Annotated in this window: 58 protein-coding genes and 1 pseudogene; 27 read left to right on the top strand and 32 right to left on the bottom strand. The window is 67.7% G+C overall.

Annotation, left to right across the window (positions count from 1 at the left end; genetic code table 11):
- Window positions 1-17: 17 nt before the first annotated feature.
- Window positions 18-473: a hypothetical protein gene (locus tag ABQF13_RS15435; protein ID WP_448393645.1), complete on the bottom strand. Its 456-nt coding sequence runs from the start codon at window positions 471-473 to the stop codon at window positions 18-20.
- A gap of 195 nt (window positions 474-668) precedes the next feature.
- Between ABQF13_RS15435 and ABQF13_RS15430 the strand changes: the two genes are divergently transcribed.
- The 4 genes from ABQF13_RS15430 to phoU all read left to right on the top strand — a co-directional run bounded on the left by ABQF13_RS15430 (window position 669) and on the right by phoU (window position 5,883).
- Window positions 669-1,667 (top strand): acyl-ACP desaturase, encoded by a 999-nt coding sequence (locus tag ABQF13_RS15430; RefSeq protein WP_448393644.1) that lies wholly within the window; start codon window positions 669-671, stop codon window positions 1,665-1,667.
- Window positions 1,668-1,693: 26 nt separating this feature from the next.
- Entirely contained in the window at window positions 1,694-2,827 is a 1,134-nt protein-coding gene (dusB, locus tag ABQF13_RS15425) for a tRNA dihydrouridine synthase DusB (RefSeq protein WP_448393827.1), read from the top strand.
- A gap of 199 nt (window positions 2,828-3,026) precedes the next feature.
- The gene (locus ABQF13_RS15420; protein ID WP_448393826.1) at window positions 3,027-5,123 is read left to right on the top strand and encodes an LCP family protein; all 2,097 of its coding nucleotides are present in this window, start codon (window positions 3,027-3,029) and stop codon (window positions 5,121-5,123) included.
- A gap of 91 nt (window positions 5,124-5,214) precedes the next feature.
- A complete protein-coding gene (phoU, locus tag ABQF13_RS15415) occupies window positions 5,215-5,883 on the top strand; it encodes a phosphate signaling complex protein PhoU (RefSeq protein ID WP_448393643.1) in 669 nt (222 codons plus the stop codon).
- 104 nt (window positions 5,884-5,987) lie between these two features.
- Here the strand turns inward: phoU and pstB are convergent, their stop codons facing one another.
- From pstB to ABQF13_RS15385, 6 genes are all read right to left on the bottom strand, one after another.
- Window positions 5,988-6,764, bottom strand: coding sequence for a phosphate ABC transporter ATP-binding protein PstB (gene pstB / locus ABQF13_RS15410; RefSeq protein WP_448393642.1), 777 nt, complete (start codon window positions 6,762-6,764; stop codon window positions 5,988-5,990).
- 8 nt (window positions 6,765-6,772) lie between these two features.
- Entirely contained in the window at window positions 6,773-7,687 is a 915-nt protein-coding gene (gene pstA / locus ABQF13_RS15405) for a phosphate ABC transporter permease PstA (protein WP_448393641.1), read from the bottom strand.
- Window positions 7,684-8,727 carry a phosphate ABC transporter permease subunit PstC gene (pstC, locus tag ABQF13_RS15400; protein ID WP_448393640.1) on the bottom strand — a complete coding sequence of 348 codons (1,044 nt, stop codon included), beginning with the start codon at window positions 8,725-8,727 and terminating at the stop codon, window positions 7,684-7,686. The genes pstA and pstC overlap by 4 nt, the downstream gene beginning before the upstream one ends.
- A gap of 46 nt (window positions 8,728-8,773) precedes the next feature.
- Window positions 8,774-9,907, bottom strand: coding sequence for a phosphate ABC transporter substrate-binding protein PstS (gene pstS, locus ABQF13_RS15395; protein WP_448393639.1), 1,134 nt, complete (start codon window positions 9,905-9,907; stop codon window positions 8,774-8,776).
- Window positions 9,908-10,011: 104 nt separating this feature from the next.
- Complete coding sequence (mshD, locus tag ABQF13_RS15390; RefSeq protein ID WP_448393638.1) at window positions 10,012-10,932, bottom strand: mycothiol synthase; 921 nt, start codon at window positions 10,930-10,932, stop codon at window positions 10,012-10,014.
- Window positions 10,929-11,714 carry a winged helix-turn-helix transcriptional regulator gene (locus tag ABQF13_RS15385; RefSeq protein WP_448393637.1) on the bottom strand — a complete coding sequence of 262 codons (786 nt, stop codon included), beginning with the start codon at window positions 11,712-11,714 and terminating at the stop codon, window positions 10,929-10,931. Before ABQF13_RS15385 ends, mshD begins: the two co-directional genes overlap by 4 nt.
- A gap of 178 nt (window positions 11,715-11,892) precedes the next feature.
- Between ABQF13_RS15385 and lmeA the strand changes: the two genes are divergently transcribed.
- The 7 genes from lmeA to ABQF13_RS15350 all read left to right on the top strand — a co-directional run bounded on the left by lmeA (window position 11,893) and on the right by ABQF13_RS15350 (window position 16,194).
- Window positions 11,893-12,690 carry a mannan chain length control protein LmeA gene (gene lmeA / locus ABQF13_RS15380; RefSeq protein ID WP_448393636.1) on the top strand — a complete coding sequence of 266 codons (798 nt, stop codon included), beginning with the start codon at window positions 11,893-11,895 and terminating at the stop codon, window positions 12,688-12,690.
- Window positions 12,687-13,109: a thioredoxin family protein gene (locus ABQF13_RS15375; protein WP_448393635.1), complete on the top strand. Its 423-nt coding sequence runs from the start codon at window positions 12,687-12,689 to the stop codon at window positions 13,107-13,109. Before lmeA ends, ABQF13_RS15375 begins: the two co-directional genes overlap by 4 nt.
- 239 nt (window positions 13,110-13,348) lie before the next feature.
- Window positions 13,349-13,825 carry a DUF4395 domain-containing protein gene (locus ABQF13_RS15370; RefSeq protein ID WP_448393634.1) on the top strand — a complete coding sequence of 159 codons (477 nt, stop codon included), beginning with the start codon at window positions 13,349-13,351 and terminating at the stop codon, window positions 13,823-13,825.
- Between the two features lie 35 nt (window positions 13,826-13,860).
- The gene (locus ABQF13_RS15365) at window positions 13,861-14,694 is read left to right on the top strand and encodes a sulfurtransferase (protein ID WP_448393633.1); all 834 of its coding nucleotides are present in this window, start codon (window positions 13,861-13,863) and stop codon (window positions 14,692-14,694) included.
- A 1-nt stretch (window position 14,695) separates the two neighbouring features.
- On the top strand, window positions 14,696-14,998 hold the full coding sequence (locus ABQF13_RS15360) for a DUF1416 domain-containing protein (protein WP_448393632.1): 303 nt from the start codon (window positions 14,696-14,698) through the stop codon (window positions 14,996-14,998).
- A 113-nt stretch (window positions 14,999-15,111) separates the two neighbouring features.
- Window positions 15,112-15,432: a DUF732 domain-containing protein gene (locus ABQF13_RS15355; protein WP_448393631.1), complete on the top strand. Its 321-nt coding sequence runs from the start codon at window positions 15,112-15,114 to the stop codon at window positions 15,430-15,432.
- Between the two features lie 132 nt (window positions 15,433-15,564).
- A complete protein-coding gene (locus tag ABQF13_RS15350; protein ID WP_448393630.1) occupies window positions 15,565-16,194 on the top strand; it encodes a heme-binding beta-barrel domain-containing protein in 630 nt (209 codons plus the stop codon).
- Between the two features lie 15 nt (window positions 16,195-16,209).
- Here the strand turns inward: ABQF13_RS15350 and ABQF13_RS15345 are convergent, their stop codons facing one another.
- Entirely contained in the window at window positions 16,210-17,079 is an 870-nt protein-coding gene (locus ABQF13_RS15345) for an ABC transporter substrate-binding protein (RefSeq protein WP_448393629.1), read from the bottom strand.
- 298 nt (window positions 17,080-17,377) lie between these two features.
- Complete coding sequence (locus ABQF13_RS15340; RefSeq protein WP_448393628.1) at window positions 17,378-18,265, bottom strand: aminodeoxychorismate lyase; 888 nt, start codon at window positions 18,263-18,265, stop codon at window positions 17,378-17,380.
- A gap of 33 nt (window positions 18,266-18,298) precedes the next feature.
- On the opposite strand from ABQF13_RS15340, the gene ygfZ reads away from it, so the two are divergent.
- Window positions 18,299-19,372, top strand: coding sequence for a CAF17-like 4Fe-4S cluster assembly/insertion protein YgfZ (gene ygfZ, locus ABQF13_RS15335; protein ID WP_448393627.1), 1,074 nt, complete (start codon window positions 18,299-18,301; stop codon window positions 19,370-19,372).
- Between the two features lie 126 nt (window positions 19,373-19,498).
- Window positions 19,499-19,666, top strand: a complete 168-nt coding sequence (locus tag ABQF13_RS15330; RefSeq protein ID WP_448393626.1) for a DUF3073 domain-containing protein — start codon at window positions 19,499-19,501, stop codon at window positions 19,664-19,666.
- Between the two features lie 4 nt (window positions 19,667-19,670).
- Here ABQF13_RS15330 and purM read toward each other — a convergent pair whose 3' ends face one another.
- A complete protein-coding gene (gene purM / locus ABQF13_RS15325) occupies window positions 19,671-20,744 on the bottom strand; it encodes a phosphoribosylformylglycinamidine cyclo-ligase (RefSeq protein ID WP_448393625.1) in 1,074 nt (357 codons plus the stop codon).
- A 323-nt stretch (window positions 20,745-21,067) separates the two neighbouring features.
- Between purM and ABQF13_RS15320 the strand changes: the two genes are divergently transcribed.
- Window positions 21,068-22,030, top strand: coding sequence for an NAD(P)H-binding protein (locus ABQF13_RS15320; protein WP_448393624.1), 963 nt, complete (start codon window positions 21,068-21,070; stop codon window positions 22,028-22,030).
- A gap of 9 nt (window positions 22,031-22,039) precedes the next feature.
- Here the strand turns inward: ABQF13_RS15320 and purF are convergent, their stop codons facing one another.
- A complete protein-coding gene (gene purF, locus ABQF13_RS15315) occupies window positions 22,040-23,623 on the bottom strand; it encodes an amidophosphoribosyltransferase (RefSeq protein ID WP_448393623.1) in 1,584 nt (527 codons plus the stop codon).
- A gap of 12 nt (window positions 23,624-23,635) precedes the next feature.
- Window positions 23,636-24,040, bottom strand: a complete 405-nt coding sequence (locus ABQF13_RS15310) for a sterol carrier family protein (RefSeq protein WP_448393622.1) — start codon at window positions 24,038-24,040, stop codon at window positions 23,636-23,638.
- 16 nt (window positions 24,041-24,056) lie between these two features.
- Between ABQF13_RS15310 and ABQF13_RS15305 the strand changes: the two genes are divergently transcribed.
- Window positions 24,057-25,262 (top strand): MCE family protein, encoded by a 1,206-nt coding sequence (locus ABQF13_RS15305; RefSeq protein WP_448393621.1) that lies wholly within the window; start codon window positions 24,057-24,059, stop codon window positions 25,260-25,262.
- 36 nt (window positions 25,263-25,298) lie between these two features.
- Here ABQF13_RS15305 and ABQF13_RS15300 read toward each other — a convergent pair whose 3' ends face one another.
- Genes ABQF13_RS15300 through purL form a run of 3 tightly spaced genes read right to left on the bottom strand, consistent with a single transcriptional unit; the run spans window position 25,299 to window position 29,979 of the window.
- Window positions 25,299-25,949, bottom strand: a complete 651-nt coding sequence (locus ABQF13_RS15300) for an Rv0804 family intramembrane glutamic endopeptidase (RefSeq protein WP_448393620.1) — start codon at window positions 25,947-25,949, stop codon at window positions 25,299-25,301.
- Complete coding sequence (locus ABQF13_RS15295; RefSeq protein WP_448393619.1) at window positions 25,946-27,676, bottom strand: alpha/beta hydrolase; 1,731 nt, start codon at window positions 27,674-27,676, stop codon at window positions 25,946-25,948. The genes ABQF13_RS15300 and ABQF13_RS15295 overlap by 4 nt, the downstream gene beginning before the upstream one ends.
- A complete protein-coding gene (purL, locus tag ABQF13_RS15290; RefSeq protein WP_448393618.1) occupies window positions 27,673-29,979 on the bottom strand; it encodes a phosphoribosylformylglycinamidine synthase subunit PurL in 2,307 nt (768 codons plus the stop codon). Before purL ends, ABQF13_RS15295 begins: the two co-directional genes overlap by 4 nt.
- A gap of 109 nt (window positions 29,980-30,088) precedes the next feature.
- Here purL and ABQF13_RS15285 point away from each other — a divergent pair, with 109 nt between their 5' ends.
- The gene (locus ABQF13_RS15285; protein ID WP_448393617.1) at window positions 30,089-30,319 is read left to right on the top strand and encodes a hypothetical protein; all 231 of its coding nucleotides are present in this window, start codon (window positions 30,089-30,091) and stop codon (window positions 30,317-30,319) included.
- Window positions 30,320-30,325: 6 nt separating this feature from the next.
- Here the strand turns inward: ABQF13_RS15285 and ABQF13_RS15280 are convergent, their stop codons facing one another.
- Window positions 30,326-30,676: a VOC family protein gene (locus ABQF13_RS15280; RefSeq protein WP_448393616.1), complete on the bottom strand. Its 351-nt coding sequence runs from the start codon at window positions 30,674-30,676 to the stop codon at window positions 30,326-30,328.
- 63 nt (window positions 30,677-30,739) lie between these two features.
- Between ABQF13_RS15280 and ABQF13_RS15275 the strand changes: the two genes are divergently transcribed.
- Entirely contained in the window at window positions 30,740-31,129 is a 390-nt protein-coding gene (locus tag ABQF13_RS15275) for a nuclear transport factor 2 family protein (protein WP_448393615.1), read from the top strand.
- Between the two features lie 7 nt (window positions 31,130-31,136).
- Here ABQF13_RS15275 and ABQF13_RS15270 read toward each other — a convergent pair whose 3' ends face one another.
- On the bottom strand, window positions 31,137-32,414 hold the full coding sequence (locus ABQF13_RS15270; protein ID WP_448393614.1) for a M18 family aminopeptidase: 1,278 nt from the start codon (window positions 32,412-32,414) through the stop codon (window positions 31,137-31,139).
- A gap of 42 nt (window positions 32,415-32,456) precedes the next feature.
- On the opposite strand from ABQF13_RS15270, the gene ABQF13_RS15265 reads away from it, so the two are divergent.
- Both ABQF13_RS15265 and ABQF13_RS15260 read left to right on the top strand, forming a co-directional pair.
- Window positions 32,457-33,497: a Dyp-type peroxidase gene (locus ABQF13_RS15265; RefSeq protein ID WP_448393613.1), complete on the top strand. Its 1,041-nt coding sequence runs from the start codon at window positions 32,457-32,459 to the stop codon at window positions 33,495-33,497.
- A complete protein-coding gene (locus ABQF13_RS15260) occupies window positions 33,494-34,297 on the top strand; it encodes a family 1 encapsulin nanocompartment shell protein (RefSeq protein ID WP_448393612.1) in 804 nt (267 codons plus the stop codon). Before ABQF13_RS15265 ends, ABQF13_RS15260 begins: the two co-directional genes overlap by 4 nt.
- 18 nt (window positions 34,298-34,315) lie before the next feature.
- Here ABQF13_RS15260 and purQ read toward each other — a convergent pair whose 3' ends face one another.
- Genes purQ through ABQF13_RS15245 form a run of 3 tightly spaced genes read right to left on the bottom strand, consistent with a single transcriptional unit; the run spans window position 34,316 to window position 35,927 of the window.
- Window positions 34,316-34,990: a phosphoribosylformylglycinamidine synthase subunit PurQ gene (gene purQ / locus ABQF13_RS15255; RefSeq protein ID WP_448393611.1), complete on the bottom strand. Its 675-nt coding sequence runs from the start codon at window positions 34,988-34,990 to the stop codon at window positions 34,316-34,318.
- Window positions 34,987-35,226, bottom strand: coding sequence for a phosphoribosylformylglycinamidine synthase subunit PurS (purS, locus tag ABQF13_RS15250; RefSeq protein WP_448393610.1), 240 nt, complete (start codon window positions 35,224-35,226; stop codon window positions 34,987-34,989). Before purS ends, purQ begins: the two co-directional genes overlap by 4 nt.
- 35 nt (window positions 35,227-35,261) lie before the next feature.
- A complete protein-coding gene (locus ABQF13_RS15245; protein ID WP_448393609.1) occupies window positions 35,262-35,927 on the bottom strand; it encodes an ATPase in 666 nt (221 codons plus the stop codon).
- 45 nt (window positions 35,928-35,972) lie between these two features.
- Between ABQF13_RS15245 and ABQF13_RS15240 the strand changes: the two genes are divergently transcribed.
- Window positions 35,973-36,647 carry an MBL fold metallo-hydrolase gene (locus ABQF13_RS15240; RefSeq protein ID WP_448393608.1) on the top strand — a complete coding sequence of 225 codons (675 nt, stop codon included), beginning with the start codon at window positions 35,973-35,975 and terminating at the stop codon, window positions 36,645-36,647.
- 63 nt (window positions 36,648-36,710) lie between these two features.
- Here the strand turns inward: ABQF13_RS15240 and ABQF13_RS15235 are convergent, their stop codons facing one another.
- From ABQF13_RS15235 to ABQF13_RS15220, 4 genes are all read right to left on the bottom strand, one after another.
- Entirely contained in the window at window positions 36,711-38,348 is a 1,638-nt protein-coding gene (locus ABQF13_RS15235; protein WP_448393607.1) for an FAD-binding dehydrogenase, read from the bottom strand.
- Window positions 38,349-38,372: 24 nt separating this feature from the next.
- Entirely contained in the window at window positions 38,373-39,077 is a 705-nt protein-coding gene (locus ABQF13_RS15230) for a DUF2334 domain-containing protein (RefSeq protein ID WP_448393606.1), read from the bottom strand.
- A 68-nt stretch (window positions 39,078-39,145) separates the two neighbouring features.
- Entirely contained in the window at window positions 39,146-39,643 is a 498-nt protein-coding gene (locus ABQF13_RS15225; protein WP_448393605.1) for a glutathione peroxidase, read from the bottom strand.
- Between the two features lie 10 nt (window positions 39,644-39,653).
- Window positions 39,654-40,220 carry a TetR/AcrR family transcriptional regulator gene (locus ABQF13_RS15220; RefSeq protein WP_448393604.1) on the bottom strand — a complete coding sequence of 189 codons (567 nt, stop codon included), beginning with the start codon at window positions 40,218-40,220 and terminating at the stop codon, window positions 39,654-39,656.
- A gap of 84 nt (window positions 40,221-40,304) precedes the next feature.
- Between ABQF13_RS15220 and ABQF13_RS15215 the strand changes: the two genes are divergently transcribed.
- The gene (locus ABQF13_RS15215; RefSeq protein ID WP_448393603.1) at window positions 40,305-40,754 is read left to right on the top strand and encodes a DoxX family protein; all 450 of its coding nucleotides are present in this window, start codon (window positions 40,305-40,307) and stop codon (window positions 40,752-40,754) included.
- Here ABQF13_RS15215 and ABQF13_RS15210 read toward each other — a convergent pair.
- Together ABQF13_RS15210 and ABQF13_RS15205 are read right to left on the bottom strand one after the other, a co-directional pair.
- On the bottom strand, window positions 40,713-42,821 hold the full coding sequence (locus ABQF13_RS15210; protein WP_448393602.1) for a S9 family peptidase: 2,109 nt from the start codon (window positions 42,819-42,821) through the stop codon (window positions 40,713-40,715). The two genes, ABQF13_RS15215 and ABQF13_RS15210, sit on opposite strands and share 42 nt — an antisense overlap.
- Entirely contained in the window at window positions 42,818-43,723 is a 906-nt protein-coding gene (locus ABQF13_RS15205) for a phosphoribosylaminoimidazolesuccinocarboxamide synthase (protein ID WP_448393601.1), read from the bottom strand. The genes ABQF13_RS15210 and ABQF13_RS15205 overlap by 4 nt, the downstream gene beginning before the upstream one ends.
- A 30-nt stretch (window positions 43,724-43,753) precedes the next feature.
- Here ABQF13_RS15205 and ABQF13_RS15200 point away from each other — a divergent pair, with 30 nt between their 5' ends.
- Together ABQF13_RS15200 and ABQF13_RS15195 are read left to right on the top strand one after the other, a co-directional pair.
- Entirely contained in the window at window positions 43,754-44,365 is a 612-nt protein-coding gene (locus ABQF13_RS15200) for a hypothetical protein (protein ID WP_448393600.1), read from the top strand.
- Between the two features lie 93 nt (window positions 44,366-44,458).
- Window positions 44,459-45,066, top strand: a pseudogene (locus ABQF13_RS15195) (type IV toxin-antitoxin system AbiEi family antitoxin domain-containing protein).
- On the opposite strand, the gene ABQF13_RS15190 reads toward ABQF13_RS15195, so the two are convergent.
- The 5 genes from ABQF13_RS15190 to ABQF13_RS15170 form a co-directional block, all read right to left on the bottom strand.
- Window positions 45,063-45,632, bottom strand: coding sequence for a DUF1707 SHOCT-like domain-containing protein (locus ABQF13_RS15190; RefSeq protein WP_448393599.1), 570 nt, complete (start codon window positions 45,630-45,632; stop codon window positions 45,063-45,065). The pseudogene ABQF13_RS15195 and the gene ABQF13_RS15190 sit on opposite strands and share 4 nt — an antisense overlap.
- Window positions 45,633-45,731: 99 nt before the next feature.
- Window positions 45,732-46,970, bottom strand: coding sequence for a cytochrome P450 (locus ABQF13_RS15185; protein ID WP_448393598.1), 1,239 nt, complete (start codon window positions 46,968-46,970; stop codon window positions 45,732-45,734).
- Window positions 46,967-48,385: an adenylosuccinate lyase gene (purB, locus tag ABQF13_RS15180; RefSeq protein WP_448393597.1), complete on the bottom strand. Its 1,419-nt coding sequence runs from the start codon at window positions 48,383-48,385 to the stop codon at window positions 46,967-46,969. The genes ABQF13_RS15185 and purB overlap by 4 nt, the downstream gene beginning before the upstream one ends.
- 37 nt (window positions 48,386-48,422) lie before the next feature.
- Window positions 48,423-49,847, bottom strand: a complete 1,425-nt coding sequence (locus tag ABQF13_RS15175; RefSeq protein ID WP_448393596.1) for an APC family permease — start codon at window positions 49,845-49,847, stop codon at window positions 48,423-48,425.
- A gap of 31 nt (window positions 49,848-49,878) precedes the next feature.
- Window positions 49,879-50,502 (bottom strand): TetR/AcrR family transcriptional regulator, encoded by a 624-nt coding sequence (locus ABQF13_RS15170; protein WP_448393595.1) that lies wholly within the window; start codon window positions 50,500-50,502, stop codon window positions 49,879-49,881.
- 75 nt (window positions 50,503-50,577) lie between these two features.
- Between ABQF13_RS15170 and ABQF13_RS15165 the strand changes: the two genes are divergently transcribed.
- Window positions 50,578-51,402, top strand: a complete 825-nt coding sequence (locus tag ABQF13_RS15165) for an alpha/beta hydrolase (RefSeq protein ID WP_448393594.1) — start codon at window positions 50,578-50,580, stop codon at window positions 51,400-51,402.
- Window positions 51,403-51,489: 87 nt separating this feature from the next.
- Here ABQF13_RS15165 and purD read toward each other — a convergent pair whose 3' ends face one another.
- Window positions 51,490-52,758 carry a phosphoribosylamine--glycine ligase gene (purD, locus tag ABQF13_RS15160; protein ID WP_448393593.1) on the bottom strand — a complete coding sequence of 423 codons (1,269 nt, stop codon included), beginning with the start codon at window positions 52,756-52,758 and terminating at the stop codon, window positions 51,490-51,492.
- A 62-nt stretch (window positions 52,759-52,820) separates the two neighbouring features.
- On the opposite strand from purD, the gene ABQF13_RS15155 reads away from it, so the two are divergent.
- From ABQF13_RS15155 to ABQF13_RS15145, 3 genes are read left to right on the top strand one after another with little or no spacing between them, the layout of a single operon-like run.
- Window positions 52,821-54,059 (top strand): cytochrome P450, encoded by a 1,239-nt coding sequence (locus ABQF13_RS15155; protein WP_448393592.1) that lies wholly within the window; start codon window positions 52,821-52,823, stop codon window positions 54,057-54,059.
- Between the two features lie 26 nt (window positions 54,060-54,085).
- Window positions 54,086-54,682, top strand: a complete 597-nt coding sequence (locus ABQF13_RS15150) for a TetR/AcrR family transcriptional regulator (RefSeq protein ID WP_448393591.1) — start codon at window positions 54,086-54,088, stop codon at window positions 54,680-54,682.
- Between the two features lie 44 nt (window positions 54,683-54,726).
- The gene (locus ABQF13_RS15145) at window positions 54,727-55,221 is read left to right on the top strand and encodes an EspA/EspE family type VII secretion system effector (protein ID WP_448393590.1); all 495 of its coding nucleotides are present in this window, start codon (window positions 54,727-54,729) and stop codon (window positions 55,219-55,221) included.
- The last annotated feature ends 1 nt before the right edge of the window (window position 55,222 follow it).

Genomic DNA, 55,222 nt, shown 5'->3' with positions numbered 1-55,222 from the left:
ACGTCGGTTAGACGCTGTTATTGCCCCTGCTGCTGGCGGGCCGCGGCGGCTTGCCTGGCGGCCCGGTCTCGCGCGGCCTTGGCAGCCTTGGCTTCCTGCTCTTTCTTTGCTGCCCGGCCGGCGGGACTGGCCGCCGAGTTTCCTGGCGAGCCCGGCGCCGCCAACTCCCCGTTGCAGTTCAGCGCCACATGCACTTCGCGGTTGGCCACCGGGTTGCCGCGGCGGTTGGGGCGGCGGACCGCGGCATCCCACGCATTGGTCACCAGGCACCTCGACTCGGACAGGGCATTGCCAGTCCGCGTCGCCACCACTGCCTTGCCGCCTGAGCGCTGGATTATCCGCTTGGCGTCCTGATAGGTGCGGTTGGTGACATCGGGAGCGGCCTCTGCCGGTGGAGCCCCGGCGAGTAGGGTGCTGGCGGCCACCGACGTTGCGGCGACCACGCTCGCGACAATCCTGACGATCTTCACCACTCCGGGAACCTCCGCGTCGGCGCGTGTGCTGAATCGAGCGCGAACTGTTTGCTCGCCACGCATTAACAAGGGATGGTACCGCCTACAAAAGAGCCTTGTGATGCAGATGTGACAAGCGCGTGGCGTTACTTGAATGTCACCGGGGTACACAGATACTCTGAGTGCTACTAACAGGTACAGATAACTGGAGGCGCCATGCACGAGAACTTGACTGACCTCCACCTGCTGCATGAACTTGAGCCCGTGGTGGAGAAGAATCTCAACCGGCATCTGTCGATGCGGAAGGACTGGAACCCGCACGACTACATCCCGTGGTCCGACGGCAAGAACTACTACGCGCTGGGCGGCACGGACTGGCACCCCGAGGAGTCAAAGCTCTCCGAAGTCGCCCAGGTGGCGATGGTGCAGAACCTCCTGACCGAGGACAACCTGCCTTCGTATCACCGTGAGATCGCGATGAACTTCGGTATGGACGGCGCCTGGGGCCAGTGGGTGAACCGCTGGACGGCCGAGGAGAACCGCCACGGCATCGCGCTGCGCGACTACCTGGTCGTCACCCGCTCGGTCGATCCGGTGCAGCTCGAGCAGCTGCGCCTGGAGCAGGTCACCCGCGGCTTCTCGCCCGGCCAGAACCAGCAGGGCGATCTGTTCGCCGAGAGCCTGTTCGACTCGGTCATCTACGTCACGTTCCAGGAGCTGGCGACCCGCGTCTCGCACCGCAATACCGGTAAGGCGTGCAACGAGACCGTCGCTGACCAGCTGTTGGCGCGGGTCTCGGCCGATGAGAACCTGCATATGATCTTCTACCGCGACGTTTCGGAGGCCGGCTTCGACATCGCGCCCGACCAGGCCATGCACTCCCTGCACCGGGTGCTGCGCAACTTCAAGATGCCTGGCTACACGGTGCCGGAGTTCCGCCGCAAGGCCGTCATCATCGCCGTCGGCGGGGTCTACGACCCGCGCATTCACCTCGACGATGTGGTGATGCCGGTGCTCAAGAAGTGGCGCATCTTCGAGCGCGAGGACTTCACCGGCGAGGCCGCGCGGATGCGCGATGACCTCGGTGTGCTCGTTGAAGAGCTGGAGGAAGCCTCCCAGAAGTTCGAGGAATCCAAGCAGCGTCGGCTCGAGCGCGAGGCGCGCAAGGCCGAGAAGCTCACCGCCAAGAAGGTGCTCGCCTCCAGCTCTTCATGACGGCTGTAGCGCAAACCCGCCAACAGCTGCGGATCGGCCCGATCGCGCTACGCAGCCCCGTGGTGCTGGCCCCGATGGCCGGGGTGACCAACGTCGCCTTCCGGACGTTGTGCCGCGAGCTGGAACTGGCCCGGGTCGGCACGGTCAGCGGGCTGTACGTATGCGAGATGGTCACCGCGCGCGCTCTCGTGGAGCGTCATCCGGCGACCATGCACATGGTGACGTTCGGCGCCGATGAGTCGCCGCGGTCGCTGCAGCTGTACTCCGTGGACCCGCGGTACACGTTCGCCGCAGCCAAGATGATCGCCGACGAGGGGTTGGCCGACCACATCGATATGAACTTCGGCTGTCCGGTACCCAAGGTCACGCGCCGCGGCGGAGGTGCGGCGCTGCCGTTCAAACGCCGCCTGTTCGGCCAGATCGTCGCGGCCGCGGTGGCGGCCACGGAGAACACCGACATCCCGGTCACCGTGAAGTTCCGCGTCGGCATCGATGACGAACATCACACCTACCTCGATGCCGGGCGGATCGCCGCGGAGGAAGGTGCGGCCGCCGTCGCGCTGCACGCCCGAACAGCCGCCCAGCGGTACTCCGGAAAAGCGAACTGGGAGCACATCGCAGCATTGAAAGAGCACGTCAACGCCATTCCCGTGCTCGGCAACGGCGACATCTTCGAAGCCGACGACGCGTTGGCCATGATGGCGGCGACCGGGTGCGACGGGGTGGTCATCGGACGTGGTTGTCTGGGTAGGCCCTGGTTGTTCGCCGAACTGTCGGCCGCGTTCACCGGAAACCCACTTCCCGTCGCGCCGACGCTCGGTGAGGTCGCCCAGATCGTGGTGCGCCACGGCCAGCTGCTGGCCGACCATTTCGGCGAGGACAAAGGCATGCGCGACATCCGCAAGCACGTCGCCTGGTACTTGCACGGGTTCCCCGCCGGCACCCAGCTGCGACGCGCATTAGCGCTGGTCAAGACGGTTACGGAGCTCGAGGAGCTGCTCGGCCAGCTCGACGCGACAGTGCCGTTCCCCGATGCGGCGCAGGGCCCCCGCGGCCGCCAGGGCTCGGCCGCGTCGGTGGCGCTGCCCGAGGGCTGGCTGGCCGATCCCGACGACTGCACGGTCCCCGCCGGCGCCGAGGTCATGCACTCGGGCGGCTGACGCTGTCTCGGAGTCGTCTCGATACTGAGACGACTCCGACATCACAACTTTCAGGATGTCTCAGTACGATATGGATCTTGTTCGGTAATGGGCTCCCGTAGGCGGAGCCACGCAGGCGCTGTGACACGGCATGCGGCCCTGCGGACGTTCCATGCGCATTGGTGTGCGCGACGACGAAGAGTCGGAGGCCGGTGGGAACATGAGTGACGGCGACAGCCCAGGTGCTGGTGCCACTCCTGGCCCCTCCGGTCCGTCGGGGCCGGACCGGTCCACCGACGACAACCAATGGCTTACCCGAAGTGCCCGCCCATCGCCAGGCGCCGCGCCGTGGGAGCGCAAACGCCGCGCTGATCGCCGCGATCTGACGAATGCGGCGGACACCGGCAGCCACCCCGACCGCCTCACCGTCGCCGACCTGATCGCCCGGGTGAAGGGTGACACCGCCGTACCGCAGGGATTGCGCCGCCACCGTGCCGAACCCGAGGACGCCGAACCCGAGCAAGCCGAATCCGACGAAGCGGCTCCGCCCACCGACATCATCGACGCGGTCGAGGCCGACGAGCTGACGGACGACGAGCACGACACCGAGATCATTCCGGCGGTGCAGCTGCCGTCCTCGGAGGTGCCGGACCTGACCGCGCTGCGCGCGACCCGGCGGGTGGCGCCGACGCACGTCATCGCCCGACGGGGCAACGACGAACCGCACCGCCGCAAGCGCCGCCGGGGCCTGCGCTCCACGGTGGTGGTAGGCCGCGCGGCCGCGGCGTTGATGGCGGTGCTTGCGCTGGTCCTCACCGGCGGCGCGTGGCAGTGGCAGACCTCGAAGAACAACATGCTCAACCGGATTTCGGCGCTGGATCCGGACTCGCGCGACATCCTCGACCCGAACGCACAGTTCGGCGACGAGAACTTCCTGATCGTCGGTGTCGACAGCCGCATCGGCGAAAACAGCGAGATAGGCGCGGGCACCACTGAAGACGCAGCCGGCGCACGTTCGGACACCATCATGCTGGTGAACATCCCGGCCAACCGCGAACGCGTTGTCGGAGTGTCGTTTCCCCGCGATCTCGAGATCGAACCGATGCAGTGCGAGCCGTGGGATCCGCGCACCCGCGAATACGGCCCGATCACTGACCCGGACTCGCCGATGTACGGCGCCGAGAAGGTCTACACCGAATACAAGCTGAACTCCGCTTATGCCGTCGGAGGGCCCAAGTGTCTGGTGAAGGTCATCCAGAAGATCTCCGGTCTGTCGATAAACCGCTTCATGGCAGTGGATTTCACCGGCTTCTCCAAGATGGTCGATGCGCTCGGCGGCGTGGAGGTGTGCAGCACCACCCCACTGGAGGACTACGAGGTCGGCACGGTGCTGCCGCGCGCCGGCCGCCAGATCATCGACGGCCAGACCGCACTGCAGTACGTGCGCGCGCGCCAGATCACCACCGAGAACAACGGTGACTACGGGCGGATCAAACGCCAACAACGGTTCTTGTCGTCGCTGCTGCGCTCCCTGATCTCCAAGGAAGTGTTCTTCTCGCTGTCCAAGCTCAACAACGTGGTCAACATGTTCATCAACGACAGCTACGTCGACAACATGGACACCAAGGACCTCGTCACCCTCGGGCAGTCGATCCAGGGCATCGCCGCGGGCCGGATCACATTCCTGACCGTACCCACCACCGGCTACATGGACGAGTGGGGCAACGAACACCTGCGCGAGGAGGACACCCGGGCGATCTTCGACGCGATCATCAACGACGAACCGCTGCCCGAGGAACGCAACGCCGACAACACGCCGATCCCCGGCACCCCGGAGTCGTCGTCCGACAACGAGCTGATGAGCCAGACGCCGAGTCAAGGCGCCACTGATTCCAGCGAGTTGATCGATGCGGTGACCACGAACCCGCAGGACATCACCGTGCAGGTGTCGAACTCCACCGGTCAGAACGGTCTGGCCGCCAGCGCGGCCGAAGCACTGCAGACCCATGGCTTCAACGTCACAACGCCCAACGACTACCCGGGCCCACTGGACGAGACGACCGTGTTCTTCTCACCCGGTAACGAGGAGGCCGCGGCGACGGTGGCTTCGGCGTTCGTCAACCCGACCATCGAGCGGGTGATGGGTAAGGGCGACACCGTGCAGGTGGTGCTGGGCACCGACTTCGGCTCGGTGAACCCGCCGTCGCCGAGCGGCTCGACCGTGCAGGTCCACGTGGTCCGCGGGACCGGCGGCACGCCGACCGCGCTGCCCGAGGACCTCGCCGTCACCAACGCCGCCGACACCACCTGCGAATAGCCCCGCGGCCAGCGTTTTGCCAGGTGGCGTTCACCCCTGGTTCACCCGCACGTCGTGACGTCGGATACCGAAAGCCCGTAGGCTGACTGCCATGCGAACCGCGTACCACGAGCAACTCGATGCCTTGACGGCGCAGCTCGGCGAGATGTGCGGGCTGGCAGGCGCTGCAATGGAACGCGCGACCCAGGCCCTGCTGCAAGCCGATCTGGTGCTGGCCGAACAGGTGATCACCGACCACGAGCAGATCGCCGCGATGAGCGGGCGTGCCGAAGAAGCGGCGTTCGTGCTGCTGGCACTGCAGGCGCCCGTCGCCGGTGATCTGCGCGCCATCGTCGGCGCCATCCAGATCGTCGCCGATGTCGACCGGATGGGTGCGCTGGCCCTGCACGTCGCCAAGATCGCCCGGCGTCGCCATCCCCAGCATGCGCTGCCCGAAGAAGTCAACGGATATTTCGCCGAAATGGGTAGGGTCGCAGTCGAACTCGGTAACAGCGCCCAGGAGGTGCTGATCACCCGTGATCCGGAGAAGGCCGCCCGGATACAAGAAGAAGACGACGCGATGGACGATTTGCACCGGCATTTGTTCACGGTGCTGATGGACCGCGAATGGAAGCACGGCGTGGCCGCCGCGGTCGATGTGACGCTGCTGGGCCGGTTCTACGAGCGCTTCGCCGACCACGCGGTCGAGGTGGCCCGCCGGGTCATCTTCCAGGTCACCGGCAAGCACCCCGACGAGGAAAATCTGCCGGCGTCACGCTGACCCGACACACTGCGCCGAGTGTGCGGTTTCATCCGCCGTGCGCGCTTGGATTCAAGCGGTGTGTCGCGGATGAAACCGCACGGTCGCGAAGGTGGCGGAGGTGACTAGCCGAAGCGCCCGGAGATGTAGTCCTCGGTGGCCTTCTTGCTCGGGTTGGAGAAGATCTTCTCGGTGTCGTCGATCTCGATCAGCCGGCCCGGTTTACCGGTGGCCTCGAGGTTGAAGAACGCGGTCTGATCGCTCACCCGGGCGGCTTGCTGCATGTTGTGCGTGACGATGACGATGGTGAATTCCTGCTTCAGCGTGGCGATCAGTTCTTCGATCGCCAGCGTGGAGATCGGGTCCAGGGCTGAGCACGGTTCGTCCATCAGCAGCACATCGGGTTGCACCGCGATGGCACGGGCGATGCACAGCCGCTGTTGCTGACCGCCGGACAGCCCGCCGCCGGGCTTATCGAGCCGGTCCTTGACCTCGGTCCACAGGTTCGCGCCTCGCAGCGAGCGTTCGGCGACCTCGTCGAGGGCCTTCTTGTTGCGTACCCCCTGCAACTTCAGTCCGGCCACCACGTTGTCCCTAATCGACATGGTGGGGAACGGGTTTGGCCGCTGAAACACCATACCGATGGTCTTGCGCACCCCGACCGGGTCGACACCGGCGCCGTAGATGTCCTCACCGTCGAGCAGCACCGAACCCTCGACGCGGGCGCCGGGGATCACCTCGTGCATCCGGTTGAGGGTGCGTAGCACCGTGGACTTTCCGCAGCCCGAGGGGCCGATGAACGCCGTCACGTTACGCGGCGGAACGGCCAGCGACACGTCGGCGACGGCGTGGAAGGAACCGTAGTAGATGTTGACGTCTTTGAGGTCCAACCGCTTTGCCATAGGAGCTCCTAAACCTTCTTGGGCGCGAACAGCTTTGCCAGCAGCCGCGCCCCCACGTTGAGGACGGCGATCAATAGGATCAGCGTCAGGGCGGCGCCCCACAGCCGGTCGGTGGGCACCGGGTTGGCGCCGGCGCCCGCCGATGTCTGGTCGTACATCATGCCCGGCAGCGACCCCATGAACCCGCTGAACATGTCGAAGTTGATGGCCTGGCTGTAGCCGACGAGGATCAGCAGCGGCGCGGTCTCACCCATCACCCTGGCCAGCGCCAGCATGATGCCGGTGACGATGCCCGACAGCGCAGTCGGGATGACGATGCGCGCAATGGTTTTCCACTTCGGCACACCCAGCGCGTAACTGGCCTCCCGAAGGTCCATTGGCACGATGCGCAGCATCTCCTCGGTGGCGCGCACGATGACCGGAATCATCAACAGCACAAGCGAAAGCGATACCGCAAGGCCGGACCGCTCGAACCCCAGCGTGGCGACCCACAGCGCGTAGATGAACAACGCCGCCACGATCGAAGGGACGCCGGTGAGGATGTCCACCATGAACGTGGTGAGCTTGCCCATCCGCGTGCCGCCGCCGTATTCGACCAGATAGATGCCGACGAAGATGCCGATCGGAATCGAGATGGCCGCACACACCAGGCCCTGCAGCAGGGTGCCGACAATGGCGTGGTACACGCCGCCGCCGGCCGCAAAGGCCGTCATACCCGCCTGCGAGTACCACCACCAGTCGCTGTCGATGATGACCCCGAAGCCCTTGACCACCACCGAGTAGAGCACCCAAAGCAGCGGAACCAACGCGATCAGCACCGACAACGTGACCAGTACGGTCGCAAGGTTGTTGGTGATCTTGCGGCGCAGGCTCACACCCTGAAATGTGACCGCCTTGACGGGCCGATCCAGCGTAGCGGTCATTTGGCACCTTTTCCGGCAACCGCGGCACGGGCCAGCGAGTTGACCACGAACGTCAGCACGAACAAGACCAGACCGGCCGAGATGTAGGCGCCCGCCTTGAACTGGTCGTTGAATTCCGAAGCGGCAGAAGCGATCAGGCTTGCGAAGGTGAAGCCGCCGTCGAACAGCGACCAGCCGAACGCTTCCTGGGTGCCGCGCAGGATGATCAGCAGCGCGATGGTCTCACCCAACGCACGCCCCAGGCCGAGCATGCCCCCGCTGATGTAACCCGACATCCCGAACGGCAGCACCGTTGTGCGCACCACCTCCCAGCGGGTGGCGCCCAACGCCAGCGCGGCCTCGATCTGGCCGCGCGGGGTCTGAACGAACACTTCGCGGGTGACCGCGGTGATGATCGGCAGGATCATCACCGCGAGCACGATGCCCGCGGTGAAGATCGTTCCGCCGCCGACCACCGAGGCGGTGCCGGTCTTGAACAAGAACAACCAGCCGAGGTTCTCGTTGAGCCACTGTGCGGCTGGCGCGATCACCGGGGCCAGCACATACAGGCCCCAGACGCCGTAGATGATCGACGGCACCGCGGCCAGCAGGTCGACCATGTAGGCCAGCGGGCCGGCCACCCGCCGCGGCGAGTACTGGGTGAGAAAGATCGCGATCCCCAGCGCCACGGGCATCGCGAGCACCAGCGCGAACACCGACACGAACACCGTTACCTGCAGCAGGTCCAGCACGCCGAAGTGCATCGCCGACGTATCGGTGGTGATCCAGTTTCCGCCGTAGAGGAAGAAGTTCTCTTCGTTGCGGGCCAGTGCCGGGATCGCGCGCCACAGCAGGAAGAACCCGATCGCCGCGATGAGAACGACGATGAAGATCCCCGAGCCCTCCGCAAGCGCGCTGAAGACCCGGTCTCCCGGTCGAACCTTCGCGTTTCGCGACGGATCGAGGGAGATGGGGCGCGGTTCGCCATACGGTTGGGCGATCGCCTCGCCGGAACCTGCGTCCGACGGATTCGGCGTTGTCACATCGACCCCATCACTCATCGATTTGGTGCTCATACTCGCCGCTCCAGTATCGGTTGCAGCCGAACTACTGTATTGCGTTCACCGCCGTCAGCAACCGCTCCTTGAACCGGTCGGGTAGCGGAACGTAGCCGGCGGCGGGCAGGTCGGACTGACCCTGTTCGGACGCCGCGGCGGTGATGAAGGACTTGACCGCTGCGGAGGTGGCGTCGTCGTAGCCCGCCGAGCAGACGATCTCGTAGGTGGCCAGCACCAGCGGATAGGCGCCGGGCTCCGTGGTGCCGTACAGCGAGTTCAGATCCAGCACCAGATCGTTGCCCTCCGAGGCGAACTGGGCGGCGTCGATCGCCTTACCCGCGGACTCGTCGGTCAGTTCGACCGCGCCGGCACCGCTGTCGATGGCAGCGAACGGCACGCCGCCCTGTTCGGCGAAGCCCTTTTCGACGTAGCCGATGGAGCCGGGCGTGGCCTGGACGGCCTGCACGACGCCCGCCGACTTCTGCGCGCCCTCACCTGCGCCACCCTGAAACTCGCTGCCGGCGCCCTTGGTCCAGCTCTCCGGCGCCGCAGCGGCCAGGTACTTCTGGAAGTTGTCGGTGGTGCCCGAGGAGTCCGACCGGTAGATCGGCGTGATCGGCGCGTCGGGCAGCGTGGTGCCGCCGTTGAGCGCGGCAATCGCCGGGTCACTCCAGTTGGTGATCTGGCCCTGGAAGATCTGGGCCAGCAGATCCGCGTTGAGCACCAGGCTGTCGACGCCCTCGAGGTTGTAGGCCATCGCGACCGGACCGAACACCAACGGCAAGTGCCAGGCCGGGTTTCCGTTGCAACGCTGGGCGGCGGGCTGCACCTGCTCGTCGGACAGTGGGGAATCCGAACCCGCGAAGTCGACCTGGCCCGCGATGAACTGCTGGCGCCCGGCGCCTGAGCCGGTCGGGTTGTACGACATGTTCTTGCCCGCACACATCTGGCCCCAGGCCTGGTTGAACACCGCTACGGCGTTCTGCTGTGCCGTCGAACCCTCGCCCGTGATCTGGTCCTTGCCGTCGCACTGCTCCGACGCGGTGTCGGTGCCCGTGGCACCGGTCTGCGTCGTTGCGGCGTTGTTGTCGCTGCCGCACGCGGACAGCGTCAGCGCGGCGATCGCCGACGCCGACAAGATCTTGCCGAGCGGCGCGCCAGTGCCCAAGCTGAAGAACTTCACGTATCCCACTTTCGGTCGACGAGGTTGGTCCTCCGGCAACGTATGCGGCCCCGGTGGACACCGCGGGGATGGAAGGTAAACGGACGGTGAACAGGTTCGGCTAGTCACTGGTGTGCCGCGTAGGCGGCATCGACCGCGAAAACCTCGAAACCCAGTCTCTGGTATGTCTTTACCGCCGCGGAGTTATCTCCTTCGACGTATAGCATCACCGTCGGTTGTGAGCTATTCGACAAGCGGTCGGCAAGGTGGTGCAGGCCAATCAGGGTGAGCAACCCGCCGAGCCGGCGGCCCTGCGCGGCCGGGTCGACGCCGACGACGTACACCTCGCCAAGATCGGCGTCGTGCACTTCGCCGCGGGGCGCGGCATGGATTTTCGTCCAGTGGAAGCCCAGCAACGCACCGGTCTGCTCGTCGAAGGCCAGAAACAGCCCGGCCGGGTCGAACCACGGTTCGGCGCGCCGCTCGGCGAGGTCGGCTTCGGACCACCCGCCCTGTTCGGGGTGCCAGACGAACGCGGCGTTGTTCACCCGCAGCAACTCGGCGTCGTCGTCGGGCTCGGAATAGGTGGCGATGCGCACCCCATCGGGAACCGTGACGGGCGGCAGATCGGTGAGCGGGCGGCGCATCTGCAGCAGTTCGCGCACCACCACCATGTTCAGCGCGGCGGCGGTGGCGCGGGCCGGCTCGAGGTTGCCGTGCGCCCAGATCCGGGTGCCCGGGCCGCCTTCGGCGAGGCCGGCGCGCGCCAGCGTCGACCCGATACCGCGGCGCCGGGCCTGCGGGTGCACGACCAGCTCGGCCATGGGCGGTTCGGGCGCCACGTTCAGGTAGCCCACAATGGCTTGGTCCTCGACGGCGTGGTCCTCGACGGCGACGAGATGTCGGGTGCGGTCGCGCGGCAGCTCCCGTAGCACCTGATCGCCCACCGGGGCGACGCCGTCGACGGCGGTGGCGACATCGATCAGCTCGCGAATCGTCCGCTGGTCGTCAGTGGACAGGCCGGTGCGCCACTCGAACGCCGTCACTGACTGCGCATCGGGTCGGCAAGCGAGTCGGGCACTGCGTTGGGCATGGCTTCGTGCGGCGGCTCGTCGTCGACGTCGTCGACCAGCTCGGACGCCGGGGCCGATTGGCGGGCGCGGGCGGGACGCACGGCCTTGTAGCCGACGTTGCGCACGGTGCCGATCAGCGACTCGTATTCGGGGCCGAGCTTGGCCCGCAGCCGCCGCACGTGCACGTCGACGGTGCGGGTGCCGCCGAAGAAGTCGTAGCCCCATACCTCCTGGAGCAGTTGCGCGCGGGTGAACACCCGGCCCGCGTGCTGGGCCAGGTACTTCAGCAGCTCGAACTCCTTGTAGGTCAGGTCCAGCGGCTTGCCGCGCAACCGCGCGGTGTAGGTGCCTTCGTCGATCGCCAGTTCACCGAGGGTGATCTTGCCGACGTTCTCCTGGTTGGACACGCCGCCGCGGCGGCCCACGAGCAACCGCAACCGGGCGTCGATCTCGGCGGGCCCGGTGCTCGGCAGCAGGATCTCGTCGAGACCCCACTCCACGTTGACGGCCACCAGCCCGCCCTCGTTGACGACGGCCACAACCGGAACCGAGGTGCCGGTGGTGCCCAGGAGGCGGCACAGCCCGCGGGCAGCGGCCAGGTCGGTGCGCGCATCGACGATGGCCACGTCTGCGCTGCCGGCCTCGAGCAGCGATGAGACCTCGGTCGGGGCCGTGCGCACGGTGTGCGGCAGCAGCGCCAATGACGGCAGCACCGACTCAGGTCGTGGGTCGACGGTCAATAGCAGTAGATCCAACTGGCCCTCCAGCAGCCATTGGGGACCTCGCCGATGACAACGGTGTCGCTGGTGACTTCCCAGTTTCATAGCTGACATGTGGCCGTTACCCGGCCGTTAGTCATCTAACGATAGCGTGCCACCTGCTGGTTAGCCGCGCCGAACCGGTCGATCCGACGCTGTGGGCCAGAATGTGCGGGTGCGCAAGCTACTGATCGGAGTGCTGGCAACCGTGACGGTCGTGGTCGTCGGCGCGGTCGGGGTGGATTTCGGCGCGGCCATCTACGCCGAATACCGCCTGGCCAGAAGCGTGCGCACGGCGGCGGACCTGCAGCACGACCCGTCGGCGGCGATCCTGGGGTTCCCGTTCCTCATCCAGGCGGCCGACCGTCATTACGACGAGATCGAGATCCGCGCGGCCAGCGTCGACAACGCCGTCGTCGGCAAGGCGTCGCTGGAGGCCACGCTGCACGACATCGACGTCACCGAGGCGTCGTGGCTGCTCGGCCCCGACGCGCGCCTGCCGGTCGGCAAGGCCGAAAGCCGCATCATCATCGACTCCACCCATCTCGGCCGGTTCATGGACATCACTGACCTTCTGGTGGAGGCTCCGACCCGGGAGACCAACGACTCCACCGGCGGAACCACCGAATCGGGCATCTCGAGCAATCGGGGGGTGGTGTTCACCGGAACCCCCGACAAAGTCGGGTACCACGAGAAGGTGAGCATCGCAGTGGACCTCGAGGTCACCGGGCCGGACCAGACCACGTTGGTGATGACGGCCACCGAGGTGCTGACCGGGCCTGGCACCGCAGACCAGGAGGTGCCCGACGACAAGAAGCCCGCGGTGCTGGAGGCGTTCTCGGCCAGCGTGCCGGGGCAGTCGTTGCCGTTTGGGCTGGCGCCCACTGCCCAGGGAGCACGTGGTTCGGACATCATCATCGAGGGCATCGCCGAGGGAGTAACGATCGCGCTCGACGAGTTCAGGTTGTCATGAGCACTTCGTGGGTGTTGGTGGTCACCGTGCTGGTGGCCGCGTTCGGCGTGGCTTATGTGATCAGCCGTTTGCTGGCATTGCGCGAGCAATTGCGCAAAGCCGGTGAGGAAGCCGCCAGCATCGACACCAGCGGCCTCGGTTTGTCGACCACCGGGCCGACCGTGCTGCACTTCAGCGCGCCATGGTGCGGACCGTGTGCGGGGGTGCGTCGAGTGGTCGAGCAGGTGTGCGCCGAGTTGCCGCAGGTTGCGCACCTCGAGATCGACATGGACGCCGATCCCGAAGCGGCCAAGCGGCTTTCGGTGCTCTCGCTGCCGACGACCATCATCTTCGACGCCGACGGACGGCCCCGCTACCGCACCACGGGGGTCCCCACCGCGGCGGACCTGCGCTCGGCGCTGGCACCGCTGTTGGCCTGAGCACCATGTCATTGGGTAAGCTTTCCCGCGTGTCCGCCCGCACCGAGCGTCAGCTCGCCACGCATCGGGAGCCGATGCTCACCAAGCGCCGCGCAGTCGATCTGTGCCGCGTCGCGGGTTCTTCCTGTTGTTGTTGTAGCTGCTGAGCGCAGCTGCGCACTCTAAGCGCGCGCGCTCGGGGCCAGCCGTTTCGGCTTGCTCGCAATCAGCCCAGCCCAACCGCTCAGGAGTGTGACTCGATGTCGACCGATCCCCGCCCCACCACCGCCGACGTGGACGTGCGCGGTCCCAGGTTCACCGCATGGGTGACCACGGCCGTGCTGGTGATTGCCCTGTTGTTGTCGGCGGTCAGCGAACTCGGCGCCGCGCTGGTACTGGGTGCGCAGGCCGCGGTGTTCGCCGTCGGCGCGGCGCTCGGCCCGCGTCGTCACCCGTACGGCCGGGTGTTCGCACACCTGCTCGCGCCCCGGCTGGGTCCGGCCACCGAACGCGAACCGGAACCGCCGCTGAAGTTCGCGCAGCTGGTCGGGTTGGTGTTCGCGACGGCCGGCGCGGTCGGGTTCGCCACCGGGCTCACGGCGCTCGGCCTGCTCGCCACCGGGCTCGCCCTGGTGGCGGCGTTGCTCAACGCAGCCTTCGGCATCTGCCTGGGCTGCCAGCTCTATCCGCTCGTCGCCCGGTTCCGTAGGAATCCGCGCGTTACATCACCCGCATAGGGTCCAAAGCCCAAGCAACCGAAAGGATTTCATACATGGCACGCTCCGACGTCCTAGTCACCGCAGACTGGGTGCAGAGCAATCTCAACACCCCCAACATCGTGTTGGTGGAGGTCGACGAAGACACCAGCGCCTACGAAGACGGTCACATCGAGGGCGCGGTACGGCTCGACTGGAAGACCGATCTGCAGGATCCGGTGCGCCGCGACTTCGTCGACGCCGAGCAGTTCTCCAAGCTGCTGAGCGAACGCGGCATCTCCAACGACGACACCGTGGTCCTCTACGGCGGCAACAACAACTGGTTCGCCGCCTACGCGTACTGGTACTTCAAGCTGTACGGCCACGAGGACGTCAAGCTGCTCGACGGCGGCCGCAAGAAGTGGGAGCTCGACGGCCGTGCGCTCGTCAAGGAGGTGGCGGACCGGCCGTCGACCAGCTACACCGCCAAGGCCCCCGACAACAGCATCCGCGCCTTCCGCGATGAGGTCATCGACGCCATCGGCACCAAGAACCTCGTCGACGTACGCTCCCCCGACGAGTTTTCGGGCAAGATCCTGGCCCCGGCGCACCTGCCGCAGGAGCAGAGCCAGCGGCCGGGCCACATCCCCGGTGCCATCAACGTGCCGTGGAGCAAGGCCGCCAACGACGACGGCACGTTCAAGTCCGACGAGGACCTGGCCAAGCTGTACGCCGAAGCCGGCCTCGACGGCGAGAAGGAGACCATCGCCTATTGCCGGATCGGCGAGCGCTCATCGCACACCTGGTTCGTGCTGCAGGAACTGTTGGGACACAAGAACGTCAAGAACTACGACGGCAGTTGGACGGAATACGGCTCCCTGGTAGGGGCCCCGATCGAGTTGGGAAGTTGATATGTGCTCTGCACCAAAGCAAGGTCTGACGTTGCCCGCCAGCGTTGATCTGGAGAAGGAAACGGTGATCACCGGCCGTGTTGTCGACGGCTCGGGTCAGGCGGTCGGCGGCGCGTTTGTGCGACTGCTCGACGGCTCGGAGGAGTTCACCGCGGAGGTCGTGGCATCGGCCACCGGCGACTTCCGGTTCTTCGCCGCACCCGGCACCTGGACGGTGCGGGCGCTGTCGCCGGCCGGTAGCGGCGACGCCAGCATCGCGCCGTCCGGCGCGGGCATCCACGAGGTCGACGTCAAGGTCGCCTAGCGACGGGCACGCTCTTCGTAGCGAAACGCTGCGTGGGGCGTCCCTCGCGGTCCACCATGGGATCGGTCCTGCGCCACTGCAGGCCGGGGGATCCGATCTTGGGGGGCCCGTTCATGGGATTTGCACGTGCCGCAGGTGTGGGCGCCGCGGTGGCGATGTCCGCCCTGGCCGCTGCGCCGCTGGCCGGCGCGGACGCCGACGATGAATTCCTCGACGCGTTGGCCGACAACGGCCTGTCGTTCCCGCCCGCGGCGGTCGACAACGTCATCGGCGGCGGGCACAGCGTGTGCCAGGGTTGGTCGGCCGGCGACAGTTACTCCGACCGCGTCGCCGATGTCGCCGCCAATATCGGTGGCAGCCAAAGCCTCGCACGGGTCTTCGTGGACGCCGCCACCAGCACCCTGTGCCCGGAGTACGAGTCCGAATTGCCCTGATTCGGTAGACCGACGGCCGCCAACTAAACTCGACGCCGTGGTGCTGTTCTTCGAGATTCTGCTGGTGGCAGCGGTTGTGGTGATCACCTGGTTCGCTCTTTACGCGCTGTACCGGCTGGTCACCGACGAGTCGTGACCTCCGGCGACGACGCGGTAGCGGCGGCGGCCGAGCGGGCCAAAGCGACCGCCTCGCGCAACATCCCGGTCTTCGCCGATCTGCCCGGCCCGCGCGACACCGCCAACCTACGCGAAGGCCCCGACCTCGACGATGCGCTGCTGGCCCTCCTCCCGTTGGTCGGGGTGTGGCGCGGCGAGGGGGAAGGCCGCGATACCGGCGGTGACTACCGCTTCGGCCAGCAGATCGTCGTCTCCCACTGCGGCGCCGACTACCTGATCTGGGAGTCGCGGTCGTGGCGACTGACCGAGGACGGCGAGTACGACCGGCCGTGGCTTCGCGAATCGGGCTTCTGGCGCTTCATCAGCGACCCTGCCGACCCGTCGGAGTCCGAGGCCATCGAGCTCCTGCTGGCGCACTCCTCCGGCTACATCGAGTTGTTCTACGGGCGCCCGCTGTCCGCGTCGTCGTGGGAACTGGCCACCGACGCGCTGGCCCGCAGCAAGTCAGGGGAGCTCGTCGGCGGGGCAAAACGGCTCTACGGCATCGTCGAGGGCGGCGATCTCGGCTATGTCGAAGAACGGGTCGACGCCGACGGCGGTCTGGTGCCGCATCTTTCGGCCCGGCTGTCACGCTTCGCCGGATAACGCCGCGCCGGCTCCTCAGGTGAGCACCGGCGCCTTACCCGCGTCGGTCAACCACTTGGTCTTCAGCTCGGCCAGGGTGCCGTCGGCGCGCAGCTCTTCGACGACCGCCGACACACAGGGGGTCAGCGAACTGTCCTTGTCGAGCACGATGCCGAACTGTTCGACATCCTCGGTGGTGGCGGGCAACTGGCCGACCATGACGCCGTCGCGGATCTCGTCGGCTACCGCGAACGCGGTCGGAAGGTCGGCGACCAGCGCGTCGATCTCCCCTTCCCGCAGCGCCAGTTTCGCGTCGCTGTTGGTGTTGTAGACCTCGACCGATTTCGCGTTGCCCATCGACAGGGCCGCGGTGTAGCTGGTGGTGCCGACCTGCGCACCCAACCGCAGCGGTTTCAGCTCGTCGAGGGTGCCGGCGTGCGCCGCGGGTGAGGACTTGACCGTGACAACGGCCTGGGTGACGTCGAAGTACGGCGACGAGAAGTCGACAACGGCCTTGCGCTGATCGGTGATGGAGAATTGAGAAATGCTGGCGTCAAAGGATTTCGGGCCAGTGGACAGCGCCTCACTGAACGGCACCCGCACCCAGCGGACGTCTTCGCCGGTGTAGCCCATTCTGGCCGCGACCGCATACGCCACCGCCGATTCGAACCCTTCTCCGTTGGTGGGGTCGTCGCCGATGTACCACGGCGGATAGACGGGCTGGTCGGTGCCGAACGTGAAGACACCCTTGTACAGGGTGGTCAGCCGGTCCTCGCGGCAGTCCTCTGCGGGGGGCGTTGCGTCACGGGCGATCGGGGCGCACGAGGTGAGCACCAGCGCGGCCAGCAACGCGCCGAGCTTCCAGGCGATGCGCATGGCCGCATCATCGCCCAGCCCCCGACGCAAACCAAGCTCGTTGCGACAACGGTTTCCTACCGATCCGGGCCCGAAGATGGGGCGGCCCCCGAGCCGTGTGTTCCTGGTTGGACAAGACCGAGGGGCTCGGGGGCCGGGTGACTGCGGGGAATTCGCCAGCGCGCACAGGACGCGAAGAGCCGTGCGCTCATCCCCCTGGCGCTGCTAGCTCGCAGCCACCTCACAAGTCCATAAGTCACTCAAAATCTTGGACCACCTCCTTCCCTGTGTACGAGCGAAGTTACCCGTGCGCCACCGCGCCGACAAGCGATTAAGGACGGTTACGCGCTCAGCGATCGCTGACGATGGCGGCGTCGACCAGTCCGGTGAACTCCGCGGCCAGCGGTGAAGCCGCCACCGGCTTACCGTCCAACGTGTGCACACGCGCGGCCAGCGTGATGCTCGACACCAACCAAATGCCTTGTGCGGTAAGCAAATCCGCTGGTCGCAGGGCACGATAATCGCAGGCGTAACCCTTGTTGCGGGCCACCTCGAACAGGGCCTGCTGGGTGGTGCCGCGCAGGATCGGAAACCAGGGCGGCGGCGTGAGGAACACCGGACCTGCGGCTTCCCGGCCGGTTTCGGTGACGATCACCACGGTCGAGCGCGGCCCCTCCAGCAGGTAGCCGTCGGAGCCGACGAAGATCACGTCGTCGGCGCCGTGTCGTTCGGCGTGGCGCAACGCGGCCATGTTCACCGCATAGGACAGCGTCTTCGCACCGGCCAACAGCCACGGCATCTCATCGGCGCCCTTGGCGGGCAGCCCACGCGCAAGCGTTATCGCGGCCACGCCCCGGGTCCGCGCGGCGGCGACCCTGGCCGGCAGCGCGCCGATGGTCGCGTACCCGCTGGGCGCCGAACCACCTTCCCGGCCCCGGCTGTAGACCAGCCGCAGCACGCCCTCCTCGGAGCCGCCGTCGAGCCAGCCTTTCACCGCCACACCGATGGCGTGGCGCCACTGCGGCAGGTCGGGTGCGGGTAGCTCGCACTGCTGCGCGGAGCGGGCCAGCCGCGCCAGGTGGGCTTCCAGCAGACAGGGCCTGCCGTCGCGTACCAGCAGCGTCTCGAAGACGCCGTCACCGCGGACCGCGGCGAGATCGTCGGCGTACAGCAGCGGTTGGGCCGGGTCGTGCAGTTGCCCGTCGATGGTCACGACGACGGCGTTCTGGCTCGCCATGGCCAAGAAGCGTAGCGCCGTAAGGTTGAAGGTATGTCAGCCGTTTCCGCACCCGAGACCGGACCCGACGCCGGCGCCGTCTGGCACTATGGCGATCCGCTCGGCGAGCAACGCGCCGCGGCCACCGAGGCGGTCGTCGTGGACCGCTCGCACCGCGCCGTGATCACGCTCACCGGACCGGACCGCAAAACCTGGCTGCACAGCCTTTCCACGCAGCACGTCAGCGAGTTGCCCGACGGCGCGGTCACCGACAACCTGAGCCTGGACGGGCAGGGACGTGTGGAAGATCACTGGATCCAGACTGAACTGGGCGACGTCACGTATCTGGACACCGAACCTGGCCGCGGCGAACCGCTGCTGGCCTATCTGCGCAAGATGGTGTTCTGGTCCGACGTCACCGTCGAACCCGCCGACCTAGCGGTGTTGTCACTGCTCGGTCCGCGGCTGGCCGATCCCGCGGTGCTCGACGCGCTGGGTGTGGGTTCGCTGCCGGCTGAAGGCACCGCAGTCGCCCTTGCCGACGGCGGTTTCGTGCGCAGGGTGCGCGGGCCAGCGCTCGAACTCGACGTCGTGGTGCCGCGTGAGCGCGCCGCCGCGTGGCGCCAGCGCCTGGTGGACGCGGGCGCGCGGCAGGCAGGCGTGTGGACCTACGAGGCGCACCGGGTGGCCGCACGCCGGCCCCGGCTCGGCGTGGACACCGACGAGCGCACGATCCCGCACGAGGTGGGCTGGATCGGCCCGGCGGTGCACCTGGACAAGGGCTGCTACCGCGGGCAGGAAACCGTCGCGCGGGTCCACAACCTGGGTAAACCGCCCCGCATGCTGGTGTTGGTGCAGCTCGACGGCTCCACGGACCGGCCCGCGACGGGTGATCCGGTGCTGGCCGGCGGGCGGTCGGTCGGCCGGATCGGCACCGTGGTCGACCACGTCGACGAGGGCCCGATCGCGCTGGCGCTGGTGAAGCGCGGCCTGCCCGCCGACACCGAGTTGGTCACCGGCGGGGAGTCGGCCGTCGGTGCGGTCATCGACCCGGATTCGATGCCGCCCGCCGATGCCGTCGGCGCCGGAAGGCGCGCGGTCGAACAGCTACGCAGCGGCAAGCGCTGACCGCACGACACCCTGCCAGCACACCGCGGCCAGGCACGGTAAGGTGGGGGCAGGAAAATAAACGACATTCAGACCGGAGCCGCCTACAAATTGGGCCGCTCCGTTATTGCGCAAGGGGGTTCCCCCATGGGCCGCGGCCGGGCTAAGGCAAAGCAGACCAAGGTTGCTCGTGAGCTCAAGTACAGCTCTCCACAGACCGATTTCGAACGGCTACAGCGAGAGCTGTCGGGTGCTTCCGACGACGACAGGCTCAACGGCGACGACTGGGCCGACGACGACGAATGGCGCCCCTAGTCCGCTAAAAGCGCGGGTGACGCCCGACGAGCTTGGCTCTCGGAGCGTCCTTCCCACCCTTCTTGATGGTTCCTAGCGTCCAGCAGGTCAGGTGGCGCGCGGTCAGGATCGCCAGCGCGCGGTCGGTGTCCTCCGGCGCGACGATCGCGGCCATGCCGACACCCATGTTGAACGTCTTCTCCATCTCGGCCCGCTCGATGCGGCCGCGCTGGGCGATCATGCCGAACACCGGCGCGGGCGTCCAAGTGCCACGGTCGATTTCGGCCACCAGGCCGTGGGGGATGACGCGTTCCAGGTTTCCGGCCAGCCCGCCCCCGGTGACGTGGCAGAAGGTGCGGACCTGGGTTTCGGCGGTGAGCGCCAAACAGTCCTTGGCGTAGATGCGGGTCGGCTCGAGCAGCTCCTCGCCCAGGGTGCGGCCGAACTCCTCGACGTGGCCGGCCAGGTTCATCCGGTCGATCTCCAGCAGCACCTTGCGCGCCAACGAGTAGCCGTTCGAATGCAGCCCGGTCGAGGCCATCGCGATGATCACGTCGCCCGGCTTGACCCGGTCGGGGCCCAGCACGTCGTCGGCCTCCACGACGCCGACACCGGTGGCCGACACGTCATAGTGATCCGGTGCCATCAGCCCGGGATGCTCGGCGGTCTCACCGCCGAGCAACGCGCAACCGGCCATCACGCAGCCGTTGGCGATACCGGAAACCAGTTCGCTGATGCGCTCGGGCACCGTGCGCCCGACCGCGATGTAGTCCTGCAAAAACAGCGGTTCGGCCCCGCAGACCACGAGGTCGTCGACCACCATCGCGACCAGGTCGATGCCCACCGTGTCGTGCTTGTCCATCGCCTGGGCGACGGCGAGCTTGGTGCCGACCCCGTCGGTCGAACAGGCCAGCACGGGTTCGCGGTAGCCGCCGCGCAGCGCGAACAGGCCGGCAAATCCGCCGATCCCGCCGCGCACCTCGGGTCTGGTGGCTTTCTCGGCCAGCGGTTTGAGGAGTTCGACGGCGCGGTCCCCGGCCTCGATGTCGACCCCGGCGGACGCGTAGGAGATGCCGACAGGTTCGGCGCGTTCGGTCATCGACAGCAAGGCTACCGTCGCGGCGCGCGCCGCGGTAACCACCTTCACAGATACCTATTCGCGGGTCAGCTCCGCAAAATCCCGTCCGACGTGACAGATTGACGCCCTCGGCCACCCCGTCGGTCGGTGTCGAGGCGGTGACGTTTCGCAGTCGACCGAGGACGGCGTCGGACCCGAACACGTCCACGTCGGGCGCCATCTCGGCCCGACCCCGCTGGTCGTGACCGTGGTCTACATCCAGCCGACCGGCCTGCCACTGTCGGAGGACGCGCCGGATCCGGGTTGCGGGTTTGCCTGAGGCATAAAACGGCCATAGAGCCGGGGTGCGACCTGACGAGATCCGCTGTCTGGTGACCGGGGCGACCGGCTACATCGGCGGCCGGTTGGTCCCCTCGTTGCTCGAGCGCGGACATTCGGTGCGGGCGTTGGCGCGCAACCCCGACAAGCTCGCCGACGTGCCGTGGCGCGACCGGGTCGACGTGGCGCGCGGCGACCTCGAGGACACGGCGTCGCTGCGGGCCGCCTTCGACGACGCCGACGTCGTCTACTACCTGGTGCACTCAATGGGTACCTCGTCGGATTTCGTCGCCGCCGAAGCCGCCGCGGCCCGCAACGTGGTGGCCGCGGCCGCCGACAGCGGGGTGCACCGGCTGGTGTACCTGGGCGGTCTGCACCCGTCCGGCACCGAGCTGTCGCCACATCTGCGGTCCCGGACCGCGGTCGGGCAGATCCTGATCGAGTCGGGCATCGAGACCGTGGTGCTGCAGGCCGGAATCGTGGTCGGGGCGGGGTCGGCGTCGTTCGAGATGCTGCGGCACCTCACCCAGCGGCTTCCGGCGATGACGACGCCGAAGTGGGTGCACAACAAGATCCAGCCGATCGCCATCGACGACGTGCTGCATTATCTGGCCGAGGCCGCCACCGCCGACGTACCGGAATCGCGCACCTGGGACATCGGCGGACCCGATGTGCTCGAGTACGGCGATGCGATTCAGGGCTACGCCGAGGTGGCGGGTCTGCGGCGCCGGTTGATCGTCGCGCTTCCGTTGCTGACCCCGGCGATCGCCAGCCTATGGGTCGGGCTGGTCACACCGATGCCGTCGGGTCTGGCCCGTCCGCTGGTCGAATCACTGGAATGCGATGCGGTGATGGGCGACCACGACGTCGACCGCATCATCGCGCCGCCGCCGGGCGGGCTGACCGGATACCGGGACGCGGTGGCAAACGCGTTGCAGCGCGGGCCATTACCGACCGATCCGCGCTGGGCGCATATGGGGCGCGGCTAGGGCCGACAGTTACGGTCGGCGAAGCGCCGAGGCGTTGTCGTTTTCCGTGACCGGGACGCCGGTGCGCGCGGCCGTCGCCAGCATGTGCTCGATGACGTTCTTGCCCAGCGCACTTTCACCCGGTAGCTCGATCGGGTAATTGCCGTCGAAGCAGGCGCTGCACAACCGTGACGCGGGCTGTTCGGTGGCCGCGATCATGCCCTGCTGGCTGACGTAGCCGAGCGTGTCGGCGCCGACGGCGTGGCGCACGGCTTCGAGCATCTCGCCCTGCGACTCGACCGCGTTGGCGATCAACTCGGCCGGGGTGGCGAAGTCGATGCCGTAGAAACACGGCCACTTCACCGGCGGCGACGCGATGCGCACGTGCACTTCGACCGCGCCGGCCTCGCGCAGCATCCGGATCAACGCCCGCTGGGTGTTGCCGCGCACGATCGAGTCGTCGACCACGACGAGCCGCTTACCGCGGATCACTTCCTTCAGCGGGTTGAGTTTGAGCCGGATACCCAGCTGACGGATGGTCTGCGACGGCTGGATGAAGGTGCGCCCGACGTAGGCGTTCTTGGTCAGGCCCTGCCCGAACGGGATGCCGGACTCCTGCGCGTAGCCGACCGCCGCCGGGGTGCCCGACTCCGGCACGCCGATGACCAGGTCGGCCTCAACGGGATGCTCGCGGGCCAACGCACGGCCGATATCGACCCTGGTCTTGTGCACCGAGCGGCCGACCAGCGTGCTGTCCGGCCGGGCCAGGTAGACGTACTCGAAAACGCAGCCCTTGGGTTCGGGGTTGGCGAACCGGGTGGAGCGCACACCGTCGGCGTCGATGGCCAGCAACTCACCGGGTTCGATGTCGCGCACGAACGAGGCGCCGACAATGTCGAGGGCCGCCGTCTCAGAGGCGACCACCCAGCCGCGGTCGAGCCGGCCCAGTACCAGCGGGCGCACCCCGTACGGGTCGCGTGCGGCGTACAACGTGTTCTCGTCGAGAAAGGTCAGGCAGAACGCGCCGCGCACAGTGGGCAGCAGCTCGAGCGCGGCCTGCTCCAGCGTCGCGTCGGCGGCGCCGTGCGCCAGCAGCGCGCCGAGGATGTCGGAGTCGGTGGTGGCCGCGGGAGCGCCGCGGGTGTCCAACAGCCCGGCTTCGCGCGCGCGGCCCGCGAGTTCGGTGGCGTTGACCAGGTTGCCGTTGTGCCCGAGCGCGACGCCGGTGCCGGCCGAGGTGTTGCGGAACACCGGCTGGGCGTTTTCCCAGGTCGTGGAGCCGGTGGTGGAGTACCGGCAGTGTCCGATCGCGACGTGGCCCTCCATCGCGGCCAGGGTCTGCTCGTCGAAAACCTGGCTGACCAGCCCGAGGTCCTTGAACACCAGCACCTGCGAACCGTCGGCGACGGCGATCCCTGCGGCTTCCTGCCCGCGGTGCTGAAGGGCGTACAAGCCGTAATAAGTGAGCTTGGCGACTTCCTCACCCGGCGCCCATACGCCGAATACGCCGCACTCTTCTCTTGGTTCGGGTTCGGGGGCGGTCACGATAGGGCTGCTCCATCGGGGCGGGGGTGACTCCACCAGCTTACGGTCTACCCCGACCAAAGTCGGCATCACGGCCGAGTGTCACCGGACACACTCGCCCTCGGCAGACACCAGCGGCAGCCACTGCGCGACCTCGCCGGCCCGGGCGCCTGAGAGCTGCAGCGCACCGCTGGCGACGGCGTCGGCCACCTCGAGCAGCCCGGTGGCCAACAGCAGCCAGGTGCGGGGGTCGGTCTCCACCACGTTGGGTGGGGTGCCGCGCCGGTGCGCGGGGCCGGCAATGCACTGGACCGCCACGAACGGCGGCACCCGCAGTTCGACGCTTGAGCCGGGAGCCGTCGCCGCCAGGGTGCGGGCGGTCAGCCGCACCGCCGCCGCCAACTCGGTGCGCGTCGGCGCGGGTAGGGATTCGTCGCGCAGCCACCCCCCGAGCGCCGCGACGGCGGCGCGCGTCTTCACAGGATCGGCACTACGACGGCTAGCCATACCCTAGATTCTCAAAATGGCCTTCGACCGCCACAATCCGCCGTACAAGGCGGCCGGAGCGGTGTTGATCATCGTCGCCGTGATCGCGGCCGGCTTCATCTACCTCCAGTTCCGCGGCGACCTGACCCCGAAGGCGGAGCTGACGGTGGTGTCGGCGCGGGCGGGCCTGGTCGTCGAGCGGGGCGCGAAGGTGACGTACAACGGTGTCGAGATCGGCCGGGTCGGCCACATCGGCCTCGTCGACGGCGACGGCGAACCGACGGCCGGCCTTCAACTCAACGTGGACCCGCGCTACCTGTCGTTGATTCCGGCCAACGTGCACGTCGACATCCGGGCTACGACGGTGTTCGGCAACAAGTACGTGTCGCTGACCGTGCCCGAGAACCCCTCGCCCGAACGGATCGCCAGCCACGACGTGATTCCGGCGTCGGCGGTGACGACCGAGTTCAACACGCTGTTCGAAACCGTGGTGGCGATCGCGCAGCAAGTCGATCCGGTCAAGCTGAATCAGACCCTGTCCGCGACCGCCGAGGCGTTGACCGGCCTCGGGCACCGGTTCGGCGAATCCCTGATCGACGGCAACCGCATCCTGGCCGACCTCAACCCGCAGATGCCGCAGATCCACGACGACACCCGCCTGTTGGCCGACCTCGGCGAGGTGTACGCCGACGCGGCACCGGACCTGTTCGACGGGCTGGGTGACGCGGTGACGTCGGCGGCGACGTTCAACGCCCACCGCAGCGAACTGGACGCGGCGCTGGTGGCGACGCTGGGCTTCGGTGACGTCGGCGCGGACACCTTCGCGCGCAGCGGACCGTATTTCGTGCGCGGGGCCGCCGACCTGATCCCGACGTCGAAGCTCCTCGACGACTATCGCGGCATGATGTTCTGCAGCATCCGCACGTTCAACGAGATGGAGAAGGTGGTGTCGGAAACCCTTGGCGGCAACGGGTATTCGTTGGCGACCTCGTCGGGCACCATCGCAGGCGGAGCAAACCCCTACATCTATCCCGACAACCTGCCGCGGGTGAACGCGCGCGGCGGCCCGGAGGGTCGGCCCGGCTGCTGGCAGAAGATCACGCGTGAACTGTGGCCGGCGCCGTATCTCGTGATGGACACCGGCGCCAGCATCGCGCCCTACAACCATCTCGAGTTGGGCCAGCCGATGTACATCGAGTACGTGTGGGGCCGCCAGGTCGGGGAGCTGACCATCAACCCCTGAGCTCCCTTCGCCGAGCAGACGCAAAGTGTTGCTTTTTCAGCCAGTTTCGTACGCTTTTGCGTCTGCTCGCACCCGATACTGCACCCCCAGCGCCGCCACGGCGCCGGCTTCGTTGACGGCCAAGTGCGCGAGCATCGGCGTCAGCAGGCTGCCCGCGCGGTCGTGCAGCCACCCGAACAGCCAGCCCGCCGCGCCGGTCACCAGCACCGTGGGCAGCACCGGCGTCCCCGTACCGCGCGCGTCGGCGACGTGCGACAGGCCGAACGCGGCCGACTGCAGGAGCCTGCCGCCGGTCGGCCCGAACGCGTCGGCCGCGACGGTGCCGAGCACGCCCCGGTAGGCCACCTCCTCCGACCACACCGTGCCCAGCGGTATGCCCAGCAGCAGCCAGCGCGCCACCCCGGCGGGTACCTCGCGACCGCTGAGTTCGCGTCGCGCCCTCGGGACCGCGGTGGTCGCGGCGACGGCTGCCGTGACCGCCGCGGCCGTGGCCCCGCCCAGCCGCAGGCCCTGCCACACCCGCGGTGGCCGCAGCCCCAGCTCGGCCCGGGTGAGCACCGCGAGCGCGGTGGCGACCCCGGCCTGCGGGCCGGGATGCCAGCGCGACGGCAACCGGGGCAGCACCAGGCTCCAGCCGACGAGCCCGGCGGCCAGGCCCAGCGCTGCCGTCCGCTTACCGCCGGTCACTTGGGGGTGTCTTCGGCCGCGGCCATGGACTCGTGCAACGCCAGGCGCATACGTTCGGTGTCCTCGGATGTCCAGCCGTCGGGCGGGGCGACAGCGGCCCAGCCGTCGAGGATGTACTCGCCGTAGTTGTGGCCGTGTCCGTCCGGCACCGAGCTGGCGTTGGTCATATCGGCGGCGACCTGCCAGAACGTCACGATCGGATACCACCGCATCGTCGCGGAGCGGTCGATGCCCGGGGGCTCGCTGAGCCAGTCCGGTCGGGTGAACAACAGATCCTCCGACCACCACACGATCGGATCGGACGGGTGCTGCAGGAACAGCACCCGGGTGCCGTGCCACGGTTTCTCGGTGACCTGCGCGATCTGTTCGGCGTCAGTGGCCTGGGAGAAGCGCACCGTGCGGCCGTCGTCGTAGCGGGGTTCGACCACCGGTGTGCCGGGATCGCGCCGCTCGATGAGCGCCCGCCACAGCGGGCTGGCATTGGGCGGGCCCACCCACAGCACCGACGAGAAGCCCATCTGCGAGATGTCGGGCAGCCAGCTGAACGCGGCCTGACCCGCCATCGAGCCGAGGCTTTCGCCGTACAGCATGAGGTTGGGCCGCCGGTCCGGGGGCTGCTGAGCCCACCGCTGCTGGACGGCGTCGATCATCATGCGTCCGGACTCCATCGACTTCTGCCGGTCGCCGAGAAACGAAATCCAGCTCGGCAGAAAGGAATACTGCGATGCGACCAGCGCGGTGTCGCCGTTGTACATCATCTCTACCGCGCGTGCGGCGATCGGGTTCACCCAGCCGGTGCCGGTGGTCGGGATGATCACCAGCACCTTGCGGTCGAACGCGCCGGTGCGCTCGAGTTCGCTGAGCAGCACGGCCATCCGCTCCTCGTCGGTGTCGGCGGTCTGCAGGCCGACGTAGACGCGGATGGGCACCTTGGCCGGGGCGCCGTTGAGCCGGGTCAGCTCGTCGACGTCGGGTCCGGTGCCCACGAAGTTCCTGCCCTGATATCCCAGGGTGTCCCACCCGGCGAAAGACTCTGGGCTGCCGGATCTTTCGGGTTCCAGCGGTTGGGTGACGCCCGCTCTGGTAGTGGTGTTCTGCGGCTGGAACACGCGGTTGGCGCCGGCCAGAAAACCGCGGATGAGCACGCCGTTGACCAACAGGATGACCAGCACCACGACGATGGCCGTCCCGATGAACAGGGCCACTTCGTCGTTGAGGCGCCAGCGCCTGATGAAAAACCGTGCCATGGTCTTGATTACGTCGAGCAGCAAACGGGACACGGCCACGCATACCGCGGCGACGAGGATCGCGATCGTCAGGGTGCGCAGGTAGGCCGGGGTCTCCGGGCCTTCGATGCCCATCTTCGCCGAGATGTGCCGCTGCCACGCCGCCGCGGGCACCAGCATCAGCAGGCAGGCCGCGATTGCGCCGACCACGACCACGGTCTTGAGCAGCCGCAGCACCCGTTTCGGCGGCGGCCACCACTGCGCGCGCCGTAAGACGAAGCGATGCAGAAGGGTTCCGGCGAACACCCCGATGCCGTAGCCGATCGCGGCGTTCAGGCCGCCGATCCCACCCTGAAACAGCCAGCCGCGCGGCAGCAACGACGGGGTCAGCGACAGGCAGAAGAACAGCGCACCGAAGGCGATACCGACGAAGTCCAGGCGAAGCAGGCGCCAGGCCCAGACGTATACCGGATGTCGTTCGTCGTCGGTGCGCTGGTTCACCCGAACAACCTGGGTAGCACGCCCTCCGACGTGCTGCGCAGATCCTCCAGACTGACCGTGAAGTGGTCTTGTACCTCCACGGCCTGGCTGCCCTGGTCGACGACCCCGATGCGGGTGGCGGGCAACCCACGGGCCTCGCACATGGCCCGGAACCGGCTTTCCTCGGTGCGCGGCACGGCGACGAGCACCCTGCCCGCCGACTCCGAGAAGAGGAAGGTGAAGGGGGCTGTGCCTTCTTGCCAACCTTCGGGAAGCACGATGCGGCAACCGGTTTCACCGGCCAGCGCGGACTCGACCACGGCCTGGATGAGCCCGCCTTCGGACAGGTCGTGGGCCGCGGAGACCAGCCCGTCGCGTGAGGCGGCGGTGAGCACGTCGGCGAGCAGTTTCTCGCGTTGCAGGTCGACCTTCGGCGGCAGCCCGCCGAGGTGGTCGGCGGTGACCTGCGCCCAGATCGAGCCGTCGAATTCGTCGCGGGTGTCGCCGAGCAGGATCAGCGTTTCGCCCGGTTCGGCGCCGAAACCGGTGGGGATGCGGCGCTTCACCTCGTCGATGACGCCGAGCACGCCGACGACCGGGGTCGGCAGGATCGCGGTGGCACCGGTCTGGTTGTAGAAGCTGACGTTGCCGCCGGTGACCGGGATACCAAGCGCGACACAGCCGTCGGCCAGACCGCGGACCGCCTCGCTGAACTGCCACATGACCGCCGGGTCCTCCGGTGAGCCGAAGTTGAGGCAGTTGGTCACCGCGATCGGGGTGGCGCCGGTGACCGCGACGTTGCGGTACGCCTCGGCCAGCGCCAGTTGCGCGCCGGCGTACGGGTCCAGCGCGGTGTAGCGGCCCGACGCGTCGGTCGAGATCGCGATGCCGCGCCCGGTCGTCTCGTCGACGCGCAGCATGCCGCCGTCGGCGTTCTCGGCGAGCACGGTGTTGCCTCGCACGTAGCGGTCGTACTGCTCGGTGATGAACGCGCGGCTGCACAGGTGCGGACTTGAAAGCAGCGCAAGCAAAGTCGCCTTCAGGTCCTCGCCGGTGGCCGGCCGCCGCAGCTTTGCCGACGTGTCGGCGTTCAATGCGTCCTGGGTGTCGGGCCGCTGCACCGGGCGTTCGTAGACCGGGCCCTGATGCGCCACCGTGCGCGGCGGCACGTCGACGACGGTCTGGCCGTGCCAGGTGATGCGGAGCCGATCACCGTCGGTCACCTCACCGATGACGGTGGCCAGCACCTCCCACTTGCGGCAGACCTCGAGGAACTTCTCCACGTTTTCCGGTGTGACGACGGCGCACATCCGCTCCTGCGATTCGCTGGACAGGATCTCGGCGGGCGTCATGTTCGCCGCGCGCAGCGGCACCTTGTCCAGCTCGACCGTCATCCCGCCGTCGCCTGCTGACGCGAGTTCTGAGGTGGCGCAGGACAATCCGGCTCCGCCGAGGTCCTGGATCCCGACCACCAGATCGTTGGCGTACAGCTCGAGGCAGCACTCGATCAGCACCTTCTCCATGAAGGGGTCGCCCACCTGCACGCTCGGCAGCTTCTTGCGGCCCGCGCCTGCCTCGTCACCGCCGAACGTCTCCGAGGCCAGCACCGACACACCGCCGATACCGTCCAGGCCGGTGCGCGCGCCGAACAGGATGATCTTGTTGCCGGTTCCGGAAGCGAACGCCAGGTGCAGGTCTTCCTTGCGCAGCACCCCGACGCACAGCGCGTTCACCAACGGGTTGCCTGCGTATGAGGCGTCGAACACGGTTTCGCCGCCGATGTTGGGCAGGCCCAGGGAGTTACCGTAGCCGCCGATACCGCGCACCACCCCGTCGAGCACACGGCGGGTATCGGGTGCGTCAGCGGCGCCGAACCGAAGCTGGTCCATCACCGCGACGGGCCGTGCACCCATCGCCATGATGTCGCGCACGATGCCGCCAACGCCGGTCGCGGCACCCTGGTACGGCTCGATGTAGGACGGGTGGTTGTGCGATTCCACCTTGAACGTGGCCGCCCAGCCGTCACCGATGTCCACCACGCCGGCGTTCTCACCGATGCCGGCCAGCATCGACTGGCGCATCTGCTCGGTGGTGGTCTCGCCGAAGTAGCGCAGATGTACCTTCGAGGATTTGTAGGAGCAGTGTTCGCTCCACATCACCGAGTACATCGCCAGTTCGGCGTCGGTGGGCCGTCGCCCCAGAATCTCGCGGATCCGCTCGTACTCATCGTCCTTGAGACCGAGTTCGCGGAACGGCTGCGGGTGTTCTGGGGTGGCGGCGGCGTGGTCGACAGTGTCGACCTCAGCAGGAAGCCCGGACGTCACGCCACCAGTCTAGTTTGGGGCACCGCCGGCATCGGTTTGACACGGGTTTCCGCATCGCCGCGGCGGGTAGCCGAACTGTGTCACACGAAATACGGAAGGAAGGTGACCCATGACTACAGCGACCGAAGCCGGCCAGGTGACCGGAACCAAAGACAAGAACTACAACCTGATCTGGTACACCGAGCAGTGCTTGGAGAACGCGTTGAAGATGGAAACCTACATCGAAGACGCCAAACGCGACGGTGACAACGCAGTGGTCGAGCTGTTCCAGAAGGCGCAGGCCGACAGCCGCAAGGGCGCCGAGATGGCCAAGCAGCTACTCGCGCAGCGGCTGGGCTGAGCAGGCTCAGCCGGCAGCACCGATACAGAACGCGTTGCCCGCGGGATCGGCGAGCACCACCCAGCGAAAGTCGGCACCGAAGCTGTGCCTGCCGGTTTCGCGGGCACCCAACCCGACCAGCCGCTTGACTTCGGCCTCCACGTCAGCGGCCGTGAAGTCGATGTGCACCTTGTTCTTGCCCGGCGTCGGATCGGGCACCCGCTGAAAACCCAGCGTCGGCCCGCCTGCGCGGGTGACGGTCACGAATTCGCCTGGCGCAAAGGCGGTTACTTCACCGCCCACCGCCTGCGCCCACCACCGGGCCAGCGCTTCGGGATCATCGCAGTCCAGCGTGACCATTTCCACGTTAAGAGCCATGCCGCTGACCCTATTACCTCGCGCGTAATTGAGCGCCCGCCGCGGCGCGCGCAGGCTCAACGCATGACAACCATCCAAATCCCACCGAAGTTCAGCGCCGAGATGTGGGCGGCCTTCTGGGCCGCACCGACCGCAACACCGATCGAAGACATCCTCGCCGAGGACATCGTCGGCTACTGGCAGGGCGAGCCGACGCCGGTCCGCGGCCGCGAGGCCTACGTCAGCAAGATCGCCGAGCTCGTGGCCGCCATCCCCGATCTGCGGCTGCGGCTGCTCGACAGCGCAACCGTACCGGGCCGGGCGCCCGGCGAGCAGCTGGTGTTCCTGCACTACACCGGCCACGGCACCGGCCCCGACGGCCCGGTTCTGATCCGCGGGCTCGACCGGGTCCGCACCCGCGACGGCATCGTGGTCGAGAACGTCATCCGCTACGACCAGGTCGACGAGTCCTAGACCTGGGTCAGGCCGGCGCCAGGAACGCCTGAAGCGCCGCGGCGTAGGCCGCGACGTCGGCGGCGCCCATCAGCTCACGCGCCGAATGCATGGCGAGCTGCGGCGCGCCCACGTCGACGGTCGGAATGCCGGTGCGCGCCGATGTCATCGGCCCGACCGTCGATCCGCACGGCAGGTCGGCGCGGTGCTCGTAGCGCTGCAACGGCACCCCGGCTTGCGCGCAGGCCAGCGCGAACGCCGCCGCGGTGCGCCCGTCGGTGGCATAACGCAGGTTGGGGTGCACCTTGAGCACCGGGCCGGCGTTGACTTCGATGAGGTGCGCGGGCTCGTGGCGCTCCGGGTAGTTCGGGTGCGTGGCGTGGGCCATGTCGCCGGAGGCCACCATCGAGCCCGGCAGCCGGCGCAGGAACTCCTCGCGGCCGCCGCCCTGGCTCAACGTGATGCGCTCCAGCACGGTCAGCAAGAACTCGGACTGTGCGCCGTGGTCCGATTGCGAGCCGACCTCTTCGTGGTCGAACAGCACCAGCACCGGTGTGTAGTCGCCCGGTTCGGCGGCCAGAAACGCCTCGAGGCCCGCGTAGCAGCTGGCCTGGTTGTCCAGCCGCGGTGCGCTGACCAGTTCATTGCCCGCGCCGATCAGCCGCGACGGTGTCAGGTCGTGGGTCATCAGGTCGGCGCCTAGCACATCGTCGACGTCGACGCCGGCCCGTTCGGCGACATAGCCCAGAACCGACCGCGGCCCGCCGCCGACGCCCCAGACCGCGTTGACGTGGCGCTGCGGGTCCAGCGCCACGGCCTTGCGATCCTCGGCCAGGTGGATGGCCAGCTGCGGCACCCGCAGGATCGGCTCGTCGATCCGCACCAGCGGGTGCGCGAGCCGGTTGCCGTCGCGCACCGAAAGCCGCCCGCTGATGCCGAGATCCCGGTCCAGCCACGAGTTCAGCCACGCGCCGCCGTAGGGCTGCAGCGCGGCCACCTGCCAGCCAGCGACGAACCGGTCGGGATGCTGTTTGACGCGCAGATTGGGGCTGTCGGTGTGGGCGCCGACGATGCGGAACGGCACACCAGGCTCACCGGTCTGCCATGCGAGCAGCGAGCCGGCGCGGACGCTGAAGAAACGGCCAACGGAGCTGGATTCGCCGCTCGCGGCGGAAGGCCACCCTTCGCCTTCGGCCAGCTCTCGGAACCCCGCCGACCGCAACCGCTCGGCCACCGTCGCGCAGACGTGAAATGGTGACGGTGACGCATCGATGAACTCACACAGGGCCTCTGGACTTGCCGTCATGGTTATTCATCATCGCTGACGATCTTGATCTAGGGTCGAACCGTGCCCGACCCCTTACCGCAGCCTGTGCTGGCGCCGCTCACCCCGGCGGCCATATTTCTGGTGGCGACCATCGACGAGGGTGGCGAGCAGGCCGTGCACCAGGCGCTGCCCGATATCTCGGCGCTGGTGCGCGCGATCGGATTTCGCGATCCGACCAAGAACCTCTCGGTGGTGACGTCGATCGGCTCCGACGCCTGGGACCGGTTGTTCTCCGGGCCGCGGCCCGCCGAACTGCATCCGTTCATCGCGCTCGACGGGCCCCGCCACCACGCCCCGTCGACCCCGGGAGACGTGTTGTTTCACATCCGGGCCGAGTCGATGGATGTGTGCTTCGACCTGGCGAGCCGACTCATCGCCGCGACCGAGGGCGCGTTGACCGTCGTCGACGAGGTGCACGGCTTCCGGTTTTTCGACAACCGCGACCTGTTGGGTTTCGTCGACGGCACCGAGAACCCCGACGGCCCACTGGCGCGCAGCGCGACGCAAATCGGCCCAGATGATGGGGAGCATCCCGATTTCGCGGGCGGCTGCTATGTGCACGTGCAGAAGTACACGCACGACATGGAGGCGTGGGCCGCGCTTCCGACATCCGAGCAGGAACGGATCATCGGCCGCACCAAGCAGGACGACATCGAACTCGACGACGCGGTCAAACCCGCGAACTCCCATGTGGCACTGAACGTCATCGAGGACGACGAGGGTGAAGAACTCAAGATCGTGCGCCACAACATGCCGTTCGGCGAGATCGGCAAGGGTGAGTTCGGCACCTATTTCATCGGTTACTCACGCACGCCCGAGGTCACCGAACGGATGCTGGAGAACATGTTCCTCGGCGATCCGCCCGGCAACACCGACCGACTGCTGGACTTTTCCACCGCGGTGACGGGCTCGATGTTTTTCACCCCGATCGTCGACTTCCTCAATAACCCACCGCCGCTGCCCAATTCAGCGGCATCCGATCAATCCCCGTCGCCTACCGTGGCAGCCCCGGCCAGCTATGCCGGTTCGCTTTCGATCGGCAGCCTGAAAGGAACGCCATGAACAACCTGTATCGCGACCTCGCTCCGATCACCGAGGTGGCCTGGGCCGAAATCGAGCAGGAGGCGACCCGAACGTTTCGGCGGCACATCGCCGGACGTCGGGTCGTCGACGTCAGCGAACCGGGCGGACCGGTGATGGCCGCGGTGACCACCGGACATCTGCGTGACGTGGCGCCGCCCGGGGAGGGCGTGGTGGCCCACCTGCGCGAGAGCAAGCCGCTGGTGCGGCTGCGGGTGCCCTTCACGGTGACGCGCACCGCGATCGACGACGTCGAGCGCGGTGCGCAGGACTCTGACTGGGATCCGGTCAAGGAGGCCGCCCAGACGCTGGCGTTCGTCGAAGACCGGGCGATTTTCGAGGGGTACGCGGCCGCCGCCATCGAGGGCATCCGCCAGTGCAGCTCCAACCCGGCGCTCGCGCTGCCCGACGATCCACGCGACTTCGCCGACGTCATGGCCCAGGCGTTGTCGGAACTGCGGCTGTCCGGTGTCGGAGGGCCGTATTCGGTGCTGCTGTCGGCGGAGGCCTACACCAAGGTCAGCGAAACCACCGAGCACGGCTATCCGATCCGTGAGCATCTCAACCGGCTGATCGGCGGCGGCGACATCATCTGGGCGCCCGCCATCGACGGCGCGTTCGTGCTGTCCACCCGCGGCGGCGATTTCGATCTGCAGATCGGCACCGACGTGGCGATCGGCTACCTGTCACACGATGCAGGCACCGTGCAGCTCTACCTCGAAGAGACGCTGACGTTCCTGTGCTACACCTCGGAGGCCTCGGTCGCCCTGACCGCCGGCTGACCCCATCTGCCGCGAGACTCAGGCCGCGAGCACCGAGTCCAGCGCGGAGTAGAAGATGCCCAATCCGTCGTCGGACGGGCCGGTCAGCGCCTCGGTGGCGTGTTCGGGGTGCGGCATCAGCCCGACGACCCGGCGGTTCTGCGAGCAGATCCCGGCGATATCGCGTTGGGAGCCGTTGGGGTTGTCCCGGTAGCGGAACACCACACGGTCCTCGCCCTCGAGTTCGTCGAGCACCTGCTCGCTGGCGACGTAGCGGCCCTCACCGGATTTCAGCGGCACCAGGATGTCGGCGCCGAGGTCGTAACGCGACGTCCACGCCGTGGAGTTGGAGGCCACCTGCAGCCACAGGTCACGGCACACGAAATGCAAACCGGCATTGCGGGTCAGCGCGCCGGGCAGCAGGCCCGCCTCGCAGAGCACCTGAAAACCGTTGCAGATGCCCAACACTGGCATGCCGTGTTTCGCGGCGGCCACCACTTCGCCCATCACCGGCGCAAACTTCGCGATGGCGCCCGCGCGCAGATAATCGCCGTAGGAGAAGCCGCCGGGCACGATCACGGCGTCGACGTTCTTGAGGTCGGCGTCGGCGTGCCAGAGGTTCACCGCGGTGCCGCCGGCTAACCGCACGGCCCGCGCGGCGTCGATGTCGTCGAGCGTGCCGGGAAATGTGATGACCCCCACACGTGTACTCATGACTGCTCCCTGCTCACCGACCAGTCCTCGATGACGGTGTTCGCCAACAGCGATTCGGCAATTTGCGCCAACGTGTCGTCATCGATGCTGTCGTCGACCTCGAGTTCAAATCGCTTGCCCTGCCGCACATCTGAGACGCCGTTGTACCCGAGACGGCTCAACGCGCCGACGATCGCCTGGCCCTGCGGATCGAGGATTTCCGCCTTGGGCATCACGTGCACCACCACCTTTGCCACGGCGACAACTGTACCGGCGAGTCAGCGCCCTGGTCTCATCGGCACGATCCGAGGTAGGCCCCGCACAGCGGGGTCGCCATGGCGTCGAAGATCTGCACGTCGGGAACCGGCGACCAGGGCACCCGCGCCGGCAGCGTCGACCACATCGCCAGCTCGACGATGGTGCTGCTGTCGGGGTGGGCCAGCAGGTACTGCCGCATGATCTGCTGGCCCGCCACGCTGATCACCGCCGCGAGCCGATCGGGTTGGTCGGTGGTGATCGACGGCGAGACGAACGGCGCGGTCAGCTGGCAGCTGCGCAGCCGGGTTTTGGCCTGCTCGAACGTCTGCGTCGCCGTCGGGCCGCCCTGGGACACCGGGCCGCGCCAGTGCACCACCTGCGCCTGCAGCTGCCATTCGCCGGGCGGGTTGGGCACCGCCGCCTGCGCGGCGACGGCGTGGTCGCGGGGGTCGGCGATGACGGGCGGGCTGGCGCAGGCCTGTTCGAACGCGAAACGCGGCGCGGTGGCGGTGACGGCCAGCTCGGCGAGCCCTGGCCAGCGATAGACCGGGTACAGCGGGATCGCGGTGGACACCATCCACGCCGAGTCGGGGATGGTGTTGCAGGCCGGCGGGCAGATGTCTGGGGCGGCGTGTACCGGCGGACCTGGTATGACGGCCAGTCCACAGGCCGCCAGGAGCACCGCGAGCATCATCCGCACGCTTGAACCACCCCCTGACAGCCTTAGGCCGCCACAATATTAGGTATGGAATTGACGCATTTCGGCCATTCATGCTTACTCGCGACGTTCACAACGGATTCCGGGGATTCCGGGGATTCCGGGGATTCCGGCACCACCGTTCTTTTCGATCCGGGCGTCTTCTCGCACGGCTTCGAGGGCATCACGGGCCTCTCGGCGATCCTGATCACCCATCAGCACGCCGATCACGCCGACACCGAGCGGCTACCCGCCCTGCTCGACGCGAACCCGCAGGCCGCGTTGTACGCCGACCCGCAGACCGCCGCGCAGCTCGGTGGGCCGTGGCAGGCCGTGCAGGTCGGCGATGAGTTGCAGATCGGCCACCTGACCGTGCGCGGCGCCGGCGGCCAACATGCGGTGATCCATCCCGAGATCCCCGTGATCGACAACATCTCCTACCTCGTCGACGACGGATCCCATGCCGCCCGGCTGATGCATCCGGGCGACGCGCTGTACATCCCGGGCGAGCCGGTCGACGTGCTCGCGACGCCTGCGGCCGCGCCGTGGATGAAGATCTCCGAAGCGGTGGACTACCTGCGGGCCGTCGCGCCGACACATGCGGTGCCGATCCACCAGGGCATCATCGATCCCAGCGCCCGCGGCATCTTCTACGGCCGGCTCTCGGAGATGACCGACACCGATTTCCAGGTGCTGCCCGAGGAGAACGGCGTCACCTTCTGACCGCGAGCAGACACAAACTCGCACGTTTGCCCCCGGTTTTGTGCGACTTCGCGTCTGCTCGCGCTAAGTGGAGGCGGCGGCGCGGCCCGCGGCCCGACCGGAGAAGATGCAGCCGCCGAGAAACGTGCCCTCCAGCGACCGGTAGCCGTGTACGCCGCCGCCGCCGAACCCAGCGGCCTCCCCCGCCGCAAACAGCCCGTCGAACACGCTTCCGTCGGCTTTGAGCACCCGCGAGTCCAGGTCGGTTTCCAACCCGCCCAACGACTTCCGCGTCAAGATATGCAGCTTGACGGCGATCAGCGGGCCGGCTTTGGGGTCGGTGAGCCGGTGCGGGGCGACGACGCGGCTGACCCGGTCGCCCAGATAGTTGCGCGCCACCCGGATGGCGGCGATCTGGGTGTCCTTGGTGAACTTGTTGACCACCTCGCGGTCGCGGGCGGTGACTTCGGCTTCCACCGTCGCGTAGTCCAGCGGCAGCACGTCGGGCACGTCGTTCATGGCAGACACCAAGTCGCGCAACGTGTTCGCACTGACGAAGTCCACGCCACGGTCGACGAACGCCTGCACCGGCGGCGGCGCGCCCGGACGCACCCGGCGCAGCACCTCGGCGATGCTGCGGCCGGTCAGATCGGGGTTTTGCTCCTGGCCCGACAGCGCGAACTCCTTGGCGATGATGCGGGCGTTGAGCACGAACCAGGTGTAATCCTGGCCCGTGCGCGCAATGTGTTCCAGCGTGCCGAGGGTGTCGAAACCCGGATACAGCGGCGCGGGCAGGCGGTTGCCGTGCGCGTCCAACCACAGCGACGACGGGCCCGGCAGGATGCGGATGCCGTGCATCGGCCAGACCGGGTCGTAGTTGGTGATGCCCTCGGTGTAGTGCCACATCCGGTCGCTGTTGATGACACGCCCGCCCGCCGTCTCGGTGACGCCGATCATCCGGCCATCGACGTGCGCGGGCACACCGGAGAGCAACTGGTCGGGCACCCGGCCCATCCGCTTGGGCCAGTTCTGCCGCACCAGATCGTGGTTGCCGCCGATGCCGCCGCTGGCGACGACGACCGCTTGGGCGCGGAAATCGAAGTTGCCGACGGGATTTCGCGACGACGCGATACCGCGTGCGTCGTCGGACGGCTCGAGCACGGTGCCGCGCACCCCGACCACGGCGCCACCTTCGACGATCAGCTCATCGACGCGGTGGCGATATCTGAACGTGACGGCGGGTGAGTCGAGCAGCCGGCGCGCGAAGACGTCGACGATGGCGGGCCCGGTGCCCCAGGTGATGTGGAACCGGGGCACCGAGTTGCCGTGCCCGCGTGCGTCGTAGCCACCGCGTTCGGCCCAGCCGACGAGCGGAAAGGTCTGTAATCCACGCTCGCGCAACCAGCTACGCTTCTCACCGGCCGCGAAGTCGACGTAGGCGTGCGCCCACCGCCGGGGCCAGTGGTCTTCTGGCCGGTCGAATCCGGCGGTGCCCAGCCAGTCCTGCAGCGCGAGCTCATGGCTGTCACGGATACCGAGCCTGCGCTGTTCGGGACTGTCGACGAAGAACAGCCCGCCGAACGACCAGTACGCCTGACCGCCGAGGTTGTTGGCGTTCTCCTGGTCCACGATCAGCACCCGCTTGCCGCGTTCGGCGACTTCGCACGCCGCCACCAGCCCGGCCAGCCCCGCTCCCACGACGATGACGTCAGCATCTGCCATGGCCGCCACGTTAGCGGTCAGGTGCTACGCCGCGGCCGGCATTGCCCGGTACGTCGGCCACTGATACACGCTGCCGGTGCAGTGGTGCAGTAGCGCGAGGTCGACGGCGTCGAGCATCGCCTGCCGTGGCCCGGGCCTGCGTAGCTGGCGTGCGGCGACCGCGATCCGCACGACGCCGCCGCGGCGCGCCGTGCGTTGCGCGGACAGCACCAGCGTCCGGCACCACCAGGGTTCGGAAAGGAAACCCTCGCCGATACCGAGCACCCGGGCGCGCACCGTCGTCGCACGGACCAGGTCGGTGATGCCGCTCAGCCCGGCAACAAGCCGGAACCCATTGCGCGGCAACGCCGTCGTCGTCCCCGTCGACAGGGCCCACCCGGGTGCGGCGAAAATCCTGGTGCGCAGCCCGGCGTGTTCCATCACCCGGTCGGCACCCATCAGCCGCAAGTTCGCCTCGTACGCGGGTAGCGTCGCGAACTCGCCGCGGCGCTTCTTGGTGGCGGCTTCGTCGAAGCCGTGCAGCACGACGGCGTCACCGCCGGCGCGGCGGGTCCTCAGCCAGTCCACGGTGGGCGCGTCGGCCTCGAGCCGGTAGCCGCCCTTGAGCCGGGGCGCAACCAGAAACGACGCGGGCACACCGCGCGTGTCCAGCTGGGCACAGAACGCGTCGACGTCGGCCAGGGTGCGGTCGCTGATCCCGCAGATCGAGACGATGAGTTGTCCAGCCACGCGCCCCACTGTGGCAACGCCAGGTGTCGCGACGGTGTCTGACACGTCGACGCCAGGTGGCCGCTGGTTTACTTCGGCAAGACCTCTTCGATGGCCGCGATCACCTCGGGCGCGTCGGGTTCGGTGCGCGGCCGGAACCGCTTGGCCACCTTGCCGTCAGGGGCCAGCAGGAATTTCTCGAAGTTCCACTGGATGTCGCCGGCCTCGCCGTCGGCGTCGGGTGTCTTGGTCAGCTGTTCGTACAGTGGATGCCGCTCTGCGCCGTTGACGTCGGTCTTGGCCAGCAGCGGAAACGTCACACCGTAGGTGGTCGAGCAGAACTCGCCGATCTCCTCGGCCGTGCCGGGCTCCTGTCCCATGAACTGGTTGCACGGCACGCCGATGACGGTGAGTCCACGGTCGCGGTAGTCCTTCGCCAACTGTTCCAGCGCCGTGTACTGCGGGGTGAGGCCGCACTTGGAGGCGACGTTGACCACCAGCGCGGCGCCGTCGGCCAACTGGCCGAGCGTGGTGTTCTTGCCGTCGAGTGTGGTCAGCGGGATATCGGTCAGCGGTGTGTCGGTCATGACTGGCACGCTACTCGCTTTTGAAAAGCATCCCCGCGACTCGGTGCACCAACGCGATCGGATCGTCGCCGGTGTCGATCGCTGGAATGTTGCCGTTCAGCCACAGCAGCGAAAAGCCGTGTACCAGAGACCATGCCGCAAGCGCCGCGGCTTGCGGGTCGCCGACGGCGCGGGAGTCGCCGAGGGTGCCGACGCCTTGCGCGAGCTCGGTGCCGGCCGCGCCCACCGCGGCCGTCAACTCGGGGTCTCCGGGCTTGACCAGGGCGCGGTCGAACATCACCGCGTAGTGACCGGGGTGGCCCAGCGCGAACCGCACATAGGCCAACGCGGCGTCGATGAACTCTCCTCGGGCGTCGGCGAGTTCGGCAGCCAGCAACCGCCAACCTTCGGCCGCCAGCGCGGTGAACAACCCGCGGCGGTCGGCGAAGTGGTGCGCGGGCGCGGCGTGCGAGACGCCGGCGGCCCGGGCCAGTTCGCGCAGCGAGATGCCGTCGGCGCCGCGCTCGGCCACCAGGTCGGCGGCCTGGGTCAGGATGACGGCCTTGAGGTCGCCGTGGTGATAGGACGCCTTGCTCACGGGGCCAGCATACCGGCTCAATCTTGACAATGACTAGATTTCGGCTCTACCGTGAACTTGTCACTGTCAAGATCGGAGTTTGTCATGGCTGTAGTTCTCGCCCTGGTGTTCGGCACGCTTGCGGCCCGGGTCGTCGGCTGGTTGGGAATCGACTACGTCGACAGCTGGCCCGCGGCGATCGCCGTCGGACTGGCCGCGATGTTCGCGCTCACCGGCGTCGCGCATTTCGTCAACCCGCTGCGCCGCGACATGATCGCGATCGTCCCGCCGCGGCTGCCCGCACCTGCCCTGCTGGTGAGCATCACCGGCGTGCTGGAACTTCTCGGCGCGGTCGGGTTGCTGTATCCGCCCACCCGGGTCGCGGCAGCGGTGTGCCTGTTCGCGCTGATGCTGGTGATGTTTCCCGCCAATGTCTACGCGGCCCGGATGCCCAACCCCCCGAAGTCGATGAACACGCGGCTGCCTCTGCGCACCGCCGAACAGGTGCTGTTTCTAGGCGCCGCCGCCATCGTGGTCGGCCTTGGCGGCATCTAGCAGCCAGGCGTACTGGAACGCGGCTTCCTTCCAACGTTCATAGCGTCCGCTGATGCCGCCGTGGCCGGCGTTCATCTCCGTCTTCAGCAGCACCGGCTCGCTGTCGGCCTTGGTGTAGCGAAGGGCGGCAACCCATTTCGCCGGCTCCACGTAGTAGACCCTGGTGTCGTTGAGCGACGTCATCGCCAGGATCTTCGGATACCGTTTGGCGGTCACGTTCTCGTACGGCGAGTACGACTTCATGTACTCGTAGACGGCCTTGTCCTCCAACGGATTTCCCCATTCGTCCCATTCGGTGACGGTCAACGGCAGCGACGGGTCCAGGATCGTGGTGAGCGGGTCGACGAACGGCACCACGGCCAGAACTCCCGCGAACACCTCGGGCGCCATGTTGGCCACCGCACCCACCAACAGTCCGCCTGCGCTTCCGCCGTGCGCCACCAGGTTCTCCGGGCGCGTGACGTCGGTGGCCACCAGATGCTCCGCCACCGCGACGAAATCGGTGAAGGTGTTCTTCTTCTCCAGCATCTTGCCGTGCTCATACCATGGCCTGCCGAGTTCGCCGCCGCCGCGCACGTGCGCGACCGCGAAGACCATTCCGCGATCCAGCAGCGACAGCCGCGCGATGGAGAAGCGCGGGTCTTCACACATCTCGTAGGCCCCGTAGCCGTACAACAGCGTCGGCGCCGGAAACTGCACGCCGATGCGGTGCACGATCGAGATCGGGATGCGGGCGCCGTCGGGCGCGACGGCCCAGTCCCGACGCTCAACGTAATCCTCTGGCCGGTAATCGCCGAGCACAGGCTGCTCGCGCAGCAGCGTGCGCTCACCGGTCGCCAGGTCGAAGTCGTAGATCCGGACGGGCGTCACGAACGAGGTCGCGCCGATCCGCAGCTTCGGTGAGCTCCAGTTCGGGTTGCCTGCCAGACCAGCCGACGTCAACTCGGTGTCGAACGTGATCTCTTGGGGCTGCCCGTATCGGCCGTCCTCATAGAGCGGCCACAGCTGGATCTTGGGCAGCGCCTCGCTGCGGTAGCCGACCACCAGATGCGATTCGAACGCGTCCACCGAATCCAGCCGCACGTCGTCGCGGTGCTCGATCAGCGTACGCGTCGCAGTCGGATCGGATACCGGCGCCTCGACGAGCGTGAAGTTCTCCGCACCGTCGTTGTGCAGGATCAGGAAGCGGTCCTGCCCGCCGACAACAGCGTGTTCCACCGAGTACTCGACGAGTTCGCGGCGCGGCCACACCGTGGCGAATTCGGCCTGCGGGTCACTCGCGTCGGCGTAGCGCATCTCCGACGTGACGGCGCTACCCGCCGCGATCAGGATGTACTTGTCGCTTCGGGTGCGGCCCACCGCGAGCCAGAACCGTTCGTCGGGTTCGTGATATGCGCGTTGCGCGGGCAACCCGGACCCGATGCGGTGGCGCCAGACGGTGTCGGGACGCCACGCGGCGTCGACGGTGGTGTAGTAGACGGTGCGGTTGTCGGCCGCCCACGTCACCCCGGGAGCGATCCCGACGATCTCGTCATCAAACAGCTGGTTTGTGCGTAAGTCCTTGAACCGCAACGTGTACCGTTCGTCGCCCTTGACGTCGACGGAATACGCCAGCACGGTGCCGTCCAGGCTCACCGACGCGGCGCCCAGCGCGAAGAACTCGTGTCCGTCGGCCTCCACGTTCTCGTCGAGCAACACCTGCTCGCCGGGTATCTCGGTGTTCTCGTCGAGCACCGGCGGCGTCCAGTCGTCGGGGTCCTCGACCGGGCAGCGGCAGTGCACGCTGTACTGCTGGCCTTCGAAGCTGCGCCCGTAATACCACCAGTCCTGGCGCCGGGTCGGCACGGAGAGGTCGGTCTCCTTGGTCCGGGCCTTGATCTCGTCGAAGATCTTCTCGCGCAACGGCGCCAGGTGTGCGGTGACGTGCTCGGTGTAGGCGTTCTCGGCGTTGAGGTGCTCGATGACCTCCGGGTTGGATTTGTCGCGCAGCCACTCGTAGGGGTCGACGAAGACGTCGCCGTGATGTTCGCGGCGGTGTTCGATGCGCTTGGCTTCAGGAGGGTTCACGCGGCGGTTCCGATCCAGTCGGCGAAGTTGCGGCCGGAAATACGTTCGTAGGCCTCGATGTAGCGCGCTCGTGTGGCGTCGACGATGTGCGCGGGTAGCGGTGGGGGTGGGTCCTCCCCGTAGCGGTCCCAACCGGACTCCGGGCTGGTGAGCCAGTTGCGGACGAACTGTTTGTCGAAGCTCTGCTGCACAACCCCTTCTTTCCAGTCGTCGGCGCGCCAGTACCTGCTCGAGTCGGGGGTGAACACCTCGTCGGCCAGTCGCAGCGTGCCGTCGTCGTGCACGCCGAACTCGAACTTGGTGTCGGCCACGATGATGCCCTTGCTCAGCGCGTAATCCGCGCCCTGGCGGTAGGTCCGTAGGGTGACATCGCGCACCTGCTCGGCGCGCTCGGCGCCGATCAGATCCACCACCGCGTCGAACGAGATGTTCTCATCATGCTGTCCCAGTTCGGCTTTGGTGGCCGGGGTGAACAGCGGCTCGTCGAACCTGCTGGCTTCGACCAGCCCGGACGGCAACGCGATCCCGCACAGCGTGCCGCTATTCTGGTAGTCGATCAGGCCCGAGCCGGTGAGGTAACCGCGGGCCACCGCTTCCACCGGAAGCATCTCGAGTTCGGCCACCACCAGCGCGCGGCCGAGCACTTCTTCGGGGATGCGCTCGTCGTCGGGCGGGCCGGCCAGGTGGTTCGGCGCATCAGCCGACCGGGCCAACAATTCGAAGAAGAACACACTCATCGCGGTCAAGATGCGGCCCTTGTCCGGGATCTGCGAGTCCAGGATGTGGTCATAGGCCGAGATGCGGTCGCTGGCGACGAACAGCAGCGTCGCGTCGTCGACGCGGTACAGCTCACGGACTTTACCGCTGGCCAGATGTTGGTAGTCGGACAGAGCGGGGCGCATCCGGCCAGCCTATCGGGCAGCATCAACCGCATGAGTTCGCGGTTTCTCCCCTATGCCACGACGCCTTCGCGCTTCGTCGGCCAGTTCCTCAGCGACGTCGTCGTGCTCGGCTGGACCATCGTGTGGCTGTCGGTCGGCGCGGCCGTGCAATCCGCGGTGGCCACCATCGCCGCCGTCGGCCGCCAGGTCGAGATCGGCGCCAACGGTGTCGCCGACAACCTCGACACGGCGGGCAGCCGCACTGACGATGTGCCGTTCGTCGGTGATGCGCTGGCCAAACCGTTGCGGGCGGCCGCCGATGCCGCGCTCGACATCGCCGGTGCCGGGCACAGCCTCGACACCACCGCGTCGTGGCTGGCGTGGGTGTTGGCGCTCGCCGTGGCCGCCCCGCCGATCCTGTTCGTCGCGATGCCGTGGCTGATGCTGCGGGTGCGGTTCGCCCGTCGCAAGTGGACGGCGATCACGCTGGCCCGTACGCCGGCGGGCGAACAGTTGTTGGCGCTGCGGGCACTGGCCAATCGGCCGCTGGCGCAGTTGGCGCAGATCCATGCCGATCCCGTCGGGGCCTGGCGTAACCACGACGCGGTGGCGATCCAGGGTTTGGCCGCGCTGGAGTTACGCGCGGCCGGCATCCGCCGTTAGCGATTTGTGCACGATTTCCCGCGGTGACCGCGGGTTTTCGTGCACAAATCGCCGGGATGGAACCGTTCTCGGTCGCGGCGCGTCTGCTTAAGTGTGCTGGAGGACTACCTTCGCGACCACGACGGCGTCATCACGCTGGCTCAGGCGCGCGCCGCAGGCCTCAGCGACGACGCAGTCGGCAGGCGGGTCCGCTCCGGCCGGTGGCTTCGGTGCTCGCCGGGTGTGTTTTTCGCCGACGATCGCCCGTTCACCGACGCGTCACGAATCCGCGCAGCGGTCTGGTCTCATGGTCCGCTGGCAGTCGCCAGCGGCTTGAGCGCAGCATGGTGGCACGGACTAACCGGCTTCGCACCGGATGTCGTCGAAGTGACGGTACCGAGAGTCAGCAATCATCGGCGGCGGCCGGGAGTCCGCACTCGACGACGCGACTTGGCGCCGAAGGACATCGTCGAACGAAAAGGCTTGCAGATTACCGCGCTGCCGCTGACGGTCGTCGAAGCAGCCGTCCGTCGCGGCGGTGCGATGCTGATGGATGCGGCATTGCAACGACGCGTCGAACTGCCGCAGCTCTGGCGTGCACACCTACGAAACAAGGGCCGCCATTCGCCCTGCTCGGTTGGCAGGTGCTGCGCTTCACATGGCTGGACCTCGCCGAGTACCCCGACCGCGTCATCGCCGAGATCAAGTGCGCGTGCCGCTAGCCGAGCATGCGCCGCCACACCCGCCCGTAGGAGTAGCGCGCGGTGACCGAACCGAACCGCACCCGCCCGCGCACGACGAGGTGCAGCTGCGCCGAGTGCGGACCGTAGGGCACCTTCAAGGTGGCGCTGCCGCCGAGGGTGCCGACGCCGTTGAGATCGGCCGTGGCGCCGTCGGGCAGGATCAGCTCGGTCGAGCTGAAATAGTCGTCGATGTCCAGCACGACGGACGGGCTCTGCAACGTGGCGCTGGTGAAATCCAGCGTGGTGTCGCACATCCGGGTGTGCAGCCGCAGGTGCGAGGGCACCGTCCACTGTCCGCGGCGGGTGATCGTCGACATCCGGCCCCGCACCAGCTCACCGCCGTCCGGCGACGCCGACGGCGACTGCGGCAGGTCGGCCAGCACCGCACGCAGGTCACCGCGGGTGCGGGCGGTCAGCACCGTGTCGAGCCGCTCGCTGAACTCGTCGAGCGTGAGCAGGCCCTGGCCGACGGCGCGCTCGAGCAGTTGGCGCGTGTGTTCACGGTCGGCATCGGACACACGCAGGTTCGCGTCACCGGAGTCCATGCTTCAAGGGTAGGCGCTGGCGCAGATGGTGCCCCAACAGCGATAGCCCCGCGATCGACACGATGCCGGTCGCCATGACGGCGGCGAACGCATCGGGCTTCACACCTGCAGCTCGACCACCAAATGCCGGATGCCGGTGTGCCGGTTGCTGCGTGTCCACTCCACGGGTTTTACCAGCCGCGCCGACGAGAACCGGGTCAGCAGCTCCCCGAACAGCACCCGAAGCTCCAAACGAGCCAGGTTCGCCCCGAGGCAGTAGTGCACGCCGTGCCCGAAACCCAAGTGCGGGTTGGGTTTACGGGTGATCTCGAACGTGTCCGGTTCGGCGAACACCGTCGCGTCGCGGTTGGCCGAACCTTCCCAGACCTGCACCTTCTGCCCGGCATGGAGGTGGCAGCCCGCCAGTTCGACCTCGCGCGTGGCGGTACGCCGCTTCGACGGCGACGGCGACGTCCAGCGCACCATCTCCTCGACGGCGGTGGGCAGCTGGTCCAGATCAGTGCGCAGCGCCGCCAGTTGGTCGGGATGCTCGATCAGTGCGAGCAACCCACCTGCCACGGAGTTGCGGGTGGTCTCGGCTCCGGCGCTGAACAGCAGGCTGAAGAACAGGTACAGCTCCAGCTCCGACAAGCCCTCCTCGAGCGTGGCGTTGGCGACGACGGACAACATGTCGTCGGTCGGCTCGGCGCGCTTGGCCGCGATCAACTCCTGGCCGTATGCATACATCCTGGCCCCGGCTTCCTCCACCGACACCGGCCCGACCTGCCCCAGTTCGGCTCTGCGGGCATCGCCGAAGTCGAACTGCGGCTCGATGGCGTGGAACAACCAATGGCGTTCGGACTCAGGAACTCCCAGCAAGATGCAGATCATCTGCATCGGCAGTTCGGCGGCGATGTCGACAAGGAAGTCGAACGGCTCCCCTGGCACCACGGCGTCCAGCAGCCGCCGGGCCCTGGCGCGTAGGTCGTCCTCGACTCGGCGGATCATCCGCGGGGTCAAACCGGAGCTGACCAGCCGCCGGATCTCGGAGTGTCGCGGGTCGTCCATCATGTTGAGCACCTGCCCGGCGACCGACAGGTCTTGCAGCAGCGTGCCGCCGTACGGTCGCTCCCCACCGGTCACCGACGAATAGGTCGCCGGATCACGCAGCACGGCAAGGGTTTCGGCGTGGGTGGCCACCGACCAGAAGCCCTCACCGTCGGGGGTGTGCTCGGTCGGTTCATGCCAGTACACCGGCGCCTCACGCCGATGCAGCGTGAACAGCTCGTGCGGAAAACCGTCGGCGAAGTTGTCCAGATCGGTGAAGTCGACCCGGGCCAGCTCCGCTGCCGAGGTCACAGGATGGCACCCGAGGTGTACTTGGCCGCTTCGGGGTAGCGGCTGACCAACTCGTCGACGGCCTCGACGACCCGGTCCACCTGGTCACCGGCCGCACCGGTGAAGGCTTGCTTGTCGGCCAGGGCCGCGTCGAGCGCGGGCCGGTCCAGCGGCAGCCGCGTATCGGCGGCGAGCCGGTCGAGCAGGTCGGGTTCGAAACCCTTCTCCCGCATGGCGAGCGCGACGGCCACCGCGTGCTCCTTGATCACCTCGTGAGCGGCTTCGCGACCCATACCCGCGCGCACCGCAGCGATCAGGATCCGGGTGGTGGCCAAGAACGGTAGGTACCGGTCGAGTTCACGCTGGATCACGGCCGGATAGGCGCCGAACTCGTCGAGCACCGTCAGGAACGTTTCGGTCTGCCCGTCGATCGCGAAGAACGCGTCGGGCAGCGCCACCCGTCGCACCACCGAGCAGAATACGTCGCCCTCATTCCATTGCGCGCCTGCGAGTTCCGCAGCCATCGACGCGTAGCCACGCAACACCACCTGCAGCCCGTTGACCCGCTCACACGAGCGGGTGTTCATCTTGTGCGGCATGGCCGACGAACCGACCTGCCCCGGGGCGAACCCTTCGGTCACCAGCTCGTGGCCCGCCATCAACCGGATGGTGTGCGCCAACGAGGACGGGCCGGCACCCACCTGAACCAGCGCCGAGACCACGTCGTGGTCCAGCGACCGCGGATACACCTGCCCGACGCTGCTGAAAAGCTCGGTGAACCCCAGGAATTCGGCAACCCGGCGTTCCAGGTCGGCCAGCCGGGCGGTGTCTCCGCCGAATAGGTCGAGCATGTCTTGTGCGGTGCCCATCGGGCCCTTGATTCCGCGCAGCGGATAACGGTCGATCAGCGAACGCAGTCGTTGCAGCGCGATCAGCATCTCTTCGGCGGCCGAGGCGAACCGCTTGCCGAGCGTGGTGGCCTGCGCCGCGACGTTGTGGCTGCGGCCGGCCATCACCAGGTCGCGGTAGCTGATCGCCCGCTCGGCCAGCCGGGCCACGACGGCGACGCCGTGGGAGTGCACCAGTTCCATCGACCGGCGGATCTGCAGCTGTTCGACATTCTCGGTGAGGTCGCGGCTCGTCATGCCCTTGTGCACGTGCTCGTGGCCGGCCAGCGCGTTGAACTCCTCGATGCGCGCCTTGACGTCGTGGCGCAGCACCCGTTCGCGTGCTGCGATCGAGGACAGGTCGACCTGTTCGAGCACCCGCTCGTAGTCGGAGAGAGCAGCCGAGGGCACGTCGACCCCCAGCTCTACCTGCGCGCGCAGCACCGCCAGCCACAGTCGGCGCTCCGCGACGATCTTGGCCTCGGGCGACCAGATGGTCGCCATCTCCTCGCTGGCGTAGCGGTTCGCCAACACATTGGGGATCGTCACAGCCACACAGCTTACGGGCCACCGGGCGGGCCCAGACCTAGTCCGGCGCGTCGCTCAGATGCTTCTCGTCGAAGAGCTCCGCCGAGTCGACACCGAGCCGACGGTTGATCACCATCGTGATGAAGAACAGCACGATCCCGATCGCGACCAGCGCCAACGCGACGACGTACTGCTGGGCGGGCCGACCCGACAGCGGGGTCACGAGATACAGCGACACGATGAACCCGATCACCGGCAACGCCGTCGGCGTGCGGAAATGTCGGCCGCCCGCGACCACGTCGCGCCGCAGCACCAGCACGGCGACGTTGACCATCGCGAACACCGCGAGCAGCAACAGCGACGTGGTGCCGCCGAGCACCGCGATGGCGTTCGAGCTGGCGAACACCGACACGTAGAGGATGAGCCCGAACGCGATCAACGTGGTGAACACGATCGCCACCCATGGCGTGCGGGTGCGCGGATGGACAGTGCCCAGGACCGGCGGCAAAACGTGTTGGCGGGCCATGCCGTAGATCAACCGGCTGGCCATCAGCATGTTGATCAACGCGGTGTTGGACACTGCGAACATCGAGATGAACGGGAAGATCTCTTCGATCGGCAGGTTTGGCGCGCCGGTCTTGACCACCTCCACCAGCGGAGTGTCGCTGGCGGCCAGCGTGCCGACCGGCACCAGCGCCACCGCGACGATCGCCACCAGGATGTAGACGACCCCGGCGATACCCAGACCCGAAAGCAGCACCTTGGGAAAAATGTTCACCGGATCCTTGGTTTCCTCGGCCATGTTCACCGAGTCCTCGAATCCGACCATCGCGAAGAACGCCAGCGACGTCGCGGCGGTCACGGCCATGAACGTGTTCTTGTCCGACGCGGTCTCGAACGCGACCACCCGGCCGAAGTCGACGTCGATCCCGCGGGTGAAGGCCCACAACCCGACGAAGAGCACCAGCATCAGGCCGGTCGCCTCGATGATCGTCAGCACGACATTGAGTTTCACGCTCTCGCCGACACCGCGCAGGTTGACCATCGCCAGCAGCGCCATGAACAGCAGTGCGAGGACGGCGATTCCGAACTTGCTCCAACCCAGCCCGAAACCGGTGTCGAAGTTGGCGGCGAAAAAGCGCGATGCGGTGGACGCCGAAGTGATACCGGAGCACATCACCACAAAGGCGACCAGGAATGTCACGAACTGGATACCAAACGCCTTGTGCACGTAGAGCGCAGCACCGGCGGCTTGCGGATACTTCGTCACCAGCTCCAGATAGCTGAATGCGGTGAGGGTCGCGATCAGAAACGCGATCAAGAACGGGAGCCACGCCGCCCCACCGACTTCGGCCGCGACGTCACCCGTCAGCGCGTAGACGCCGGTGCCGAGGATGTCGCCAACGATGAAGAGCAGCAACAGGCCGGGGCCCAGCACCCGTCGTAGTTCCGGCTCCTGATTCGCGGTGGCGGGAGTGCCCATCAGCTGTCCCGGGCCTTTCCTGGGCCCGCCGTTACGCGATTCGCTCGTCGACCGGCGCCAGGACATCGATGACGTCGATGAGCGTGGCGCGTGCCGATGCGCGTGGACCGTCGCCGTCGCCGACGAGCGCGGCCACCACCGCACCGTCGACGGCGTTGACCAAGGCCGTCAGGTACTCGGACCGCACCGACCGCCCGGAGCGCTCGATCACCTCGACGACGGCGTCGGTGCGTTGGCGCAGGATCTGCCGCTGGATATCGCGCAGCATCGGTTGGCGCGCACATGCGATGTAGCGCTCGTACCGCGAGATCAACTGTTCGCTGCCGCCCTGCCCGACGGCGTCGTCGACCAACAGGTCGACCAGGATGGCGGCGGTCGACTCGGCGCCGCGACGGCGCCGCGGCAGCATTGCCACCCGCGCCCGCAGTTGTTCGGTTTCGCGTTCACCGACGTGTTCGACGGCCTTGGCGATGAGGTCGTCCAGCGAGGAGAAGTAGTACGTCGTCGACGCCAACGGCAGCCCGGCGCGACGGGCCACCGCGCGGTGCCGGACCGCGTCGAAGCCGCCCTCGCACAGCAGATCGGCAGCCGCGCTGACCAGCGCGCACCGCCGACGTTCTCCCTTAGGAGTGACTGCTGCCGTCACCTCTAGCATGCTGCCAGCCGGGCGGGTCTCCCATTGCGCTTTCGGCCAATCAACAGGCTTTACTCAGAAACTCTCGGCGATGGCATGATTGCCGCCATGTCCGAACTGAGCCGGCGCGCGCTGCTGCGTCTGGGCGGCAGTGTGACGGGTGTGGCCGCCGGGATGGCAGTCTTTCGCACGGCGCCTACCGCGGCCGCGGCACCGACCTACGTCGAGGGCTCGTTCGTCTCGGCGGCGCGCGGCGGTGTGACGACCAATTGGGCGATCGCCCGGCCACCGGGGCACGCCGGCCCGCTGCGTCCGGTCATCGCGCTGCACGGTAAAGGCAGCGACGCCGCCACCGTCATGGCCGGCGGTGTCGAACAAGGTCTGGCCCAGGCGGTGGCGGCGGGCCTGCCGCCGTTCGCGGTCGTCGCTGTCGACGGTGGCGGGAGCTACTGGCACAAGCGCGCATCCGGTGAGGACTCCGGCGCCATGGTGCTCGACGAGCTCATCCCGATGCTGGGCGAGCACGACCTCGACACCTCGCGGGTGGCGTTCCTCGGCTGGTCGATGGGCGGCTACGGTGCGCTTCTGCTCGGGGCGCGGCTGGGGTCGACCCGGACGGCGGCCATCTGCGCGGTGAGCCCGGCGCTGTGGACTTCCTCGGGCGCGACGGCTCCCGGCGCGTTCGACGGCGCCCACGACTACGCGGCCAACAACGTGTGGGGACTACCTGAGCTCGGCCGCATTCCGATCCGGATCGACTGCGGCACCGGCGATCCCTTCTATGCCGCGACCAAACAGTTCATCGCCCAACTACCCAACCCGCCCGCCGGCGGCTTCTCGCCCGGCGGACACGACGGCGGGTTCTGGAGTTCGCAGCTGCCCGCTGAGCTGACCTGGATCGCGCCGCTGCTGACCGGCTGACTTCCTGCGCGAGCAGACACAAAAGGTGGTGTTGCGGCCGGGTTTCACACCATTCTCTGTCTGCTCGCGCGTGGGCGCAACTCGCCGTCAAAGGGTGATGCGGCCGTCGACCGCCGCCAACCCAATATCACGACGAAAATGGCTGCCGGGCAACCGGATCGAGTCGATCAACGCGTACGCGGCGGCACGGGCCGCGGCCAGGTCGGACCCGGTGCCCACCACCGACAACACCCGACCGCCGCACGACACGATTGCACCGTCGGCGCGGCGGGCGGTGCCTGCGTGCAGCACACCGTCGACCTCACAGCCCGCGATGACGTCACCGAGCCGGGGGCGGCTCGGGTAGTTCTCAGCGGCCAGCACCACGGTCACCGCGGCGCCGTCGCGCCAGCGCAGTGGAGGCACCTCGGCCAGCGTGCCGGTCGCCGCGGCGTAGCACAGCTGACCGACCGGGCTGTCGAGCAGCGCTAGTACGGACTGCGTCTCGGGATCGCCGAAACGGCAGTTGAATTCGATGACGGCCGGCCCGTTCGAGGTGATGGCCAGTCCGGCATAGAGCAGCCCGGAGAAAGGGCTGCCCCGGCGAACGAGTTCGGCGGCAACGGGTTTGACGACCTCGTCGACGATGCGGTCGACGGCTTCTGCCGGCAACCACGGCAGCGGCGCGTATGCACCCATCCCGCCCGTGTTGGGCCCGGTGTCGTTGTTGCCGACGCGTTTGAAGTCCTGGGCCGCCAGCAGCGGCACCACCGTCTCCCCGTCCACGATGCAGAACAGCGACACCTCAGGGCCGTCCAGAAACGACTCGAGCAGCACCGGATGCCCGGCGTCGAGCAGGCTGGCGGCGTGCGCGCGGGCCACGTCGCGGTCGGTGGTCACCACCACGCCCTTGCCCGCGGCGAGCCCGTCGTCCTTGACCACCCACGCCGACTCGCCGCTCGGCGGCCCAAAGCGGTCCAGCGCCGCGTCCAACCGCGCCGGGTTGTCGACGATCTCGCTGCGCGAGGTGCGCACCCCGGCGGCGGTCATCACGTCTTTCGCGAACGACTTGGAGCCCTCGATGCGCGCGGCCGCCTTGCTGGGTCCGAAACAGGCGATACCCGCCTCGCGCACGGCGTCGGCGACGCCGAGCACCAACGGCACCTCCGGGCCGATGATCACCAGATCGGCGCCGAACTGCTTGGCCAACGTGGCGACAGCCTCGCCGGAGGTGATGTCGACGTCGTGTTGTTCGGCGATGGCCGCGGTGCCGGCGTTTCCGGGGGCGATGGCCATCGCCTCGACCTTCGGGTCGCGGCGCAGGGCGAGCAGCAACGCATGTTCACGGGCTCCGGAGCCGATCACCAGGACACGCACAGCGCCAACTCTAAACAACTTCACCTGGCCATACACTTGACACCTGGATGTATGGTCGAAATATGACGCAGAGCACCTGCCCGTTTTCGCCAGGATGGGACTTCACCGACCCTGACCTGCTGCTCAAGGGCATACCCGTCGCCGAGTTCGCCGAGCTGCGCAAAACCGCCCCGGTGTGGTGGAACGAGCAGGCGGAATCGATCTTCGACGACGGCGGCTACTGGGTGATCAGCCGCCACGAGGACATCAAGGCGATATCCCGCGACGGCGATCGGTGGTCGACCAACCGCAAGGGTGTCGTCATGCGGTTGCCCGAGGGCACCGACGCCGAGCAACTCGAGCTGACCAAGGCGCTGCTGATCAACCACGACGCACCCGAGCACACCCGGCTGCGCAAGATCGTCTCGCGACTGTTCACCCCGCGGGCAGTGGCCGGCCTGGAAGAGAAGCTCGCCAACGCGGCGCGCGAAATCGTTTCCGCGGCAAAGGATAAGGAAAACGGCAACTTCGTCGACGACATCGCGATGAGGCTGCCGCTGCAGGCGATCGCTGATCTGATCGGTGTCCCCGAGGCCGATCGGCAGAAGCTGTTCGAGTGGACCAACTCGATCATGAACACCGACGATCCGGACTACGCAAGCGATTACGCGGCGGCCAACGCCGAGCTGATGGGCTACGCCTATGCCATGGCCGAGGAGCGTCGCCGCTGCCCGGCCGACGACATCGTCACCCGGCTGGTGGAGGCCGACATGAATGGCGAAGCCGGTGAAGGCCTCCAAGACGTCGAGTTCGCGTTCTTCGTCATCCTGCTGGCGGTTGCGGGTAACGAGACGACACGCAACGCGATGACCCACGGCATGAACGCGTTCTTCGAGAACCCCGACCAGTGGGAGCTCTACAAACGTGAGCGGCCGCAGACCGCCGCGGACGAGATCGTGCGCTGGGCCACGCCGGTGCACTGCTTCCAGCGAACGGCGTTGGTGGACACCGAAATCGGCGGCGTCACGATCCGCGAGGGGCAGCGCGTGGGGCTGTTCTACAGCTCGGCCAACTACGACGATGCCGTGTTCGAGGCGCCCTTCCAGTTCAACATCAGCCGCGACCCCAACCCGCACCTGGGCTTCGGCGGCAACGGCGCGCACTACTGCATCGGGGCGAACCTGGCCCGGATGGAGATCAACCTGATCTTCAACGAAATCGCCGAGCAGATTCCTGACGTCGCCAAACTGTCTGAACCGCAACGCCTTCGGTCCGGGTGGATCAACGGGGTCAAGGATCTGCAGGTGTCGTACTCAGGTTGATTCGGCTGGCTGAGTAGGATTTCGCCGTGCGCACCCACGGTTGGTCCGGTTCGACGCCAGCGACCGATGACGAGGCCATCGAGCGTATCCTCGATGCCGCAGGCAAGGCCATCGACGCCCGCGGCGCGGAGTTCTCCATCGCCGACGTGGCCCGCGCGCTCGGGGTGACCCGGCAGACGGTGTACCGGTATTTCCCCAGCACCGACGCCCTGCTGCAGGCCTCGGCGCAGCGGGCGGCCACCGACTTTCTCGACCGGTTGGCCGACCATCTGCAAGGGCTCTCCGACCCGCGGGAAGCGGTCGCCGAAGGTATCGCCACCGCGCTGGAGTGGATCCCCAAGGACAAGCACATCGGCCTGCTGCTCATGCCGGGTAAGGCCAACGCCTTCAGCCAGACGGTGACATCCGACGTCGCGTTGCAGTTCGCCGATGCGCTGCTGCACCGTTTCGACGTCGATTGGGCCGGGCTGGGCTTCGCCCAGGACGACCTCGAAGAGCTGGCCGAGCACCTGCTGAGGATCATCCAGTCGTTCGTCATCGACCCGGGCCGCCCACCGCGACAGGGCCTCGAGCTGCGTGACTACCTGCGCCGCTGGGTCGGGGCTGCCCTCCCGACGCGCTGAATTGCCGCGCGATGCACGGTCCGGCCGGCCATAGACTTGTCACCATGGGCGCCCTGGACGGCTTTCTGACGACGTGGTCGCACGCCCGCGCCACATTCGGCGAGGGAAGTCCGCAGGCCGGCGCCGAGTTCGACGAAAGCGCACGGCTGCGGATGCTGCAGGGCGACGTGGAATCGGCCGTGCCGACCTCCGAGTGGACCGGTGCGTCCTCCGACACCTACGCGGACGAAAACATCCGCCACGGGCGCACTCTCGGCGCGCTCGCCGAGCTGGATCAGCGGCTGGCCGCCGAGGTCGACCGCTCCGCGGCCGTCGTCGCGGCTGGCCGCCGCGAGCTCGACGCCGTCAGACAGTGGGTGCTCGACGCCGCAGCCACCGCACCCAACGAGCAGATGGTCTGGCCGGTGGTCAGCAAGGGCGCCCGCGAGGTCGCGGAGATCATCGAACGCGCGCACGGCGACCTGTCGGCGATCGCCGAACGGATCCGTTCGCTCGGCGGCCAGTACGGGGAGCTGGGCGACGATAACCGCGACGCCTAGA

This window comes from Mycolicibacterium sp. XJ879, from assembly GCF_053483935.1.
This window is presented reverse-complemented; position numbering and strand designations above follow the sequence as displayed.

What these genes read in the sequence shown, in the direction of transcription:
- ABQF13_RS15430 (WP_448393644.1), top strand. Translation starts at nt 669, where the DNA reads ATGCACGAGAACTTGACTGACCTCCACCTGCTGCATGAACTTGAGCCC.
- ABQF13_RS15420 (WP_448393826.1), top strand. Translation starts at nt 3,027, where the DNA reads ATGAGTGACGGCGACAGCCCAGGTGCTGGTGCCACTCCTGGCCCCTCC.
- phoU (WP_448393643.1), top strand. Translation starts at nt 5,215, where the DNA reads ATGCGAACCGCGTACCACGAGCAACTCGATGCCTTGACGGCGCAGCTC.
- pstB (WP_448393642.1), bottom strand. Translation starts at nt 6,764, where the DNA reads ATGGCAAAGCGGTTGGACCTCAAAGACGTCAACATCTACTACGGTTCC.
- pstA (WP_448393641.1), bottom strand. Translation starts at nt 7,687, where the DNA reads ATGACCGCTACGCTGGATCGGCCCGTCAAGGCGGTCACATTTCAGGGT.
- pstC (WP_448393640.1), bottom strand. Translation starts at nt 8,727, where the DNA reads ATGAGTGATGGGGTCGATGTGACAACGCCGAATCCGTCGGACGCAGGT.
- ABQF13_RS15375 (WP_448393635.1), top strand. Translation starts at nt 12,687, where the DNA reads ATGAGCACTTCGTGGGTGTTGGTGGTCACCGTGCTGGTGGCCGCGTTC.
- ABQF13_RS15370 (WP_448393634.1), top strand. Translation starts at nt 13,349, where the DNA reads ATGTCGACCGATCCCCGCCCCACCACCGCCGACGTGGACGTGCGCGGT.
- ABQF13_RS15365 (WP_448393633.1), top strand. Translation starts at nt 13,861, where the DNA reads ATGGCACGCTCCGACGTCCTAGTCACCGCAGACTGGGTGCAGAGCAAT.
- ABQF13_RS15360 (WP_448393632.1), top strand. Translation starts at nt 14,696, where the DNA reads ATGTGCTCTGCACCAAAGCAAGGTCTGACGTTGCCCGCCAGCGTTGAT.
- ABQF13_RS15355 (WP_448393631.1), top strand. Translation starts at nt 15,112, where the DNA reads ATGGGATTTGCACGTGCCGCAGGTGTGGGCGCCGCGGTGGCGATGTCC.
- ABQF13_RS15340 (WP_448393628.1), bottom strand. Translation starts at nt 18,265, where the DNA reads ATGGCGAGCCAGAACGCCGTCGTCGTGACCATCGACGGGCAACTGCAC.
- ygfZ (WP_448393627.1), top strand. Translation starts at nt 18,299, where the DNA reads ATGTCAGCCGTTTCCGCACCCGAGACCGGACCCGACGCCGGCGCCGTC.
- ABQF13_RS15330 (WP_448393626.1), top strand. Translation starts at nt 19,499, where the DNA reads ATGGGCCGCGGCCGGGCTAAGGCAAAGCAGACCAAGGTTGCTCGTGAG.
- purM (WP_448393625.1), bottom strand. Translation starts at nt 20,744, where the DNA reads ATGACCGAACGCGCCGAACCTGTCGGCATCTCCTACGCGTCCGCCGGG.
- purF (WP_448393623.1), bottom strand. Translation starts at nt 23,623, where the DNA reads ATGCCGACTTTGGTCGGGGTAGACCGTAAGCTGGTGGAGTCACCCCCG.
- ABQF13_RS15310 (WP_448393622.1), bottom strand. Translation starts at nt 24,040, where the DNA reads ATGGCTAGCCGTCGTAGTGCCGATCCTGTGAAGACGCGCGCCGCCGTC.
- ABQF13_RS15305 (WP_448393621.1), top strand. Translation starts at nt 24,057, where the DNA reads ATGGCCTTCGACCGCCACAATCCGCCGTACAAGGCGGCCGGAGCGGTG.
- ABQF13_RS15285 (WP_448393617.1), top strand. Translation starts at nt 30,089, where the DNA reads ATGACTACAGCGACCGAAGCCGGCCAGGTGACCGGAACCAAAGACAAG.
- ABQF13_RS15280 (WP_448393616.1), bottom strand. Translation starts at nt 30,676, where the DNA reads ATGGCTCTTAACGTGGAAATGGTCACGCTGGACTGCGATGATCCCGAA.
- ABQF13_RS15275 (WP_448393615.1), top strand. Translation starts at nt 30,740, where the DNA reads ATGACAACCATCCAAATCCCACCGAAGTTCAGCGCCGAGATGTGGGCG.
- ABQF13_RS15270 (WP_448393614.1), bottom strand. Translation starts at nt 32,414, where the DNA reads ATGACGGCAAGTCCAGAGGCCCTGTGTGAGTTCATCGATGCGTCACCG.
- ABQF13_RS15260 (WP_448393612.1), top strand. Translation starts at nt 33,494, where the DNA reads ATGAACAACCTGTATCGCGACCTCGCTCCGATCACCGAGGTGGCCTGG.
- purQ (WP_448393611.1), bottom strand. Translation starts at nt 34,990, where the DNA reads ATGAGTACACGTGTGGGGGTCATCACATTTCCCGGCACGCTCGACGAC.
- ABQF13_RS15240 (WP_448393608.1), top strand. Translation starts at nt 35,973, where the DNA reads ATGGAATTGACGCATTTCGGCCATTCATGCTTACTCGCGACGTTCACA.
- ABQF13_RS15235 (WP_448393607.1), bottom strand. Translation starts at nt 38,348, where the DNA reads ATGGCAGATGCTGACGTCATCGTCGTGGGAGCGGGGCTGGCCGGGCTG.
- ABQF13_RS15225 (WP_448393605.1), bottom strand. Translation starts at nt 39,643, where the DNA reads ATGACCGACACACCGCTGACCGATATCCCGCTGACCACACTCGACGGC.
- ABQF13_RS15215 (WP_448393603.1), top strand. Translation starts at nt 40,305, where the DNA reads ATGGCTGTAGTTCTCGCCCTGGTGTTCGGCACGCTTGCGGCCCGGGTC.
- ABQF13_RS15205 (WP_448393601.1), bottom strand. Translation starts at nt 43,723, where the DNA reads ATGCGCCCCGCTCTGTCCGACTACCAACATCTGGCCAGCGGTAAAGTC.
- ABQF13_RS15200 (WP_448393600.1), top strand. Translation starts at nt 43,754, where the DNA reads ATGAGTTCGCGGTTTCTCCCCTATGCCACGACGCCTTCGCGCTTCGTC.
- ABQF13_RS15190 (WP_448393599.1), bottom strand. Translation starts at nt 45,632, where the DNA reads ATGGACTCCGGTGACGCGAACCTGCGTGTGTCCGATGCCGACCGTGAA.
- ABQF13_RS15175 (WP_448393596.1), bottom strand. Translation starts at nt 49,847, where the DNA reads ATGGGCACTCCCGCCACCGCGAATCAGGAGCCGGAACTACGACGGGTG.
- ABQF13_RS15170 (WP_448393595.1), bottom strand. Translation starts at nt 50,502, where the DNA reads ATGCTAGAGGTGACGGCAGCAGTCACTCCTAAGGGAGAACGTCGGCGG.
- ABQF13_RS15165 (WP_448393594.1), top strand. Translation starts at nt 50,578, where the DNA reads ATGATTGCCGCCATGTCCGAACTGAGCCGGCGCGCGCTGCTGCGTCTG.
- ABQF13_RS15155 (WP_448393592.1), top strand. Translation starts at nt 52,821, where the DNA reads ATGACGCAGAGCACCTGCCCGTTTTCGCCAGGATGGGACTTCACCGAC.
- ABQF13_RS15145 (WP_448393590.1), top strand. Translation starts at nt 54,727, where the DNA reads ATGGGCGCCCTGGACGGCTTTCTGACGACGTGGTCGCACGCCCGCGCC.